Here is a 55,862-nt window from a genome sequence, read left to right as displayed (position 1 = left end):
CCGCAGCCCGGCAGCACGAGCGGCTTGCGGCGCAGGTTCGGCATCAGGTCGGGCAGTCGCTCGATCAGTTCGGGCGTGCCCGGGAAGGCCGGCACCAGGTCCCGGTCGCCGTACATGTACAGCGCGGGCGGGGACACGACCGCGTCCTGCCAGGGGGCGGTCAGCTCCCAGTTGCGGTCCAGGTTGCGGTACCAGTTGAGGGCGCCGGTGAAGCCCGGCTCGAAGCTCTCGGTGAGCATGTCGAGGTCGCCCTCGGTGAGCCACGCGGGCAGCACCTCGGGGTTTGGCGCGTCCGCGAGCCAGCCGCGCTCCGGGTCGACCAGGGCCTGCTCGGGGCGCCCGGCGCCCGGCGCGTCACCGGAGGTGGAGTACAGCAGCTTGCGCAGCGCCGTGCGGGGGTCGGCGGCGAACTCGGCCTCCGCGGCCCCGGGCCGGTTGAAGTAGTTCCAGTAGAAGCGGCCCTCGAACCGCTCCTGCATGGCCTCCAGCGGGGGCCGGCTGCCACGGAACGGCGGCGGCACGCTCAGCCCGGCCACCCCGCGCACCACGTCCGGCCGCAGCAGCGCGGTGTGCCAGGCCACCGGGGCGCCCCAGTCGTGCCCGACGACGAACGCCCGCTCCTCGCCCAGCGCGTGGACCAGCCCGACCACGTCCCCCACCAGGTGGAGGATGCTGTACGCGGCCACGTCCTCGGGGCGGTCGCTGCCGCCGTACCCCCGCTGGTCGGGCGCGACCACCCGGAAACCGGCCTCGGCCAGTGGACCGAACTGGTGCCGCCAGGAGTGCCAGGACTCCGGGAAACCGTGCAGCAGCACCACGAGCGGGCCCTCGCCCTGCTCCGCGATGTGCAGTTGTATGCCATTGACGTCGATCATCCGATGCTCAACCACGCCCCGAGCATACGCGTGTAGGGGGAAACGATTTCCTACCGCAACCGGTACTCCCGCGACCGCCCCGCGAACAGCCGGGCCTGCCGCTCGCCCGCCGCGTTCCCGAGTGCGATGAGATGCGGTGCCTGTGCGAGCCCCTGCGCCCGGCCCGCCTCGCTCGCGGACCACAGGGCCCGCACGGTCCCCTGCACGGCCTCGGTCGGATACCCCGCGAGGACGGCGGCGCAGGCGGTCGCCGCCCCCAACGCCTCTCCCTCCGCGACGAGTTCCGACACCAGCCCGGTCTCGTACGCCCGCCGGGCCGAGATCCGCTCCGCCGTCCCCATCAACGCCATCCGCGCGACCTCCCCGTACGGCATGCGCTGCGCCATGAGCACCGACTCGTAGGCGCTGACCATGCCGTAGGTGGTGTGCGGGTCGAAGAAGGAGGCGGTGGTGTCGGCGACGACGAACTCCGCCTCGCCGAGGAGGTAGAAGGCTCCTCCGCAGGCCATGCCGTGCACGGCGGCGACGACCGGCTTCCACAGGTCGTTCGCCTTCGGCCCGATGCCGAGCAGCGGATCGTCCTGCGCGTACGGCGAGTCGGGCTGCGGGACGACGGTGTCCCGGTCGATCCCGGTGCAGAAGGCACGCTCCCCGGCCCCGGTGAGGACGATCGCCCGCACGCAGTCGTCGAACCGCAACGCGTCCCAGGTGGAGGCAAGTTCGTCGGCCATGGCGAGGTCGATGGCGTTGAGCCGCCCGGGCCGGTTCAGCGTCACCACGGCGACCGCGCTGTCCCGGTCGGCCTCCACGAGCACGCTGCTCATGACCGCTCCAGGACCCACTGGGGAAGCCCGTCGTGGAAGACGGCCCGCACCCGGGCACCGATGCGGACGCTCTCCGGCGGCAGGGAGCCGAGGGGCTGTCCGGCCCCGGCGACCAGATTGCCCACCAGCCGGATGCGGGGCGCCTCGTCCAGCTCGACGACGACCACGTTGTACGGCGCCTGCGCCGCGTAGTCGGGCAGCAGCGGCGGATGGGCGACGACGTACGACCAGACCCGGCCCCGGCCGGACACCGGCCGCCACTCGCTCTCGAAGGACTGGCAGTGCGGGCAGCAGGGCCGGGGCGGGAAGCGGAACTCGCCGCATGAGGCGCAGGCCTGGACGCGGAGTTCGCCCTGTGCGGCGTACTCCCAGAAGGGGGCGCCGTCGGTGTCGGGGACGGGACGCAGCATCAAAAGCTCCTCAACTCCTCAGCAGCAGGGCGGAGGTCGGGACCCCCTCGCCCGCCGTGACCAGACAGGCGGAGGCGCCCGGGACCTGCGCGGTGCTGGTGCCGCGCAGTTGCCTGACCCCTTCGTTGATGAGGTTGAAGCCGTGGACGTAGGCCTCGGACAGCCCGCCCCCGCCGGTGTTCAGCGGCAGCAGCCCGCCGGTCTCCAGCGCCCCGCCCTCGGTGAACGCCCCGCCCTCGCCCCGCCCGCAGAAGCCGTAGCCCTCCAGGGAGAGCAGCACCAGGGGCGTGAAGGCGTCGTAGATCTGGGCGACGTCGACGTCCTCGGGGGCCAGGTCGGAGTGTTTCCACAGGTGCCGGGCGGCACTCCAGGCGGGGCCGGTGAGGGGGTCGTCGTTCCAGTAGTTGACCATGCCGTGGTGCTGGGCCGGGAGCGACTGGGCGGCGGAATGGACGTACACGGGCCTGCGCCGGCAGTCGCGGGCCCGCTCGGCGGAGACCACGACACACGCCAGCGCCCCGTCGGTCTCCAGGCAGTTGTCGAAGAGGCAGAGCGGCTCGCTGATCCAGCGGGAGGTCATGTACATCTCGCGGGTGAGGGGCCGTTCGTACATGATCGCGGCGGGGTTCTGGTTGGCCCGGTTGCGGCAGGCCAGGGCGACGTTGAACAGGTGGTCGCGGGTGGCGCCGTACTCGTGCATGTAGCGGCGGGTGAGCATCGCGATCTCGTCGGCGGGGCGCAGCAGCCCGAACGGCCGGGTCCACTGGGCCGGGGTCGGGAGCTGGACGGTGGTGTTGGTCCAGGGCCGCGGCCCGCTGCCCCGCTTGCGGGAGCGCCAGGCCACCCCGACGCTCGCCTGCCCGGCGGCGATGGCGGCGGCGAGATGGGCGACGGTGGCGCACGAACCCCCGCCCCCGAAGCCGACCTTGCTGAAGAACGTGAGGTCGCCGAAGCCGCACGCCTTCGCCAGCTCCACCTCGTCGGTCTCCTCCATGGTGTAGGAGGCGAGGGCGTCGACCTCGCCGGGCGCGATTCCGGCGTCGTCGAGCGCGGCCAGAACGGCACGGCAGGCGAGGGTGCGTTCGTCCTCCGGGAGCCGTTTGGCGAAGGGCGTCTGGCCTATGCCGACGAGAGCGGTGGCGTCCTTGAGGCCTCCCGATCCTGCTGCCATGCTGCGCGCACCTCCGGGCCCGAACGGTCGCTGACAGGTCGTCAGATTACAGATAATCTGACGGACAGTCAGCTCCTACGTCGTCGGGAGGCGCGCTGTGCGAGCGGATACGGCATGGGGAAGCGTTCCGGACCTGGTCAGGACGGCGGCCGAGCGCTACGCGGACATCGAGGCCGTCGTCGAGGGCCGCACCCGCGTCACCTACGCGGAACTGGCCGCACGTGTGGAGCGCGCGGCGGCGGCCTGCCTGGCGACCGGCGTGGAGCCGGGCGACCGGGTCGCCATCTGGGCCCCGAACTCGCTCGACTGGATCGTCGGCGCCCTGGGCGCGGTCTCGGCGGGTGCCGTGCTCGTCCCGCTGAACACCCGCTTCAAGGGCGCCGAGGCGGCGGACGTCCTGCGCCGCAGCGGCGCCCGACTGCTGTTCGTGACCGGCACGTTCCTCGGCACCTCGTACGTGGCGTCCCTGCGCAGGGCGGCGGGGGACGGCCCGGGCGCCGGCCCCCTGCCCGGCCTGCCCGCCCTGAAGCACGCGGTCGTCCTCTCCGGGGACGCCCCGGCGGACTTCCTGACCTGGAAGGACTTCCTGGCCGCGGGGGAAGGGGTGGGGACGGCGGACGTGCGGGAGAGGTCCGGCGCCGTACAGGGGTCCTGGCCCTCGGACATCATCTTCACCTCGGGTACGACCGGCCGCCCCAAGGGCGCGGTCATCACCCACGACCAGACGCTGCGCGCCTACGACATCTGGAGCGACCTGGCGGGCCTCACCCGGGGCGACCGCTACCTGATCGTCAACCCCTTCTTCCACACCTTCGGCTACAAGGCCGGGGTGATCGCCTGCCTGATGCGGGGCGCGACGATGATCCCCCAGCCGGTGTTCGACGTGACCACGGTCCTGGCCAACATCGCCGCCGAGCGGGTCTCCGTACTCCCCGGCCCCCCGACCCTCCTCCAGTCCCTCCTCGACCACCCCGCCCGGGACGCCCACGACCTCTCCGCCCTCCGCCTGGTGGTGACGGGAGCGGCGGTCGTGCCCCTCCGCCTGGTGGAGCGCCTGCGCACCGAACTCGGCATCGGCACGGTCCTCACCGCCTACGGCCTCTCCGAGGCGAGCGGTGTCGTCACGATGTGCCGTCGCGGCGACGACCCGACGGTGATCGCGTCCACGTCGGGCCGGGCCATCCCCGGCACGCAGCTACGGGTCGTGGACCCCGAGGGCCGGCCCCTGGACCCCGGCGTGCCGGGCGAGGTCCTGGTGCGCGGCTTCCACGTCATGACCGGCTACTACGAGGACGAGCAGGCCACCGCCGAGGTGCTGTCGGAGGACGGCTGGCTGCGCACCGGCGACATCGGCGTCCTGGACGCGGCGGGCAACCTGCGCATCACCGACCGCCTCAAGGACATGTTCATCGTCGGCGGCTTCAACGCCTACCCGGCCGAGATAGAGCAGCTCCTGGGCCTCCACCCGGACGTGGCCGACGTGGCGGTGATCGGCGTACCGGACGCCCGGCTGGGGGAGGTCGGCCGGGCCTACGTCGTACGGCGCCCCGGCGCCCTGCTGACCGCCGACGACCTGATCGCCTGGTCCCGCAGGGAGATGGCGAACTACAAGGTCCCGAGAAGCGTCGCGTTCGTCGCGGAGCTGCCGCGCAACGCGAGCGGGAAGGTCGTGAAGGGCGCCCTGCGGGACGCGGTCACCGGCCGAGCGGCAGGGCCGGGGTTCCGGTGACCGACATCATCAGGGAGTACAGGGTGGTGTCGGCGGCGATGAACAGGCGGTTGCGCCGGGCACCGCCGAACCGGACGTTGGCGACGGTGCCGGGCACCAGGATGCGGCCGATCAGCGTGCCGTCGGGGTCGTAGCAGTGCACGCCCCCGTCCATGGCGGCGGCCCAGAGCCGCCCCTCGTCGTCGAACCGGATGTTGTCGAAGGTGCCGTTGGAGCACGCGGCGAAGACATCGCCGCCGGACAGGGCGGTGCCGTCCTCGCCGACGTCGAAGACGCGGATGTGGTTGGCGACGCTGTCCGACACGTACAGCCGCCGCTCGTCCGGTGAGAAGACCAGCCCGTTGGGCCCCTGGAACCCGTCCGCGACCAGCCGCACCTCGCCGCTCACGGGATCGACGCGGTAGACGTTCCGGGCCCCGATCTCGCTCTCGGCGCGATGCCCCTCGTAGTCGGTGGCGATCCCGAACTCGGGGTCGGAGAACCACACCGACCCGTCCGACTTCACGACGGCGTCGTTCGGGCTGTTGAGCCGCTTGCCCCGGAACCGCTCGGCGATCACGGTGACCGAGCCGTCGTGCTCGGTCCGGGTCACCCGCCGGTTGCCCTGCTCGCAGGTGACGAGACGGCCCTGGCCGTCCAGGGTGCTGCCGTTCGGGTAGCCGGCGGGGGAGCGGAACACCCCGACGGCCCCGGTGGTCTCGTCCCAGCGCAGCAGCCGGTCGTTGGGGATGTCGCTCCACACGAGATACCGCCCGGCGGGCACGTACACCGGCCCCTCGGCCCACCGGCACCCCTCGTAAAGGATCTCCAGCCGCGAGTCCCCCGCCTGACACCTGCCCGTCCGGAACCGCTCGTCGAGGGTCTCGTAGAGATGGGGCTGCTCGCCGGGCATGGGGGCCGCCTTCGGGATCGGGCCGACGGGTGATCTGCGCGGGTCCACTATCGCGCGCCGGAACCAGCGGCGCACTCTGCCGGGCCGACGGCACCCCCGGACGGTATGGTAAGTGGTATGGCAACGAAGAAGTACACCGTGACGCTGCCGGAGGAGCTCGCCGAGGAGATCCGGCAGGAGGTCGGGTCCGGCGGCTTCAGTGCCTATGTCACACGGGCCATAGAGCGCCAGCGCGAGCAGGACCGGCTGGGAGAACTGGTCACCTGGCTGGAGGAGGAGCACGGCCCCGTCACCGAGGATGAGCTCGCCTCGGCGGAGGCCGAGCGCAGGGAGTTCGAGCGCCACTTCACCGAGCAGGGCCCGGGGGCGGCCGACGAGCGACACCGGAGGGCGAGCTAGTGGTGCCGTCCTGCTATCTGCTGGACTGCGAAGCGTTGTCCCGGGTCGCTCTGGGCGACCGGGTGATGCTCGCGCGGCTCAAGGACGCGCACCGTTCCGGCATCCGCGTCGTGACCAGCTCGATGACGCTGATCGAGGCGTACCACGGCCGGGTGAAACGGGCTGCCTGGGCATGGGCGATGTCGCGTGTCGTCGTGGAGCCCGTGACCCGGGAGGTCGCCGAGGCGGCTGTCACCCTGCTCCAGGACACCGGCCTGCACGGCCACAAGTACGCGATCGACGCGGCCCTGGCCGTGATCGCGAGCCGACAGCCCGCAGGCGTGGTGCTCTTCACGTCCGACGAGGACGACATGGGGAAGCTGTGCGGGCCGGGCGTGCGGGTCGTTCCACTCTGACGTGACGCCGTCTGCCCGCGGACACACCTCGGCCGCGACGGCTCCCCCTCCGCGCCGCCGCGGCCGATCCCCGTGTACCGGTGGCTTACTTCGTCGGCTTGAAGGGCTCCGACGTGGCGTGCAGGTCCTTCGTCTCCAGCGGCTCGTCCGTGGCGTGCAGGTCCTGCGGCTTGACGGCGCCTTCGTCCGTGGTGAGCAGGTCCTTGTTCCCCAGCGGCTCGTCCGTGGCGTGCAGGTCCTGCGGCTTGAGCTCGTCGCCCATGATCGTCAACTCCCCTTGGCGTGGATCAAGCAGTGAGGTCGGCGGGCCCGCCCGGTCACTCCCCCGAGGATGGCCGGACGGGCCCACCCGGGCCGCTCACCCCGGAACATCAGGGCGAGGCCCGTGCGGCGACCCGTCTGCCCCCCGACGCGACGGATCGACTGCGTCCATCATGGCGGGAGGCGATAAACGAATGATGAACGCCCCGACGACGCCCCGAAGACCCCTCAGGCCGCCTGCACCGGGGACAGCAGCGCCCGCACCTCGGCCGCCTCGGGCGAGCCCAGCCCCTCGTAGATCACGGCCGCTTCCTGCCAGCAGACCTGGGCCCGGCCGGTCTGGCCGATGCCGCTGAGCGCCCGCCCGAGGACGGTGAGGACATTGCCCCTCCGCCACTCCCCGCCGATCCCGCGCAGCACCGTGAGCGCCATCTCGGCGTTCGCGGCGGCCCGCGCCGCACGCCGGGCGGCGAGATCCACCTCGGCCAGTCGGAACAGGCTCATGCCCTCCCAGAGGCGCTGCCTGCTGTCGCGGAAGACCTCCAGCGCCTCCTGGAGCCGGTCGGCGGCGTTGCGCAGCTCCCCGCTCTGGGTGAGGGCCAGCCCGAGGGCGTAGCGGGCGTTCGCGCCGCGCATGGAGTTGCCCATGCCGTCGTAGATGTCGATGCCCTCCTGGGCCAGTGCGACAGCGCTCTGGGTGCGCCCGGTCGCGAGATGGATCCGGGAGAGGTTGCAGAGCGCGGCGGCCTCGCCGGGGCGGTCGCCCAGGGCCCGGAAGTGCTCGATGGCCCGGGAGAGGTGCTCCTCGCCGTCCGTGTGCCGGTTCTGGTACAGCGCGATGATGCCGCGGGCGTTGCGGGCCCAGCAGACGGGGAGCAGGTCGTCGGCCTCCTGGGCGAGCAGGATGGCCCGCTCCGCCTCCTCCTCGGCCCGTTCGAAACGGCCGCTCACGTGGTGGACGTTGACGAGCGTCATCAGCGCCCGTGCCTCCGCCCGCCCGAGGCCGTGCGAGCGGGCCGCGCCGACGAGCGCCCCGGCCGTCGCCTCGTACTCCCGGGAGTTGGCCCCCGACTCGGAGAGGTCGTGCGCGGCCCACAGCATGTCGATGGCCCGGGGGAGGCTCTCCGGCCGCCCCGCGGACTGCCGTGCGCACGCGAGCAGGCACATGGCCTCCGCGTACAGCCAGTCCTGCGCCGCGTGCCGGTCGTCGAACCGCAGCCCCGGGTACGACGTCGGCTCCAGATGATTGACCAGCCGGTCGCCCGGCCGCTCGATCGCGTACACCCCGGCCGCGGACGCCAGATAGAAGTCCAGCAGCCGGGACAGCGCCGACCCGCGTTCGCTCGGGGGCAGTTCGTCCCGTTCCGCGCAGGCACGCGCGTAGAGCCGCACCAGGTCGTGGAAGCGGTAGCGGCCGGGGGCCGCCGATTCGAGGAGGGAGGTGTCCACGAGGGACTCCAGGAGGTCCTCCGTGTCCTCGACGGGCAGGTCCAGGACCGCCGCGGCGGCGGGGAGGGAGATGTCGGGGCCGTCCGCGAGGCCCAGCAGGCGGAACGCCCGGGCCTGGGCGGGCTCCAGCTGGCCGTAGCCGAGTTCGAAGGTGGCCTTGACGGCCAGGTCACCGGCCTGGAGTTCGTCCAGGCGGCGGCGTTCGTCGGCGAGCTTCGCCGCGAGGACCGACACCGTCCAGGTGCGGCGGGCCGCCAGGCGGGACGCCGCGATGCGGATCGCCAGCGGCAGGAAACCGCAGGCGGCCACCACGTCCAGGGCGGCCTTCCGCTCGGACGCCACCCGCTCCTCGCCCACGATCTTCGTGAACAGCGCCAGCGCCTCGTCCGGAGACATCACGTCGAGGTCGATCAGGTGGGCACCCGCCAGGCCCACCATCCGCACCCGGGAGGTGACCAGCGCGGCGCAGCCGTCCGTGCCGGGCAGCAGGGGGCGTACCTGGGCGGCGTCGCGGGCGTTGTCCAGCAGGACCAGCACCCGGCGTCCGGCCAGGACCGAGCGGTAGAGGGCCGCGCGTTCCTCGAGGGAGTCGGGGATCGCCGAGTCGGCCGTGCCGAGGGCGCGCAGGAAGGAGCCGAGGACCGTCTCCGGTTCCGCCGCCCGGGCCCCCGCGCCCTGGAGGTCGACGTACAGCTGCCCGTCCGGGAACGCCGCGCGGGCCTGGTGCGCCACGTGCACCGCGAGGGTCGTCTTGCCGACGCCGCCGATGCCCGCGAGGGCGGAGACCGCCATGACCCGGCCCTCGGCCGAGGCCAGGATCTCGCCGAGTTCGCGTACGAAGGCGGAGCGGCCGGTGAAGTCCGGGACAGTGGCGGGCAGTTGTGCCGGACGGACCGGGACGGAAGCCGGCTCGGGCGCCGGGGAGGAGGGTTCCGCCAGTGACGGGTCGGCCCGGAGGATCCGCTGCTGCAGCTCGCTCAGGCCGGGGCGCGGGTCCACGCCGAGTTCGTCGGCGAGGAGACGGCGGGTGTCGGCGTAGACGGCCAGGGCCTCGGCCTGGCGGCCGCTGCGGTAGAGCGCCAGCATCAGGAGTTCGCGGAGTCGCTCCCGGAGCGGATGGGCCGCGGTGAGGGCGGTGAGCTCGGACACGGCCTCGGCGTGGCAGCCCTGCTCCAGGTCCATGTCCAGGCGGGATTCGAGGAGCTGGAGCCGCCACTCCTCCAGTCGGACGCGCTGGGCCTCCGCGTAGGGGCCGGGCACTCCGGCCAGGGTCTCCCCGTCCCACAGGGCGAGGGCGCGGCGCAGAGTGGCGCGGGCGTGGCAGAGGTCGCCGGCGGAGCGGGCCTTCTCCGCCTCCGTCGCCAGGTCCTGGGCGACGGTGAGGTCCAGGGCGCCCTCGGCGAGGTCGCGGACCGCGTAGCCGCCGGACTCGCTGACCAGGACGGCGGTGGCGGTGGCCCCGGTGCCGCCCGGCCGGCCTGCCTCGCCGCCGGAGCCGAACACCTTGCGCAGGCGGGAGGCGTACGTCCGTACCGCTGCCAGCGCCTGCGAAGGCGGTTCGTCGCCCCACAGGGCGTCGATCAGCTCCGCGGCCGTGGCCGTCCGGCCCTCGCGCAGCAACAGGGCGGCGAGCAGTGCGCGTTGCTGGGGGGAGCCGGTGCTGACGGGCTCGTCGCCACGCCAGGCGCGCACGGGGCCGAGCACGCCGAAACGCAGGGCCGCGGCCTCCGCCGGTCCGGCCGGCCCGGTGGTCATCGCCGGCTCCGGCGTGGAGTCTGGACTCCGCTGCTCCGGTACGCGCGGCACACCGTTCGGTACACCGTCCATGCAGTCCCCCTAGACATCCCGAGCAACCAGGCCAGTTTGCCTTGTTGGCGGCGGATACGTCAGCCGTGGGAGACGCCGATCACAGGGCGGCTCGGGGGAGTCCACCAGGTCTGCACAATCTCTTCGCATGCGCCCGGGCGCACCGTGCGCATCGCGCCATCTCGGCCGGAACCGGCCCCGGTCCACATAGCTGACGCCCCGTCAGATCAGCGCTACCGTGAGCGCCATGGACACCCACGACAGCACCTTTCCGCTGATCATCTCCGTGGACGACCACACCGTGGAGCCCGCGAGCGTCTGGCAGGACCGGCTTCCGGAGAAGTACAAGGGCGTCGGGCCGCGGATCGTCCGGGCCCCCGTGAAGGAAATGACCTTTCTCGGAGGGCGCTTCAAGCCGGTCATGGGACAGCCCGGGGACGACGGTCCCGTCGGGGACTGGTGGGTCTACGAGGATCTGCGCCGGCCCCTGACCCGGCTCGACACCGCCGTCGGGTACGACAGGGACGAGATCCGGCTGGAGGTCATCACCTACGAGCAGATGCGGCCCGGCTCCTACGACGTCACCGCGCGGCTCGCCGACATGGACGTCAACCACGTCCAGTCCGCCCTGTGCTTCCCCACGTTCCCGCGCTTTTGCGGCCAGACCTTCACCGAGGCGAAGGACCACGAGCTGGGCCTGCTCTGTGTCCGGGCCTACAACGACTGGATGGTGGAGGAGTGGTGCGGCCCGGACGCGCACGGGCGGCTCATACCCCTGCCCCTCATCCCCCTGTGGGACGCCGAACTGGCGGCGGCGGAGGTCCGGCGCAACGCCGCCCGCGGGGTGCGTGCCGTCGCCTTCTCCGAGATACCGCCCTTCCTCGGGCTGCCCTCCATCCACACCGACGGCTGGGACCCCTTCCTCGAAGCCTGCGACGAGACCGGCACGGTCGTCGCCATGCACATCGGCTCCAGCAGCCGCATGCCCTCCACCTCCGCGGACGCCCCGCCCGCCGTCGGCTCCACCATCACGTACGCCAACTGCTGCTTCTCCATGGTCGACTGGCTGATGAGCGGCAAGTTCGAGCAGTTCCCGAACCTCAAGGTCATGTACGCCGAGGGCCAGATCGGCTGGATCCCCTACATCCTGGAACGGGCCGACGTGGTGTGGGAGGAGAACCGCGGCTGGGGCGGCGTCGCCGACAAGGTGCACCGGCCGCCGTCCGAGCTGTTCGCCGAGCACGTCCACGGCTGCTTCTTCGACGACGCCTTCGGGCTGCGCAACCTCGACTCCATCGGCGTCGGCAACGTCCTCTACGAGACCGACTACCCCCACTCCGACTCCACCTGGCCCAAGTCCCGCGAGGTCGGCGAGGCGCAGATGGGGCACCTGGAGCCCGACGTGGTCGAGCGGATCGTGCGCGGGAACGCCATCGAACTGCTCGGGCTGACGGCCGAGGGGCTGTGGCCGGGCGGCGGTGGTGCGAGGTGAGGCTGCGGTACGGGATGCAGCTGCCCGTCCAGTCGCAGAGCACCCTCTACGCGGAGGGCTGGGAGGCGGAGGCCGGGCCGGACGACCTGCTGGAGATCGCCCGCGCCGCCGACCGGGCCGGGTTCGACTACCTGGCCGGCTGTGATCACGTCGGCATCCCCCGCCGGCTCGCCGCCGCGATGAGCACCGTCTGGTACGACCCCGTCGCCACCCTCGCCTTCCTGGCCGCCGCCACCGAACGCGTCCGGCTGCTCAGCCATGTCGCGGTCGTCGCGCTGCGGCACCCCCTGCTCACCGCCAAGCAGTACGCCACCCTCGATCATCTTTCGAGCGGTCGCCTGATCCTCGGGGTCGGCGCCGGGCACGTCCAGGAGGAGTTCGAGGCCCTGGGCGTCGACTTCCGCCGGCGCGGGGCCGTGCTGGACGAGTCGATCGACGCCCTGCGCGCCGCCCTCGGCCCCGACGAGTTCCCCGAGCACCACGGCAAGCTGTACGACTTCGAGGGGCTCGGGCAGCGGCCCCGTCCGGCGCAGGACCCGGTTCCCCTGTGGGTCGGGGGCTCCTCGCCCGCCGCCGTGCGCCGGGCCGCGCTCAAGGGTGACGGCTGGCTCCCGCAGGGGGATCCGCGGGACCTGCTGCCCGCGCGGATCGGCCGTATCAGGGAGCTGCGCGAGCAGGCGGGCGCGCAGGGCCCGTTCACCGTGGGCGCCATCACCGAGCCGCTGTACGTGGGCACGCCCCGGTGGGAGGTGGGGCGCCGGACCGTCACCGGTGGGCCGCAGCAGCTCGCCGAGTCGCTGCGGGCGTACCGGGCGATGGGCGTGCATCAGATCCAGGTGCGGTTCCGCAGCCGGAGCCGCGACGAACTCACCGACCAGATCGCGGCGTTCGGCGCCGAGGTCGCCCCCGAGCTGTGAGGAGACCCCATGGGCAAGCTCGACGGACGAGTCGTGATCGTCACCGGCGCCGCACGCGGCCAGGGCGAACAGGAGGCGCGGCTGTTCGCGGCCGAGGGTGCACGGGTGGTCGTCGCGGACGTCCTCGACGATCAGGGCGAGGCTCTCGCGAAGGAGATCGGCGCGCGGTACGTCCATCTGGACGTGAGCCGGGAGGACGACTGGCAGGCCGCCGTCACCGTCGCCAAGGACGCGTACGGCCATGTCGACGGGCTCGTCAACAACGCCGGGATCCTGCGCTTCAACTCCCTCCTCGACACACCCCTCGACGAGTTCATGCAGGTCGTGCAGGTCAACCAGGTGGGCTGTCTCCTCGGCATCAAGGCGGTCGCCCCGGAGATGGCCGACGGGGGCACCATCGTCAACACCGCCTCCTGCACGGGCCTGACCGGGATGGCCGCGGTGGGCTCCTACGCGGCGACCAAGCACGCCGTGGTGGGTCTGACCCGGGTCGCCGCCCTGGAGCTGGCGGGGCGGGGGATACGGGTCAACGCCGTCTGCCCGGGGGCGATCGACACCGCGATGGCCAACCCGGCCCGGCTCGACCCGGACGCCGATCCGGAGAGGGCGGCGAAGGGGCTCGACCGGCTGTACCGCAAGCTCGTGCCGCTGGGCAGGGTCGGGCGGCCCGAGGAGGTGGCGAGGCTCGCGCTGTTCCTGACCTCGGAGGACTCCTCGTACATCACGGGACAGCCGTTCGTGATCGACGGCGGGTGGCTGGCCGGGGTCAGCGTCACCTGACACTCCATCAGGTATTGACGCTCCCGGAGGCCGGTGGAACAGTCGGAGCCATAAATCTGACGTAGCGTCAGAACTGACCGTGGGGCGGTGAACCTCCTTGGAATTCGGCATCTTCGTTCAGGGATACGTCGGCAAACGGGCCGAGACCGACCCGCTCGCCGAGCACAAGGCGCTGATGGAGGAGACCGAGTACGTCATCCAGGCGGACAAGTCCGGCTTCAAGTACGCCTGGGCCTCCGAACATCACTTCCTGGACGAGTACTCGCACCTCTCCGCCAACGACGTCTTCCTCGGATACCTGGCGCACGCGACCGAGCGGATCCACCTGGGTTCGGGGATCTTCAACCCGCTCGCCCCGGTCAACCACCCGGTGAAGGTCGCCGAGAAGGTCGCCATGCTCGACCACCTCAGCGGCAACCGCTTCGAGTTCGGCAGCGGCCGGGGTGCCGGGTCGCACGAGATCCTCGGGTTCATGCCGGGGGTGACCGACATGAACCACACCAAGGAGCTCTGGGAGGAGACCATCGCCGAGTTCCCCAAGATGTGGCTCCAGGACGAGTACCAGGGCTTCCAGGGCAAGCACTGGTCGCTGCCGCCGCGCAAGATCCTGCCGAAGCCGTACGGCGGGTCGCACCCGGCGATGTGGTACGCGGCCGGGTCGCCGCCGTCGTACGCCATGGCCGCGAAGAAGGGGCTCGGCGTACTCGGCTTCAGCGTGCAGAAGGTCTCCGACATGGAGTGGGTGCTGGAGCAGTACAAGACGGCGATCGTGGACGCCGAGCCCGTCGGGGACTTCGTGAACGACAACGTGATGGTGACGACCACGGCGATCTGCGCGCCGACCCACGCGGAGGCCGTGCGGATCGCGGCGAGCGGAGGGCTGCACTATCTGCCCTCGCTGGTGTTCCGGTACCACGACACGTTCCCGCGGCCCGAGGGGTTCCCGGTGTGGCCGGAGACGCTGCCGGAGTACACCGAGGAGCTCGTCGAGGTCCTGATCGAGGAGGAGCTGCTGATCTGCGGGGATCCGGACGAGGTGCTGCGGCAGTGCGAGCGGTGGGAACAGGCCGGGGCCGATCAGCTGAGCTTCGGGCTGCCGGTGGGGGTGCCGAAGGAGGAGACGCTGCAGACGCTCCGGCTGGTCGGGGAGTACGTGATTCCCAAGATCGATACGGATCCTGTTCATCGGACTTCGCGGTTCCGGCGGGGTGGTTGAGCGTTCGTCGGCGGGTGCGGGTGGTGTGTGGCTGATCGCGCAGTTTCCCGCGCCCCTCAGGCAATCGACCCGAGGGAGTTGAACACCCATGCTCGATCACGTCATCAAGGGCGCCACCGTCGTGGACGGCACGGGCGCCCCGGCCCGCACTGCCGACGTCGGTATCCGCGGCGGTCGGATCGCCGTCATCGGCACCGTCACCGAGGAAGCCCGCACCACCGAGGACGCCACCGGTCTCGTCCTCACCCCCGGCTTCGTCGACCCCCACACCCACTACGACGCGCAGCTCTTCTGGGACCCGTACGCCACGCCCTCGCTCAACCACGGGGTCACCACCGTCGCCGGGGGGAACTGCGGTTTCACGCTCGCGCCGCTGCATCCCGACCGGCCCGAGGACGCCGACTACACGCGGCGGATGATGTCCAGGGTCGAGGGCATGGCGCTGGTGGCGCTGGAGGAGGGGGCGCCCTGGAGCTGGCATTCCTTCGGGGAGTATCTGGACGCCCTGGAGGGGCGGATCGCGGTCAACGCCGGTTTCATGGTGGGGCATTGTGCGCTGCGACGGTACGTGATGGGGCCGGAGGCCGTGGGCGGACAGCCGAGTCAGGAGCAGCTCGCCGCGATGGTGCGGCTGCTGCGGGAGGCCATGGACGCCGGGGCCTGGGGCCTGTCCACGACCCAGTCGAGCAGTCACTCCGACGGGGACGGACAGCCCGTCGCCTCGCGGCACGCCCAGCCGGCCGAGCTCCTGGCGCTGTCGCGGGCCGTCGGGGAGTGCGAGGGCACGCAGATCGAGGCGATCGTCGCGGGCTGTCTTGACCAGTTCAGCGACGCGGAGATCGATCTGTTCGTGGAGATGAGCGCGGTGGCGGGCCGGCCGCTGAACTGGAACGTGCTGACGATCGACGCGGCCGTTCCCGAACGCGTGCCCCGGCAGCTGCTCGCGAGCGAGCAGGCGCGGAAGGCCGGCGGCAGGGTCGTGGCGCTGACCATGCCGATCCTCACGCCGATGAACATGTCGCTGGGGACCTTCTGCGCGCTCAACCTGATACCCGGATGGGGGCCGGTGCTCGCCCTGCCCGTGCCGGAGCGGATCGAGCGGCTGCGGGATCCGGACGTGCGGGCCGAGCTGCTGCGGCGGGCCCGGTCCAAGGAGGCGGGGGTCTTCCGGCGGCTGTCGAACTTCGGGCGGTACGTCATCGGCGACACCTACAGCGAGGCGAACGCCGGACTGACCGGGCGCGTGGTGAACGACATCGCCGAGGAACGCGGGCAGGATCCCTTCGCGTGCCTGGTGGAGATCTGCGCCAACGACGGACTGCGCACGGTGCTGTGGCCCATGCCGACCGACAACGACCCGGCGTCATGGGCGCTGCGGGCCGAGACCTGGCAGCACGAGGACGTGCTGCTCGGCGGGTCCGACGCGGGCGCCCATCTGGACCGGATGTGCGGGGCGCCGTACACGACCCGGTTCATCGGGGACTGTCTGCGGGGCCGGAAGCTGGTCGGTCTGGAGCAGGCCGTGAAGATGCTGACCGACGACCCGGCCCGGCTCTTCGGGCTGCGGGAGCGGGGGCAGGTGCGGGAGGGCTGGCATGCGGACCTGGTCCTGCTCGACCCGGAGCGGATCGACGCGGGCCCGGCCACCCTGGTGCACGACCTGCCGGGTGACAGCCCGCGGCTGGACTCCCGGGCACTGGGTGTGCGGGCCGTGTGGGTCAACGGCGTCGAGGCGATCCGGGACGACGTGGTGACCGGGGCCGTACCGGGCCGGGTGCTCCGCTCCGGGCGGGACACCGAGACGGTGAGCACGAGGTGACGGCACGCCAGTCGCTGTTCGTCGGCGGCTCCCGGGTGGAGCCGGACGGCGGCCACTACGAGGTGACCGACCCGGCGAGCGAGGAGACCGTCGGGTGGGCGCCGGAGGCCTCGCGGGATCAGGTGCTCGCGGCCTGCGCCGCGGCCCGCGAGGCCTTCGGGCCGTGGTCGCGCACCCCACCCGAGGAGCGGGCGGCCATCCTCGGACGGGCGGCGGGGATCATCGCCGGCCGGCTGAAGGAGTACGCGGAGCTGGCCCGGGCCGAGACCGGAGCGACCCTCGGCACCGCACGCGCCCTGCAGGTCGGGGTCGCCGCCGCCCGCTTCCGGCGCTACGCGCGCGTGGAGCCCGCCGAGTGGCCGATCCCGCCGCAGATCAACGAGGCCGGGCCGATGGGGAAGGCCGGCGTGATGGGCGCTCTGGCCGTCCGGCAGCCCGTCGGGGTCGTCACCTGCATCACCTCGTACAACAACCCCTGGGCCAACCCGGCCGGGAAGGTCGCCCCCGCCCTGGCCATGGGCAACACGGTCGTGGTGAAGCCCGCCCCGCAGGATCCGCTGGCGGTCTACCGGATGGCCGAGGCGCTGGAGGAGGCGGGCGTCCCGCCGGGTGTGGTGAACGTCGTCAGCGGCTCGCGCACCGAGGTGGGCGAGGCGGCCGTGGACTCGCCGGACGTCGACATGGTCAGCTTCACCGGCTCCACGGCCGTCGGACGGCGCATCGCCGAGGTGTGCGGGCGGGGCATGAAACGGCAGTTGATGGAGCTGGGCGGGAAGGGCGCGGCGGTCGTCTTCGACGACGCCGACCTGGCCTCGGCCGTCGCCGGGATCGGCACCACCTTCTCCTTCTACAGCGGGCAGATCTGCACGGCACCGACGCGGGTGCTGGCGCAACGCGGGATCCACGACCGGCTGGTGGAGCAACTGGCCGCTTACGCAGGCCGGTTGAAGGTCGGGGATCCGCGGGAGCCGGACACCGTGGTCGGGCCGGTGATCTCGGCGGCGCACCGGGACCGCGTGGAGTCGTACGTCGAACTGGGCCGCAAGGAGGGCGCGGTGGTGGTGGCGGGCGGCGAGCGCCCGGACCTGCCGACCGGCTTCTACGTCGCGCCGACCCTCCTGGCGGACTGCACCAACGACATGCGCGTGGTCCGCGAGGAGATCTTCGGGCCGGTGGTGGCCGTCGTCCCCTTCGACGACGAGGAGGAGGGCATCGCGCTCGCCAACGACACCGACTACGGGCTCATCGACTATGTCTGGTCGGGCGACGTGGCCCGGGCCTTCCGGGTGGCGCGGCGGCTGCGGGCCGGCGGGGTGGGCGTGAACACCGTCGGCCGCAACATGGAGGCGCCCTTCGGCGGGTTCAAGCAGAGCGGCGTCGGCCGGGACGTCGGCTCGTACGCGTTGCACGCCTACAGCGAGGTACAGGCCATCGTGTGGCCGGGCTGACGCCCCTCAGCCGTCCTTTCACCATGCCCCGTCCGGGTCGCGCGCTCACTGTGAAAGGACCCCTCAGGCGTCCAGGTCCACCCGTACGGTCAGCAGGTTCGTCCCGAGGGCCCGCACCCCCAGGCTGTTGACCCGGGGCAGCCTCCGCAGCCGCGCCACCGGGTCGTCCTGCGGCATCAGATGCGCGGTGCCCTCGTGCCAGCGCCCGCGGATCCGCACCCGCACCCGCGGATCGGCCTTGATGTTGCGTACGTACTGCGACCGTTCGCCGAACTCCGACACCAGCCAGAAGGAGCCGCCGACGCGCCGCCCGCCCACCGGCGTCCGGCGGGGCAGCCCCGAGACGCGGCCCGTCGTCTCCAGGACCGTCTGGAGGGGAAGGCGGCGCAGGAGCGGGTTGAGTCGGCGCTGGAAGGCTGTGGTCGCGCGGAACCTCAGGTCGGTGCGGCGGGACATCGTCTGCGGGTCTCCTTCGCACGAAGCGCTCACGGTTTCTGCAAGGGATCCTGCTTCAATGATCCCCCACGCGGCAACGAGGAGAGCGGGTGGCTGCGGATGCGGGTCGTGACCTGGAACCTGTGGTGGCGCTTCGGGCCGTGGCAGACGCGGCAGAAGGCGATCCTCACGGCCCTGCGGGAGTTGCGGCCCGACGTCGTCGGACTGCAGGAGGTGTGGGCGGCCGACGGCGAGAACCTCGCCGAGTGGCTCGCCGGTGAGCTGGGCCTGCACTGCGCCTGGGGCGCCTCGCCCGCCCCCGAACGCTGGCAGCGGCGGATCGGGGACCCGACGGTCGGTATAGGCAACGCCGTGCTGAGCCGCTGGCCGGTCCTCGACCAGGACGTGCTGCCGCTGCCCGCCCCGGCCGACACGGACGACGGCCGCCTGGCCCTCTACGCCCGCCTGGCCGCCCCCGGTCACGAAGTCCCCTTCTTCACCGCCCACTTCACCTCCGCACCGGCCGCTTCGGCGGTCCGCTGCGGCCAGGCCGCGGCACTCGCTGCCTTCGTCGCCCGGCACCGCGGCGACACCCCCTTCCCGCCCGTCGTCACCGGCGACCTCAACGCCTGGCCCGATTCCGACGAGGTCCGCCTCCTCGGCGGCTGCAAGACCGCCCCGGCCGTGCCCGGCCAGGTCCTCCTGGACGCCTGGGAGTACGCCGACCCGGCCGCCCCCTCCGTGACCTGGGAACCGGCCAATCCCTACGTGGCACGCACCTGGGAGCCCGGCGCGCGCATCGACTACATCCACGTGGGCCCGCCCGGCCCCGACGGACTCGGCCGCGTACAGGACGTACGGCGGGCCTGCGACGGCCCGGTCGACGGGGTGTGGCCCTCCGACCACGCGGCGGTCGTCGCCGACCTGGCGGACTGACACCGCCTAATCGCGCCCCAGGAAGACCGGGTTGGTGAACGCCGCCAGCGGGCCGGGGAGCGGCCCCGCCGCCGCCTCGTGCCGCAGTTCCGCCCGTACGTACGCCGCGTACGACGGTGTCGTGCGCCACTCGACGATGCCCGAGCCGGAGACCGGCAGCGGGGCGCTGGTGTGGAGGACGCCCTGGTCGGTGACCAGGCGGACCGTGCAGCGCGGGGCGCCGGTGACCTCCAGGCGGACGGTGACGGGGGTGTCGCGGCCCACGGCGAGCCGCTCGCCGATGCCCGCGTGCTCGCCGCGTCCGCCGGACACCCGGAAGGACAGTGCGACGCGCGCGGACTCGGCGATGTAGGACCGTCCCGCCCGGATGCCCTCCTGGATCGCCTCCCGGGTCAGGTCGTCGGCCAGGACGACCGTCTGGGGGCTGCCCACCGTGTCCGGGGAGCGGTGGGCGTCGCTGCTGCCCATCGCGGGGAGCCAGCCGCGCCCGTCCCGCACGGACGCCACGAGCATGCTGTCCCAGTCGGCGAGTGCCACCTCGTCGTCGGGCGTGTAGGGGCCGTTCCACACCTCCACGGCGTCCGCCTCGGCGAAGCCGAACTTCCAGTTGCAGCCGACGCAGGTGGCGTGCGGGTGGGCCGGGACGACCAGGCCGCCGGCGCGGCGGATCTGCCGGGCGAACCGGCCGAAACGGTTGTCGCGGGCCCGGTAGCGCCAGTCGACGAAGGTGCCCGGGTCGGTGCCGAGTGCGACGACGTGCCCGTTGCGGGTGGTGATCTCCTCGCCCAGCATGACCAGCAGGTCGTCCCCGGCCACGTCGGCCCAGTGGGCGTGCGCGGAGTGTGTGTTGTGCTCGGAGGAGTTGATGAAGTCCAGGCCGGCCGCCCGGGCCAGTTCCCCGATCTCGGCGGGGGTGCGGCGGCCGTCGGAGTGCCAGGAGTGCAGATGGCAGTCGCCCCGGTACCAGGCCCGGCCCCGCCCCTTCGCCCGCTCCGGCGGATACACCGGCTCGGTCGCCTCGCCCGGCTCCCCGTACGTCAGCGTGATCGTGAGCTCGTACGACAGGCCCTGCGGCGCGACCGTGTACGGGCCGAGCGCGATGTGCCAGGTGCCCTCGCGCACCGGGCCCGGGAGGTAGCCGGGCGTCGCTTCGTCCGCGCGGATGAAGAACTCGGTGCGCGCCCCGCCCGACCAGCCCCGGAAGCCCCGGCCGCCGAGCTCGGTGCCGCGCTCGTCGAAGACGCCGATGTCGAGGGCGTTGCCCATGGTGCCGGCCGGGACGGACGGCCGGTCGTAGGTGTAGGCGACCTTCAGCTCCCGGACACCGGCCGGGACCTCGACGGGTACGTAGACGAAGTCCGGGGAGCCGGGCGGCAGCGTGCCGCGCACGGTCCTGCTCTCCCGGTCCCCGTCGGCCGCTGCGGCGAAGCTCACGCTTCCCAAGGTAAGCGCGGCCGCCGCTCCCGTCATGAACAGAGCGCGCCGGCCGAACCCGCCGTGGCTGTCCTCGCACATGCTGCTGCTCCCCAGGTGTCGTCGGCGACGTGGCACGGGTGGTGCGGGGTGGTGCGTTGTGCACCCTTGTAGTCAGCGGTGAACAGGCGTGCAAGAGAGGGGAATTGGACGGCGGGCAGCAGGGGAACAGGCCGCGTGGGTCAGAGGGTGGGGCCCGTGTGCTTCAGCAGGAACCCGTCGGCCCCGGCCGCGAGGGCGCCGTAGAACGTACTCGTCGAGGTCGAAGGTCGTCAGGGTGATAACCCTCGGGGGATGGTCCGCACCCTCGCCCCGAGCCTGGCGGGTGCCACCCGTCTGCCCTACCACCGCATCGCCCCCTGCAGCGCGGCCGCCGCCCTCCTGTGGGCCGGTGTCGAGGCCGGGCCGTCCTGTGGGCCGGTGCCGAGGCCGGTGCCGGCTACGCGGCCCTCGCGGCCTTCACCTGAAAGTCCGACCGGTCGGTATCGACAGTCGGGCCGCCCTCCGGTACAGATACGTCATGCGCATCGCCGTGACGATCTTCCTCACCGACGAGACGATCACCCCCACCCGGCTCGCCCGGGAACTGGAGGAGCGCGGTTTCGCCGGGCTGTATCTGCCCGAGCACACCCACATCCCCGTCGAGCGGACCACCCCGTACCCGGCGGGCGGCGAGCTGCCCCCCGAGTACGGCCGCACCCTGGACCCGTTCGTGGCCCTCGGCCAGGCCGCCGCCGTCACCGGGCGGCTCGGGCTCGGCACGGGCATCACGCTCGTCGCCCAGCACGACCCGATCGCCCTGGCCAAGCGGGTCGCGACCCTCGACCACCTCTCCGGTGGCCGGTTCACCCTCGGGCTCGGCTTCGGCTGGAACGTCGAGGAGGCCGCCGACCACGGCGTGCGCTGGAGCACCCGGCGTGAGCTGGTCCGGGACCGGATGGCGCTGATGCGGGCCCTGTGGTCGAAGGAACCGGTCGCGTACGAGGGGGAGTTCGGCAGCGTCCGGGCCAGCCATGCCCATCCCAAGCCCGTGCGGAAGCCGCGCGGTCCGGTCGTGGGTCCGCGCACGCTCGTCGGCGGGGCCGCCGGCCCCAAGCTGTTCGCCCACATCAGCGAGTACGCCGACGGCTGGCTGCCGATCGGCGGCCGGGGTCTCGGCGAGACGCTGCCGGTCCTGCGCACCGCCTGGGCCGACGCCGGCCGCGACCCCGAGGCCCTCCAGGTCGTCCCCTACGCCGTCCACCCCACCCCGGGCAAGCTCGCCCACTACGCCGGCCTGGGCATCGAGGAGGTCGTGGTGCAGCTGCCCCCGGCGGGTGAGGCGGAGGTGCTCAAGACCCTGGACGGCCTCGCCGGGTACCTCTGACAACTCCCCTGCCCGGCAGGGTGGTTGGCGATCCCTACTAAACTGCGGGTCAACAACCGGGCGGGAGGGCACCGGTGCGCGGCCGACCACCGCGCCGGACGGTGTGAGGGGCCCGGCTCACTGACTTCACGGGGAGAGAGCGTCATGAGGCTTGCCTGGTTTTCCTGGCTCCTGCGGCACTTCACGGAGTACGGCTACAGCCAGGGGCTGCTGCGTGCCGCGATCGGTACGACGGCCGTACTGGTGACGTCCGCGCTGGTCTGGTTCGCCCTGCACCGCAACAGACCTGCCGCCGTCGCCGCCGCGGGCCTCACCTCGGCCCTGGGCATCGGGTGGCTGGCCTTTCACTGACGGGGCTCTCCCGAGCCTGATCAGCGCACTCGTATGCTCGAAGGATGACGACTCCTGCGACCTCCGGAACCGGCCCGACCGACAACTCCATGCGTCGTGCCCTGAAACGGGCCAGGGACGGTGTCTCGCTCGATGTCGCCGAGGCGGCGGTGCTGCTCCAGGCCAGGGGTGAGCGGCTCGAGGACCTGTCGGCCTCCGCCGCCCGGGTGCGGGACGCGGGCCTGGCGGCGGCCGGGCGGCCGGGCGTCATCACGTACTCGAAGAGCGTCTTCATCCCGCTGACGCGGCTGTGCCGGGACAAGTGCCACTACTGCACGTTCGTCACCGTCCCGGGCAAGCTGCGCCGCGAGGGCCACGGGATGTTCATGTCCCCCGACGAGGTGCTGGACATCGCCCGCAAGGGCGCCGCCCTCGGCTGCAAGGAAGCCCTCATCACCCTCGGCGACAAGCCGGAGGACCGCTGGCCCGAGGCGCGCGAGTGGCTCGACGCGCACGGCTACGACGACACCCTCGCCTACGTCCGCGCGATCTCCATCCGCATCCTGGAGGAGACGGGCCTGCTCCCGCACCTGAACCCGGGCGTGATGAGCTGGACCGACTTCCAGCGTCTGAAGCCGGTCGCGCCCAGCATGGGCATGATGCTGGAGACCACCGCGACCCGCCTCTGGTCGGAGCCTGGCGGCCCCCACCACGGCTCCCCCGACAAGGAACCCGCCGTCCGCCTGCGGGTCCTGGAGGACGCCGGACGGTCCTCCGTCCCCTTCACCTCCGGGGTCCTCATAGGCATCGGCGAGACCTACGAGGAGCGTGCCGAGTCGCTGTTCGCGCTGCGGAAGGTCTCCCGCGCCTACCACGGCGTCCAGGAACTGATCATCCAGAACTTCCGCGCCAAGCCGGACACCGCGATGCGCGGCATGCCCGACGCGGAACTGGACGAACTGGTCGCCACGGTGGCCGTCGCCCGCCTCCTCATGGGCCCGAGCGGCAACATCCAGGCCCCGCCCAACCTCGTCGACGACGAGTACGAGCGGCTGATCGGCGCCGGCGTCGACGACTGGGGCGGGGTCTCCCCGCTCACCATCGACCACGTCAACCCCGAGCGCCCCTGGCCGCAGATCGAGCAGCTCGCCGAGAAGTCCAGGGCCGCCGGGTTCGAGCTGCGCGAACGCCTGTGCGTGTACCCGGAGTTCGTGAAGCGCGGCGAGCCCTGGCTGGACCCGCGGCTGCGCCCGCACGTGGCCGCGCTGGCCGACCCGGAGACCGGCCTGGCCCGCCCCGACGCCCTGCCGCAGGGCCTGCCGTGGCAGGAGCCGGAGGAGGTCTTCACGGCGTCCGGCCGCACCGACCTGCACAGCTCCATCGACACCGAGGGCCGTACCTCGGACCGCCGGGACGACTTCGACGAGGTGTACGGCGACTGGGGCGCCCTGCGCGAGGCCGCCGCCCCGGGCATGGCACCCGAGCGCATCGACACCGACGTGCGCGAGGCCCTGCGCACGGCGGCCGACGACCCCACGCGGCTCACCGACGACGAGGCGCTGGCCCTGCTGCACGCGGACGGCCCGGCGCTGGACGCCCTCGCCCGGGTCGCCGACGACGTGCGCAAGTCGGCCGTGGGCGACGACGTCACCTACATCGTCACCCGCAACATCAACTTCACCAACGTCTGCTACACCGGCTGCCGCTTCTGCGCCTTCGCCCAGCGCCGCACGGACGCCGACGCCTACACCCTCTCCCTGGACCAGGTCGCCGACCGGGCGCAGCAGGCGTGGGACGTGGGCGCGGTGGAGGTCTGCATGCAGGGCGGCATCCACCCGGACCTGCCCGGTACGGCCTACTTCGACATCGCGCGGGCCGTGAAGGAACGCGTCCCGGGCATGCACGTGCACGCCTTCTCGCCGATGGAGGTCGTCAACGGCGCGACCCGCACCGGCATGTCGATCCGCGAGTGGCTGACCGCCGCCAAGGAGGCGGGCCTGGACACCATCCCGGGCACGGCCGCCGAGATCCTCGACGACGAGGTCCGCTGGATCCTCACCAAGGGCAAGCTGCCCGCCGCCGACTGGATCGAGGTCGTCAGCACCGCCCACGAGCTGGGCATCCGCTCGTCCTCGACGATGATGTACGGCCATGTCGACCAGCCCCGGCACTGGCTCGGGCACCTGCGCACCCTCGCGGGCATCCAGCAGCGCACGGGCGGCTTCACCGAGTTCGTGACGCTGCCGTTCGTGCACACCAACGCCCCGGTCTACCTCGCGGGGATCGCCCGCCCGGGCCCGACCATGCGGGACAACCGCGCGGTCACGGCCATGGCCCGGCTGCTGCTGCACCCGTACATCCCCAACATCCAGACCAGCTGGGTGAAGCTGGGCACGGAAGGGGCGGCCGAGATGCTCCGCTCGGGCGCGAACGACGTCGGCGGGACGCTCATGGAGGAGACCATCTCCCGCATGGCGGGCTCGTCGTACGGGTCGTACAAGTCGGTGAAGGACCTCATCGCGGTGGCGGAGGCGGCCGGGCGTCCCGCCAAGGCCCGCACCACCCTCTACGGGGACGTCCCCGAGGAGCGGCAGAGGGCGGCGGAGGCGTCGGACGGGCATCTGCCCGAGCTGCTGCCGGTCCTCGACTGAGGCGGAGGCATCAGCGGGCCGGTGACTCCTCTCCGGCGTCCGCCGGCCGGTGCGCCGTCACGGCGCGGCCGGCGGCGACGCCGGGCTTCCCCGGCGGCGGGGCGGGCGTGCCCCGGCCCGCCCGGAGCAGGACGAGACCGAGGGAGCAGGCGATCGCCGGCCAGTAGACGTAGCGGTAGTCCGTCGCGGGCATGATCGGCAGATAGCCGAGGATGTAGGCCGCCGAGCTGATGCCCAGCGCCCGGACGGGCATCGCGAACGCGCCCGTGCCGGGGCGAAGGGTGAGCACCAGCGCGACGGCGAGCCAGAACCAGCCGCGGAACAGCCACGGCAGGTCCCGGGCCGCGCCCTTGACGTAGCTGCCGAGCATGTCCTCCAGGCGGGGGTGCGCCACCTCGACGCCCAGGTCGTTGCGGGTGATCCCGGCCTTGTACGCGTAGTCGGTCTCGAACAGCAGGGTCGTGAAGAGCAGCAGGCGGTACTGGAGATACCGCGGCACGTGCCCGCTCATCTCCCGCAGCCACAGGGAAGTGATCTCGCCCGAGTCCCCGCGCAGCCCGTCCGCCGGGCGCCGGTAGCAGGCCCAGTAGGCGTCGGAGAGGGCGCCGACGCGCTCGCACTCCCGCGCGGAGGCCACGAGCCGGTCCCGCAGGGCGGGTGACACGTCCGCCGAGCGCAGCTCGTCCGCGGTCAGCACATGGACGAGGTCGTCGAGCATGATCTGCGCGCCCTGCTTGGTCTGCAGCGGCGAGGCGAACAGGGAGATGGCGGCGGCGGGCACGACGAGCCCGGCCGCGAGAGCCGCCGTGCACGTCACCCACGTACGGCGTCCGGGGGCACCCCACAGCGCGAGGACCAGCATGACGAAGAGGGGGATCGCGGCGAGGAAGGCGTTCTTGCGCACGAGCATGGCGTAGGCGAGGAACAGCACGCCCAGCCAGAGCAGGCCCCAGCGCACGGCGGGGCGGGGGTCGCGGTCGCGCAGCAGCAGGCCGGTGAGGGCGACCGCGCAGGCGGCGAGCAGCGCGAACGCCGCGTGCACGTCCTTCCACACCACACCGGTGAACGTCAGTACGAACGGAGTCAGTCCGAGGCCGAGCACGGCGAGCGAACCGCCCCGGCTCGCGGTGAGCCGCCACACGCACCTGGCCAGTACCCACAGCGCCGTCCAGAAGACGAGGCACTGCAGGACCAGCAGGGACGCGATCGAGCCGGTGACCGCGATGAGCGCCCGCCACACCAGGCTCAGCACGGGCGGGTGCCAGTCGGTCAGGGGCTTCTCGCCCTCGGCCTGGCGGAGCTGGTCGAGGCTGTCGGGACTCAGGTAGCCGGGCGCGAAGACGAGGATCGTGGACAGGCAGCAGACCGCGGCGACGGCGGCCAGCCCCCAGGCCCAGTGCCGCTGCCCCCGCCGCATCCATCCCGTTTGTCCCATATGCCGGATGCTAACGGGTCGGTGGGCGCAGGCCGGTCAGGGTGCGACGAAGACGTAGCGCCGGTACGCGTAGAAGCGGAACAGGGTCGCGAGGATCCAGCCGAGGATGCGGGCGGTGTTGTCGCTGAGCGCCGAGTCGAGTCCGAGCAGCTGCCGGGAGGCGAAGACCGTGCCCGCGGTGATGGCGAGCCCGACCCCGTTCGCGACGAGGAACAGCGCCAGCTCGTGGGTCACCTTCGCGCGGTGCCGGCCGCGGTAGGTCCAGTGGCGGTTCCCGACCCAGCTGAACAGCGCGGCGGCGGTCGTCGCGACGACGGAGGCCTGCACGGGGGCGGTTCGCATCACCCCGCCCTCGGCGCCGCCGGGCAGACCGAAGACGAGCAGGTTGTAGCCGCCGTTGTCGACGACGAAGGCCAGGATCCCGACGACGCCGAACTTCGCGGCCTCGCGCCAGATGCCCTTGATGGCGTCACGCGCACGCAGCGTCACAGAGTCGAGGACCGGCACACGGTGAGCGTAACCACCCGGCGTGTGCCATCCGGTCAGGCGCGCTCATATCGCACTATGTCCGACTGTATGAGGTGCTGATGTATGAGGTGCTGACTGTGTGACCAACCGGTCGAGTGAGGAGTGGTCGTGGAACCGACGATCGCGTGTGTCGTGCCGTGCCACAACGAGGAGGCAGCCGTCGGCAAGGTGGTCCGCGACCTGCGCGCGGCCCTGCCCGAGGCCGTCGTCTACGTGTACGACAACGCCTCCACCGACCGGACCGTGGAGGTCGCCCGGGCCGCCGGCGCGATCGTCCGGGAGGAGACCCGCAAGGGCAAGGGCAACGTCATCCGCCGCGCCTTCGCCGACGTCGACGCCGACGCGCTGCTCATCATCGACGGCGACGACACCTACGACGCCTCCCGCGCCCGCGACCTGGTGGACCTGCTCTTCGAGGGACCGTACGACCAGGTCGTCGGCGCCCGCCGGGTGACGGTCGACGGGGCCTACCGGGCCGGTCACGCGGTCGGCAACAAGCTGCTCACCGGGGCCGTGCGGTCGCTGTTCGGCAACGACGTGACCGACATGCTCAGCGGCTACCGGGTCTTCTCGCGGCGCTTCGTGAAGTCCTTCCCGGCGCTGGCCCGGGAGTTCGAGACCGAGACCGAGATGACGATCCACGCGCTGCACCTGCGGCTGCCCACCGCGGAGGTCCTCACCGACTACCGGGTCCGGCCCGCGGGCGGCGAGAGCAAGCTGCGCACCTACCGGGACGGCTGGCGCATCCTGCGGGTCATCCTCGACCTGGCCCGGCGCGAGCGTCCCTCGCTGGTCCACACCGTGCTCGCGGGCGTCCTCGCCCTGATCTCCGTCATCCTCGGCATCCCCGTCATCGCCGACTTCGTCGAGACCGGCACCGTGCCCCGGGTCCCCACGGCGATCCTCGCCGCCGCGATCATGACCATCGCGGCGCTCGTGCTGCTCGTGGGCTACATCCTCGAATCGCTGATGCACATGCGCCAGGAGCAGACCCGGCTGGTGCACCTCTCCTACCCGGCCCCGGTGCGCACCCCCCGCTACACCGCCCGCGGCGCCGGCACGGGCCCGGTCCCGGTCCGCAAGACCGCCGGGGGCGCCTGAGGGAGCCGAGGGGCGGCGGGCGCGCAGTACGATGATCGGAGCCCCGCTCCGACGCGGGGTCCCGTGACTGAGGAGATGCGTGCCGGTGCCTGCCCGACTTCCTTCGTGGGCCTGGGTGACCGGGCTGACCGTGGGAGCGATAGCCGCGGTGACGGTCCTGGGCGTGCAGGCGGACCAGGGCACGCACCCCACGGCCGCCTCGGCCAAGCCGAAGGCCACGGCCTCGGCGCAGCCCACCCCGACGGCGTCCGTCCCCGCGCGGGTGCCCGACGGCTCCGGCACCGGCCGCCGCATCGTCTACTCCCTCGGCGAGAAGCGGGTCTGGCTGGTCGACGCGAGCGAGGCGACCCGCCGGACGTTCACCGTCTGGCCGGGCTCGGTCAGCCCCGACCCGGGCAGCTACACGGTGTCCTCGCGCAACCCGGCCACGACCGGCTCGGACGGCGTCCAGATCGAGCACATCCTGTACTTCGCCGCGAAGTCCGGCGTCTCGGTCGCCTTCTCCAACGCGGTCGACGGGGCCTCACCGCCGCCCGCCGCCTCCGGCACCGCGACGGGCGGAGTCAGGATGCGGAAGGCGGACGGCACGGCCCTGTGGACGTTCGGCACGGTCGGCACGACCGTGACCGTGGTCAAGTGACGCGCACCGCGGGCTGAGGCCCGAGGATCCGGCCTTCTCGATCGTTGCTCCGCCTACAGGCGGAAGCTGTACCTGAGCTGCATGACCGTCACCCGGAACTGGGGTCATGGGTGAGACGCAGGAGAAGGCCCGGTCAGTCGACGGAGGCCATGAAGTTCAGCATCCTGCGGTTGATCTCCTCCGCATGGTCGATCTGCGGCCCGTGGCCCGTGCTGGAGATGATCTCGGCTCGGGCGCCGGGGACCAGGCGCGGCACGCGCTCCGCCTGCCGCTGGGGGTGCACGAGGAGGCTTCGCTTGCCGAGTACCAGATAGAGCGGAGTCCGGATGGTGGACAGCTCCTCCTCGGACAGGGGAAGCGGCGCCGGGCGACGTATGCGGTAGGCGCGAACCGCCGTTCGGATCATCGCGCGCAGTTCCGGCACGACGAGGACCGGCTGTTCGAGCCAGGCCGCCAGTCGCGGGCGGAGCGCCTTGGGCGCGAAGGTCGCGAAGAGGCTGGCGAAGATCCAGACGAAGAAACGCAGCCCTACCTTCTCCAGGCCGCCGGGGTCGAGCAGAGTGACCGAGGCGAGGCGGCCGGGCCTGCGGTGCGCCTGGTTCAGGGCAAGCCAGCCACCGTAGGAGGAGCCGACGAGGTGGACGCGGTCGAGTCCGAGCCCGGCGAGCGTCTCATCCAGCCACTGCGCCGCACGTTCGGGCTGGTGGATGGGTTCGCGCTGGACGCTGCGGCCCGGATCGCCCGGGGTGTCGATCGCATAGACCGGGCGGTCTGCGCTGAGGGCGGGGGTGTTCGGGTACCACATGGCGGAGCAGGAGCCCGCCCCGTGCACCAGGACGACGGGGGTGCGGGCAGCCTGGTTCGCGGCGCCATAGCGGTATACGTGCGTGGTGCCGAAGGACGTCTCCACGTCCTCTTCCGAGAGCGCGGGCGCCCCGAGTGCGTAGACCGCGTCGCAGGCCGTGAAGTAGCGCTCCCTCCAGGCGTCACTCACATAACGGCCGACATCGGCCTGGGTTCGGGCAGCGGTCTCGGGCATGGCCACCTCCGGCACTTCGGTTTTGTGATACGAACGTACCACGTCAGTGGTACGGCTGTATCATCAAAGGCCTCCATGGGAGCCCCAGCAGGAACGACGAGCGGAGAACCGGCCGATGCCCAAGCGCGTAGACCACGCAGAGCGGAGGACCGAGATCGCCGAGGCCCTCGTCCGGGTCGCCGGCCGACGCGGGCTGCATGCCGTCGGGATGCGCGATGTGGCAGCGGAGGCGGGCGTATCGCTGCGGCTGGTGCAGTACTACTTCCAGACCAAGGAAAAGTTGCTGCTCTTCGGGCTCGAGCTTCTGGCGGAGAGATTCGGGGAGCGAGTCGCCGCCCGTGTACAGGCCGCCGGGGACAGTCCAGGTCCGCGCGCGATGGTCGAGGCGCTGCTGATGGCGGCGCTGCCGACAGACGACGAGAGCCGCGTCTTCCACCACCTCTACACTTCATACGCGGTTCTGGCCGTGAACGACCCGGCGCTCGCGGCCCAGCCCTTCATCAGGAACCCTGACGCCGCCGAAGACGCCCTGACCGAACTCCTCCGGCAGGCGCAAGAAGCAGCACTCCTTGTGCCTGGTGTGGACGCACGGTTGGTGGCAGCCGGCCTGCTTGCCATGTCTGCGGGACTCGGCACCAGCGTCCTCGTCGGCCAGCGCAGCCCGGAGTCCGCGACCACGATCCTGGGTCACCACCTGAACCGAATTTTCCGCACCGGGGACGCGGTCCTGGCATGAGTGACCGGAGCCCGGCAGCCGTGGAGCTGAAGACCGCCCGGCTGCTGCTGAGGCGCCCGACCGCAGCCGATGTCGACGCGATCTTCGCCGTCCACCGTGATCCTGAGACCTGTGCCCACAACCCGTCCGACGCGCTCGCCCGGTTCGAGGATGCAGAGGCCCTCTACCGGCGTTGGGACGACCAGTGGCAGGAGCGCGGATATGGGTACTGGGTTGTCCGGCACCACGGCTCAGCTCAGCAGCTCGGATTCTGCGGGATCAAGCCCATGGAACTGCACGGGGCCCCGGTCCTGAACCTCTTCTACCGTTTCGCCACCTCGGCCTGGGGCCAAGGCTTCGCCGGTGAAGCCGCAGGCGCGGTAGTCACCTGGGCATCCCGTCACCTGCCCGGCCTCCCGCTGATCGCCCGCGTTCGACCAGCCAACGTTGCTTCTCAACGCGTGGCGATACGCGCCGGGCTCAGCCGAGCGCAGCATCTCGACACCGAGGGGTGTGACGGCCTCGACTGGATCTACAGTGCCCAACGCGCGAACAGGGCCACAAAAGGGCGCGATCGCACACCAGGACTCCGAGATCCAGACGAAGCTCCCTGGTGAAGGGCGGCGCGTACACCCTGTCGAGCCGCCTCACCGTCCAGGCGCAGCCCTCACGGAGGCGCGGTCACTGCGAATGAGTTCCGCCGGCGTCGGCGCTCAGGAGGCGGGCGTCTCCGACCGCCGGGCCGACAGCTGGTTGACGATCAGCACGACCCCGCTGAACAGGAAGATCCGGGTCGCGGCGTCCAGCCCGTTCCAGCTCTTCGACTGCCACATCGAGAACCACTCACCGCCGATCGCGATGAACCCGGCCCCGAACAGCAGCATCACCATCAGCAGCCCGTACGTGGACAGCTGCCGGGCGCGCTGCTCGTCGCGTCTGGCCCACAGCCAGCTCCCGTATATGAGGACCAGCGCGGCGAGGGTCTCCCAGACGATGATCCCGACGTAGGCGGCGTCCTGGAGCCCCTGGCTCGTGACGGCCCGCCACATGAGGTCCTCGTCCTTGAACGTGGTGTCCATCGCCAGCACGTGTCGGACGAACTGCTGGTTGGTGCCGAAGTCGGTGATGTTTCCGAAGGCGACGAGCGCCATGTAGAGGGCGATGGTCGCGGTGAGCAGGGTGGCGGCGAGAGACAGACCGCCGCGGGGGGTTGTGGAGGTGGCCATGGCGATCATTCTCTCCAAGTGCCGGTGCGCACGCGACAGAATGACGGCGGATGCCCTTCGTTCCAGGGCGAGTTGAAGGAGGACGCGCGGATGGCGCAGGCGAGGCCGTCGATGCAGGAGCTGATCCGGCGGCGGACCCGGGCCGGTTTCGTCGGCAGGTCCGCCGAACGCGCCCTGTTCCGGGCCAACTTCGCCACCGAGCCGGACGACGAACGCCACCGCTTCCGCTTCCACGTGCACGGCAACGCCGGCGTCGGCAAGACCTTCCTGCTGCGCGAGTGGGAGCAGATCGCCCGGGACCAGGGCGCGCTGACCGCGCGGGTCGACGACGGCGCCGGCAGCCTGCCGGAGGTGCTGGCGGAGATCAGCCGGCAGTTCGCGGCACAGGGCCGCCGCATGAAGGAGCTGGACCGTCTCCTCGCCGCCCACCGCGAGCGCCGGCACGAGGCGGAACTGGCCGCGCTCGCCGTACCGGCGGCGCAGGAGGACGGCCCGTCGGCGGGCGGGAGGCTGGCGGCCCGGGCAGGGATGGTGGCCCTGGGCATGGTCCCGGTGGCCGGACCGCTGGCGGGCCTGCTCGACGCGGACCAACTCGCCGAGGGCGCGGACCGGTTGCGGGAGCGGATGCTGTCCCGGCTGCGCGATCACGAGGACGCCCGGCTGGTCCTCGCACCGGAGCAGGTGCTCACACCGGTCCTCCTGCGCGAACTCGCGGAGGCGGCCGGGTCGGTCCCCTGGATCGCCCTCTTCCTCGACACCTACGAGCGCACCGGCCCGTATCTGGACCCCTGGCTGCACGAGACGATGACGACCGACCGCCACGGCGCGCTGCCCGCGACGGTGGTCGTCGTCACGGCGGGTCAGCGCCCCGTGGACCCGGCCCGCTGGGGCGGCCTGCGGGACTTCGTCACGGACGTGCCCCTGGCCCCTTTCACCGAGGCGGAGGCGCGCGGCCTGCTGGCGGGCAGGGGTGTGACCGCCGAACCGGTCGTCCGGGAGGTCCTGCGCCTCACGGGCGGCCTGCCCGTCCTGGTCTCCACCCTCGCCGAGTCCCGCCCCACCGACCCGGACGACGTCGGCGACCCGAGCGCCACGGCCGTCGACCGCTTCCTGCGCTGGGAGCGCGATCCCGTCCGGCGGGCCGCCGCACTGGCCTGCGCGCTGCCCCGATGGCTCGACGCGGACGTGTTCCGGGCGGCGGCGGACTGCCCCGAGGACGACGCGGAGAGCGTCTACGCGTGGCTGCGCGGGATGCCGTTCGTCACCGACCGGGGCGGGCAGCGGCTGCGCTACCACGACGTCGTACGGGCTCCGATGCTGCGCGCGGAGAGGCGGCGGTCGCCCCGCGGCTGGGCCGACCGGCACCGGCGGCTGGCCCGCACGTTCCGCACCTGGCGCGAGGAGACGGAGACGGGCCGGGAGCCCGGCGAGCTGTGGCGGGAGGAAGCGTGGCGGGACCTGCGGCTGGCCGAGACCTACCACCTGCTGTGCGCCGGGGAACGGGACGCGCTGCCGCGCGCGCTGCACGACGTCGTCCACGCCTGTGACGCGGGCCCGGGTGTGGCCGCGCGCTGGGCACGGGTCCTGCTGGACGCCGGCCAGGACGCGGACACGGAGGCGGCGGCCGAGTGGGGCTCCCGGCTCACCACGGCACTCGACGCGGAGGGCATCACCGCCGCGCTCGGCCTCCTGCTGCGCGGCGCGGAACTCGACACGCCGACGCGGGCCCGCGCCCACCGGAACCGGGCACTACTGCGCGGAGAACTGGGCGACCTGGACGCGGCGATCGCCGACCTGGACCGGGCCGTCGCCCTGGAGCCGGGCAACGCCTGGTACGCCGCCCTGCGCGGCGAACACCACCGGCTCGCCCGGCACGACAGCGAGGCGATCCGCGACCTGACCGAGGCCATCCGCCTCGACCCGGCCAACGAGTTCCCCTGGGCCTCCCGGGGCGCCACGCACGAACGCGCCGGGGACCCGGACGCCGCCCTGGCCGACCTGAACCAGGCCCTGGACCTCAAGCCGGACTACGCATGGGCCCTGGCACGCCGTGCGCGAGTGTGGCGCGCCCTGGGCGACAGCACACGCCAACTCGCCGATCTCGACCGGGCGCTCGCCCTCGCCCCCGACTGGCCCTGGGCCCGCTGCGAACGCGGCGACGCGTTGCGGGCCGCCGGCCGTGACGAGGAGGCGGTCACCGACCTGGACGTCGCGCTCACCCTGGACCCCGCATACGCCTCCGCGTACGCGAGCCGGGGGGCGTCCCTGTCCCGGCTGGGCCGTCATACGGAGGCGTTGGCCGACCTGAACCGGGCGGTGGAACTCCGCCCGGGCTACGTCTGGGCGCTGCGCCGCCGGGCGGAGCTCCTGACGTCCATGGGCCGGGCGGAGGAGGCCCAAGCCGATGTGGCCCTGATCCGCGAACTCAGCGACGACCTGCCGTGAAGGCCAGGAACTCGGCCCAGGCGCGGTCGGTGAAGCCCAGACGGGCGCCGTCCCTGTTCTTGGAGTCGCGGATGTGGATGGCGGGGTGGGAGGCGTCGGATATCGCGGCTTCGAGGCAGTCAGGGCCATCGTTGCTGCTGTAGCTGCTCTTGAACCAGACGAGCTCTGTGGTCACGTCACTTCTCCCAGAACTTTTCCGATGAAGGCCAGGGACTCTTCGGGCGAGAGGGCCTGCGCCCGGATCATTCCATAGCGCATGTCGAGGATCTGGGCGTCCCGTGGGTCGCTGATCACGCGATTGTGCAGCTGGGCCTCGAAGTGCCCCAGGGTCTTGCCCTCGTGCAGCTTCAGCACCCGGAACGGACCTGCCATCCCCGCGTGGTCCTCCCGGTCCGTCGGCATGACCTGGATCGACACGTGCCGCAACTCGGCTACCTCCAACAGGTGTTCGAGCTGTCGACGCAGCACCATTCTGCCTCCGACAGGCCTCCGCAGCGTCGTCTCTTCCTGGACAAAGGTGATGAGCGGTCGCGGCACGCGATCGAACACGGCCTTCCGCGCCATGCGTGCGGCGACGTGCCGCTCGATCTCGTCGTCGCTGAAGGCCGGTCGCCTCATGGCGTACAACGCCTGGGCGTACTCCTGCGTCTGGAGAAGCCCGTGGATCTGGTGGTTGTCGTAGGCCCCGAGTTCGAGGGCCTCGTTCTCCAGCTTCGCCAGATCCCTCACCTTCTTCGGATACCGAGCCTTCTCCACGTCCTCCTTCATCGCGGCGAGCTTGCCGCCCGCGTTGAGTACCTCATCCGCCTTGTCGAGAAAATCCGGCTTGGGAATGCGGCGCGCCCGTTCCACGGACGACACCATTTCCTCCCCGTATCCGATGGCCGACCCCAGCTCCGCCTGCTTCAGTCCCGCCGCCTCGCGCCACATCTTGATCTGCCGCCCGACGGTCCTGAGCACGGCCGCCGCTTCCTCGTCCTCCATGCCTTCCCCTCCTGACGTACGACCCGTACGACCCCGTCACGCGTCCGGACAGTCACCCTCCGTACCGAGGTCATCACTGTTCAGAGTAGGGACGGGCGACCACGCTGGGTGACATGAGTCGGAAATCCCCCACCCGGATCCCCACGCACACCCGCCACTTCGCCGTTCAGTTGTCGGCGACCCGAAGGGGTGCGCGACTGGCGCGGCTGCTCACCGAACGCCAACTCGACGCCTGGGGCGAGCCCTACGAGGCCGCCGCGCAAGTCGTGGCGGAGCTGGCGTCCAACGCCGTACGGCACGGACGGGTCCAGGGGAGGGACTTCCGGGTGAGGCTGGGTCTGGACACCCACGGCACGCTCCGCATCGAGGTCACGGACGCCCGGGGCGACCGGGTCCCGCGTGTCCCGGACCCGGTGCGGGAGGACGCGGAAGGAGGCAGGGGCCTGCGCATCGTCGAGGCGTACGCGGACCGCTGGGGCGTGGCGGACGCACCGGCCGGCGCCAAGACCGTCTGGGCCGAACTGGCGCTGACGCACGGCCGGATCGCGGTGCGTCATGACCCGGGCGGTCCCGACGCCAAGAACCAAAAGAACCGGGAAAAGAACCCACCCACCCCCACCGCCCCCGCGGCTCACCCGCAGGGGTGAACATCACCAACTCGGCTGGCGTGGCGGGCAGTCGATGGTGCAGCGTCGGCGCCAACAACTCCAGACACGAATACGGCCCCCGCCGGGACTGGCATCCCAGTGCGAGGGCCTGATCACCAAGGAAGAGAAGGCTTCCCGATGACTGAGCAGCACCCTAGCGCGCCCTCGTGCGCGCAGTCCGGCACTTCCGGTGTCCGGCACGTGACGGAACGCCACGACGACCACTTCACGGTCGTCGGCAACCACCTCGCCCAGCACCCGGACCTGTCGCTGACGGCGATCGGCCTGGCGGTCCACATCCAGTCGCTGCCCGCCGGAACGCCGGTCGGCATCAAGGCGCTGTCGGCGAAGTTCCCGGAGGGCGAGATCCGTATCGCGGCGGCCCTGCGCGAACTGGAGGCACACGGTTACCTCGCTCGCCCCAGGGAGCGTCTTCAATCGGGCCGAGTCGTGACCCGCACGGTGTCGTACAACAAGCCCTGGACCGCCCCGGAACCGCGCCCGGCACCCGCCACAGCTCGTCCGGACAGCTCAGCGGCTCCGAAGCCGGACCGCTCGGCGGCCTGTGACGTCCTCACCGGCCTGCGCGCCCTCGACTCCCGCCTGCTGCTCAGCGAGCGCGACGTACACCGCCTGGCCCCGGCGGTCTCGGCCTGGCTGGAGCGGGGAGTGCCCGCCGAGGCTGTCCGACGCACCCTGACGACCGGCCTGCCCTCGGCGCCGATCCAGCACCCGGCGGCCCTCCTGTCCCACCGCCTGACCGCCCTCCTCCCCCCACCGCTCCCCACGGCCCCGCCCCCCTCCCCGCCCCTCGTCCGTCCGGACCCTCTCCAGACCTGCGACGGCTGTGATCGAGCCTTCCGCGCGGCACAGCCCGGCCGCTGCCGCGACTGCCGGGACGGCGAGCACAGGGCGGCGTGAGGAGCACGCGGCTCAGGCTGACCGCCTGCGGGGGCCGACACGCTGCCAGGGGAGATCCCGGCCCTTCCCGCCCCCCTGAGCCCACCGTTCCGTTCGATTACAGTGGCGAGCTGTCGTACGTATGGACGGTGCCCTGGGAGGTCGAGGTGGGTGCGACTGCCGGCGCCGTCTGGGGCCGTACGGAGCAGCAGGACTTCCGCAGCCGGGTGCGCGGGACGCTGCTCGGCGTGGCCGTCGGGGACGCGCTGGGGACGCCGGTCGACCGGCTGACCATCGACGGGATCCGGGAGGCGCACGGGGCGGAGGGCCTGGTGGACCTGGCCCCCGCCTACGGCAGACGCGGCGCCGTCACGCACCTCACCCAGCTCACCCTCTTCTCCGTCGACGGGCTGATCCGGGCCCAGGTCAGACGGGACACCGGCGCCTGGCACCCGCCGACCGACCTGCACCGGGCGTACCTGCGCTGGGCCGCCACCCAGCGCGACTGGGGGCCCGACGAGCGCCGCAAGGAGGACGGCTGGCTCGCGCGCGAGGAGTGGCTGTACGCGCGCCGCGACCCCAGCCGCGCCCTGCTCCTGGGGCTCGCCGACGACACCATGGGGACGCCGGAGGCGCCCAAGAACCCGGGAGAGGCCGGACCCGAGGCCGCCACGAGGTCCGCGCCGTTCGGGCTGCTCGTCGGGTGGGAGCCCCAGCTCGTCGCCCAGCTCGCGGTGGAGTGCGCGGCGCAGACCCATGGCCATCCCACGGCCTGCCTCGCGGCGGGCGCCTACGCCGTGATCGTGCACGGGCTGGCCCTCGGGGAGAGCGTCGACGGCGCGGTGCAGCGCGCCTTCGCCCTGCTCGCCGCCCGCCCCGGGCACCAGCCCGTCGCGGAGGCGCTGCAGTACGCGCTGGGAGCCGTGCGGCAGGGCATGCCCGGGCCCGAGCGGGTCGCCGAGCTGAGCGGGGCGGGCACCGCGGAGGGGCTCGTCGCCGCCGCCGTGTACTGCGCGCTGGTCGCCGCCGACGTCCGCCACGGGCTGTGCCTCGCTGTCAACCACGACGGCCCCTCCGCCGCCACCGGCGCCCTGACCGGCGGGTTGCTCGGCGCGCTGCACGGCGAGACGGCCCTGCCGCCGGCCTGGCTGGCCGAGCTGGAGGGCCGTCCCACGATCCTGGAACTGGCCGACGACTTCGCCATGGAGATGACCCAGGGCCCGGCGCTGCACGGCCCGGCGGGCTCGTCCCCGGGCTGGCTGGCCAGGTACCCGCGCGGCGCGTAGCCGCCCGCTCCTTCCCACTGCTCACTCGCATGGCATGGGCACGTCACCGTACTGTGGTCGTTCCGTCACTTTCGGTCCACAGGATCCACACGGCCCGACACGGGGATCACCTCCCCGTGGCTGCTCCACCGGGTCTCGTCCGTTCATCCCCCTTCGTGGAGGCACTGTGCGCAACCTGCGCGGGACACAGACGGCCGCGGTCGCCGCGGCCCTGACGGCCATGGCGGTTCTGCCCACCTCGGCCCGGGCCGCCGACTCCGGGCTCGCGGAGGTGACCGCCACCACCGAGACCCCGGCCCTCTACGGCGACGACGCCGGCGGCAACGCCGACGCCGACGACCCGGCGATCTGGCGCAACGCCGCCGACCCCGACGCCAGCCTGGTGATCGCCACCGCCAAGGAGGGCGGCCTGCGCGTGTACGACCTGGCCGGCAGGGAGGTGCAGTCCATCCCGGCACCGCCCGCCCCCACCCCCGACGACAAGCCGGGCCGCTTCAACAACGTGGACCTGATCTCCGGGTTCCCGCTGCCGACCGGCCGCGCCGACGTCGCCGTCGTCACCGACCGGGGCCGCGACCACCTGCGGATCTACCGCATCACCCCGGGCGCCGCCCGGCCGCTGACCGACGTCACCGCCCCCGACGCCCCGCTGGTCTTCTCCAAGACCCAGGACGAGGTCAACGACCAGGCCACCCCCTACGGCCTCGCCACCTGGAAGGACAAGGCCACCGGCCGCTCCTACGCCGTGGTCAGCCGGCGCAGCCGCACCCGGCTCGCCCTGCTGGAGCTGAAGACGACCCCCGGCGGAGCGGTCACCTACCGGCAGGTGCGCACCTACGACCTGCCCGCCTCCTTCACGCTCCCGAACGGCACGTCCTGGACCCCCTGCACCGACCCCGGCGACCTCCCGCAGGTCGAGGGCATGGTCGTGGACCCGGCGAACAAGGTGCTCTACGCCGGCCAGGAGGACGTCGGCATCTGGCGGCTGCCCGCCGACCTCGGCGGCAAGCCGAAGCTGATCGACAAGGTGCGGGAGTACGGCGTCCCCGCAACCTACGACGAGGCGACCGAGGAGTGCGTCGCGGGCGCCGACCCCGGCTACGGCGGCACGCACCTGTCCGCCGACGTCGAGGGCCTGACCATCCTCGACGAGGGTGACGGCGACGGCTACCTGCTCGCCTCCAGCCAGGGCGACGACACCTTCGCCGCGTACGACCGCGAGGTCTCCGACGACAACGAGTACGAGAACGGCTTCCGGATCACGGCCGGCACCGTCGACGGCTCCGAGGAGTGCGACGGCGCCGCCGTGCTGAACGCGCCCCTCGGCTCCCGCTACCCGAACGGCCTGCTCGTGGTGCAGGACGGGCACAACACCCCGGACGAGACGGACGCGGACGGAGAGGTCCGCGACAACACCGACTTCAAGTTCGTCGACCTGGGCAAGGTCACCGGCGCGCTGGACGAGGACGACTGAACAGCGGTACGCCCTCCGCCCGTTCGGGCGGAGGGCGTACGGTCGTCGCGGCCGTGCCGCCGCTAGTCCTTCACCGTCGTGCGCACAACGGTGTCCTCGACACCGCCCGCCGGCGCGGGTACGGCGGCAGCGGCGGCCCCGTCCCCGTCCGTGTTGATCCGCTCGATGATCGCCAGCCGCTCCGGTGTGTCCTCCGGCCGGAGGTAGCCGACGAGGACGTACAGCACCAGCGACACCGCCAGCGGGATCGACACCTGGTACTGGAGCGGCACACCGCCCTCGACGTTCCAGTTGATCGGGTAGTTCACCAGCCAGAACGCGAGCAGGCCCATCGACCAGCTGACCAGGGCCGCCGTCGGGCCGGAGCGGCGGAACGCGCGCAGCAGGCCCAGCATCATCGGGATCGCCATCGGGCCCATCAGACCGGCCACCCACTTGATGACGACCGTGATGATGTCCTTGAAGGCGGGGGAGTTGACCTGCGTCGCCGCCGCCATGGACAGGCCGAGGAAGACGACCGTGGCGATGCGGGCCACCCGCAGCCCCTGGTTCTGGTTCCAGGCCCGGGCCCGCGCCCAGATCACCGGCGCGCAGTCCCGGGTGAACACCGCCGCGATGGCGTTGGCGTCGGAGGAGCACATGGCCATGGTGTGCGAGAAGAAGCCGACGATGACCAGCCCCAGCAGACCGTGCGGCAGGAGCTGTTCGGTCATCAGGGCGTAGGAGTCCGAGCCGTCGGGCTTCTGCGACTCGACCAGCAGCGGCGACATCCACATGGGGAAGAACAGCACCAGCGGCCAGACCAGCCAGAGGATCGCCGAGAGGCGGGCCGACCGCTCGGCCTCCTTGGCGTTCGGCGTGGCCATGTAGCGCTGCGCCTGGTTGAGCATGCCGCCGTTGTACTCGAAGAGCTTGATGAACAGGAACGCCAGCAGGAACACCGTGCCGTACGGCCCGACCAGCGGTTTCTCATGGCCCTGGAGCTCCGGCGAGTCCCAGACGCCGAAGAAGCCGCCGTGGTCGTCGAGGCGGACGAAGACCGCCACGAACATCGCGATGCCGGCCAGCAACTGGATGATGAACTGCCCGAGTTCGGTCAGCGCGTCCGCCCAGAGGCCGCCGATCGTGCAGTAGATCGCCGTGATGCCGCCGGTGATGAGGATGCCCTGGTTGAGGGAGATGCCGGTGAAGACGGACAGCAGCGTGGCGATCGCCGCCCACTTCGCGCCCACGTCCACGATCTTCAGCAGCATGCCCGACCAGGCCAGCGCCTGCTGCGTCTTCAGGTCGTAGCGGTTCTTCAGGTACTCCAGCGGGGAGGCCACATGGAGCCGGGAGCGCAGCCGGTTGATGCGCGGGGCGAACAGCTTCGACCCGATGGCGATGCCGAGGGCGATGGGGAAGGACCAGGTGACGAAGGACGTGACGCCGTAGGTGTAGGCGATGCCCGCGTACCCGGTGAACATCACCGCGCTGTAGCCCGACATGTGGTGCGAGATGCCGGAGAGCCACCACGGCATCTTGCCGCCGGCGGTGAAGAAGTCGCTGACGTTGTCGACACGTTTGTGCGACCAGACGCCGATCGCGACCATCACGGCGAAGTAGCCGACGAGCACGGCCCAGTCGAGACCGTTCATATGCGCCCTCCCAGGGATCGGCCCGGCGCTCATCGTGGGCGCTGCCGCGTGAACACGACAAGTGATCGTAAGGTCAAAGGGAGGTAAAGAAGTTCTGTGTGATGGTTGCAGTTCACGCACATGAACTCAGCGCATCAGCTCCCCGGCGTTGACCAGCAACGACTGCCCGGTGATCGACCGTGCCCTGTCCGACGCCAGGAACGCCACCGCGTCGGCCACATCCGTATCCGTGGCCAGATCCGGCAGCGCCATCCGCTCGGTCAGCCGCTCCAGCACCGCCGCCTCCGGCACACCCTCCGTCCGGGCCGCGAACTGCACGTACGCCTGCACCGGCGGCCCCCACATCCAGCCCGGCAGCACGGTGTTGACCCGGATCCGGTGCGGCCCGAGCTCGCGCGCGAGGGAGTACATCGCACTCGTCAGCGCCCCCTTCGACGCCGCGTACGCCGCCTGCCGCACCTGCGAGGGAGCGGCCACCGCCGACTGCGTCCCGACGAACACCACGGATCCGCCGCCCTGTTTGAGCGACGGAAGGCAGGCCCGTGTCATCCGCAGGGTGCCCAGCAGGTTCACGTCCAGCACCGACCGCCAGGACTCGAAGTCGGCGTCCTCCAGCCCGCCGAAGTAGCTGTCGAGCGCGGCCACGTGCACGACGGCGTCGATCCCGCCGAACCGCTCCCGGGCCAGCCGGGCCAGCGCCTCGCACTGCGCCTCGTCGGAGATGTCCGTGGTCCGGTACGCGGTGCGGGCCCCGCCGGGATCGACCTCGGCGGCCGTCTTCGCCAGGCTCGCCTCCGTACGGGCCCCGAGCACGGCCCGCCCGCCGTCCCGCACGACCGCCGCCGCGACCTGCCGCCCGAGCCCGGCCCCGACCCCCGACACGACGACCGTCTTCCCCGCGAGCAGTGGCATGGCAGGACCTCCCCGGACCGGAACCCTGGCGCTATATCTGACGGAGCGTCAGAGTATGGGTCAGCCACCGACGAAGGGGAAGGGCATGAGCGAGGACACCCGCAGCGAGCTGTACGCCGAACTGGCCGCCGTCGGCCCCTACGGCACCCACCCCGGACACGCCCTCATCACCATGGTCGAGCCGCACCCCGGCCACGAGTACGCGTACAACCGCTGGTACGAGGACGACCACTACTACGCCGGCGCAATGGCCATGCCCTGGATGCAGGCGGGCCGCCGCTGGGTGGCGACCCGGGACCTCCAGCTCCTGCGCTACCCCGAGAAGTCGGCCGTCGCCCAGCCGGTCACCGCCGGCTGCTACCTCTCCACGTACTGGATCACCGCCGGCCGCTACGACGACCACATGCGCTGGACGGTCGCCATCAACAAGCGCCTCAACCGGGACGCCCGCGTCCACCACGACCGCACGCACGTCCTCACGGCGTTCCAGAACCACGAGGCGACGGTGTACCGCGACGGAGCGGCCGGTCCCCGGGACGTCCACGCCCTCGACCACCCCTACGCGGGCCTGGTCCTCCAGGTCGTCGAGGCGGACACCCCCGAGCAACGCGCCCCGCTCCTGGAGTGGCTGCGCACCCGCCACCTCCCCGAACGCCTGGCGGGCTCCCCGGCCGCGCTGGTGACGGTCTTCCGCCCGACACCCCTCCCCGGCGACCGCATGACCTACGTGAAACAGGTCGAGGGCGTCGACACCCGCCTGACGCTCCTGTGGTTCCTCCAGACCGACCCCAGGGAGTGCTGGGACCCCTGCTTCACCGGCCTCGACACGGCGGTGGCGGAATCGGGCCTGGGCAGGGTGGAACTGGTGGCGCCGTTCATCCCGACGGTGCCGGGCACGGACCAGTACGTGAACGAGCTGCGCTGAGGTTCAGCGCAGCTCCTCCGGGCAGGGCGTGCCCCGCGGGAGCTGGTACGGCGCCGCCAGACGGTACGTCCCGGCCTTCGGCGCCAGCAGTTCCGTCCACTTGTCGCCCTGCGCGTCCTCCTCCGTCTCCGACAGGCAGCCGTTGACGTTCACGTACGTCTTCGGCTCGTCCTCGGGACGGTTCCTGGACTCCTCGGTCTCCTGGGGCGGCTTCAGGCTCTTGCCCTCCGCGTCGACGATGCTCAGCCACGGCGAGTACGGGATGCGCACCAGGATCCGGCCCGCCTTCTTCACCTGGAGGATCATCTCGCCCTGCTCGGCCCGGTCGACCACCGCGTTCGGCTCGGCCAGCGGGGTGGGCGCGGTCACCTTGAACAGCTGCCAGGTGTCGTTGCCCCAGATCTGGGTCAGATACGGCAGCCCGCGCTGCACCAGCGCCCGCTCCCGCTGCCCCCCGTCACCGTCCGGCTCGCCCTTCGGCAGCACGACGTAGTGCACCGCCCAGCGCTTCAGCCACTCGTGGTAGTTCGCCGAGTTGAGCGTGTCGTCGTAGAAGAGGGGGTTGCGCTCCATGTCGGCCTGGCGGTTCCAGCCGCGGGCCAGGTTGACGTACGGGGCGAGCGCGGAGGCCTCGCGGTGGGAGCGGGCGGGGACGACCTCGACCCGGCCCTTCTCGGCGCCGACCTGCTGCAACTCGTTGACGAGCGGCGCGAGCTCACGCGACCAGGACGCCGCCGGGGCCGTGTGCACGATGTCGTCGACCGTCTTGAAGCCGATCCACACCCCGAAACCGCACAGCGCCACGACGGCCGCGTACCACCTGCGGCTGCGCGGCACCGTGAACGGCAGCGCGGCGACCAGCGCGACCCCGGCGAAGAGCATCGCCAGCCGGGTGATGTTCGAACCGATCTGGGAGCTGATCAGCCACACCAGCACGACCCCGAGGCCGTACACCGCGGCCGTGAGCCGGACCGTCTTCCACTCCTGCGGCACCAGCACGTAGGTGAGGATCGAGAACGCGAGCGGCAGCAGCACGGAGCCGATCACCATCGGCTGCGTGCCCGAGAACGGGAACAGCCAGGCCGACACCGCCACCACCGCTGTCGGCGCCAGACCCAGCGCCCACGCGCCCGGCCGCCGCTTCTGCAGGAACAGCGCCACCGCCACCAGGCCCACGAACAGACCCGCCACCGGCGACGCCATGGTGGCCAGCGCGGCCAGCGGCGCCGCGCTCAGGGCCTTCGCCCAGCGCTTGTACCGCCACCGGTAGGGCCAGCAGAAGACGACGGCGACCGCGCCGAGCGCGAACATCATGCCCAGCCCGAACGTCACCCGCCCGGACACCGCGTTGCAGAACAGCCCGAACACGCCCGCCAGCGACGCCCACAGCGGATTGAGGACGGACCGGCTGCGCAGCAGGAGCAGGGTCAGCAGACCGGCCGAGACCGTCCCCGCGATCATCATCGTCGTCCGCACGCCGAGCACCGACATCAGATACGGCGACACCACGCTGTACGACACCGGGTGCATCCCGCCGTACCAGGCGAGGTTGTACGCCGAGTCCGGGTGCCGGCCGACGAACTCCGCCCACGCGTCCTGCGCGGCCAGGTCGCCGCCGCTGTTCGCGAACGTGAAGAACCAGAGGATGTGCAGCGCCGCGGCCAGACCCGTGACGGACAGGACCGGGTGTTGCAGCATGCGCTCACGCAGGGCCAGCACGGGGGCGGGCCACTCGAACCCCGCCCGGCTCTCGTCGGGCGCGCTCTCTTCGGGCGCGCTGCCCTCAGACGCGTTGGCGTCCGGTGCGTCGACTTCCGGTGCGTCGACTTCCGGTGCTTCGGGCAGGCGTATTCGCGGGCCTGATACCGAGCCCGGTTCGGCGTCGTCTGCGCGTGTCGGCTCCGCAGTGGCCACTCGAAGGCACTCCCCGTGTCCCGTCTTCTGTTCTCGGCTTACGCCGCCGCGCCGCCCTGAGCGGCGGCATGTCCCGATTCGGGACGCTAGCACGCACCCCGCCGGGCGGCGCCCGGACGGGCCGTCACCGGCGGGGTGCGGTGGTGCGGGTCGAGCCGCGGGTCAGCCGATGCGCGTGAGCTTGGCCCCGAAGCCCGGCTCCGCCAGGTCCTTCTGGAGGGCGACCGGGACCTTCACGGCACTGGTGGTGCCGTCACCGACGGTGAGCGTGCCCACCTTCGTGCCGGCCTTGGCCGTGTGCGGCAGGTCGTCCCCGGCGAACGTCAGCTTGACGGACAGGCCCGCCCAGCCGACGGCCGTGACGTCCTCGGTGACGGCGACCGGCGTCCGGCCGCCGAGACCGTCGTCGGCGTACCCGACGACGTCGCCCTTCTTCAGGATCGTCGCCGACTCCAGCGCGCCCTGCGCGGCCCGGATCAGCTTGTCGCCCTCGTGCAGCGCGGCGCCCAGGATCGTGTTGTCCGGGCCGCCGGCGGGCTGGCGCACGACCGCGCCGATGATCCGGTGGGTCTCGCCGTCGACGTCCTTCCTGGCCGCGAAGACGAGGTTGCCGAGCGCCGAGGTGGTGGTGCCGGTCTTGATGCCGGTGACGTCGTTGTAGCCGACCAGCCGGTTCCAGTTGTCGTGCTTCTTCCCCTTGTAGTCGACGTACGACATCATCGTCGCGACCTCGCGGAACGCGGGCTGCTGCATGGCGGCCCTGGCGAGCTTCACCTGGTCCACGGCCGTGGAGACGGTCGTGTTGTTCAGGCCCGACGGGTCGGTGTACGTCGTGTTCTTCATGCCGAGTTCCTTGGCGGCCGTGTTCATCTTCTCCACGAACCCCTTCTCGGACCCCGCGTCCCAGCGGGCCAGCAGCCGCGCGATGTTGTTCGCGGACGCGATCAGGATGCTCTCCAGGGCCTCCCGCTCGGTGATCCTGTCGCCCTTGGTGACGTCGACGGTGGACTCCTGGCCGGCGTCGGACTGGTCCTGGGCGGTCTGGTCGATGAGGATCTTCGGGCCGTCCTCACCGCTCTTGAGCGGGTGCTCGCGCAGGATGAGGTAGGCCGTCATGACCTTGGCGACACTCGCGATCGGGACGGGCTTCTGCTCGCCGGAGGACCCGAACGTGCCGATGCCCTGGACGTCCAGCGCGGCCTGGCCGTCGGCGGGCCAGGGGATGTCGACCTTGCCGCCCTCGAAGGTGTAGCTGTCCTTGGCGGTGAGCTCCAGGGTGGGCGTGGGGAGCGGGCGCACGCTCTGCACGACCGCGAAGACGACCACCAGCAGCAGCACCAGCGGCGTCCAGATCTTCACCCGCCGGGCCGCCGTGCGGAGCGGGGTGTCCGGGGGCGGCGGAGTGTTCGTCAGCTCGGCCAGCAGATCCAGCGGCGGCTTGGGCGGCAGCGGCTGCTGCGTGGTCCGCTCGGGGCCGACGGTGGGGACGGGCGCGGTGGCCTCGGCCGGCGCGACCGGCTTCCTGGCCGCCGGGTCGTCCAACGCCTTGAGCGCGACGAACTTGCTGGTCCGCTCGGCGTCCTTCTCCGGAGCGACCGTCTTCGGAGCGTCCGTCTTCGGAGCGTCCGTCTTCGGGACGTCCGTCTTCGGGACGTCCGCCTTCGGAGCACCCGTCTTCGGGAGGTCCGACTTCGGGAGGTCCTTGGCCGCGCCCCCGAGCTTCAGCATGGTGGTGGGCTGATCGACCGGGGGCCGCAGGACCTTGAAGACGGCGGTGGGCTGGTCGACGGGGGGTTCTGCGGGCGCGTCGCCGTCGTCGTCGCCGGCGTCGCCCACGCCGTCGACGCTGCCGACGGCTCCGCCGGTCTTCGGGGTTTTGCCGGTGCCGGGCTTGTCCTCGAGGGCTCCGGTGGCTTCGCCGGCCTTCGAGGTCCTGCCGGTGCCGGGCTTGTCCTCGGGAGTTCCGGTGGTTTCGCCGGTCTTCGGGGTATTGCCGGTGGACTGCGGGGCCTTGCCGGTGCCGGGCTCGCCCTTGGCGGTGCCGTCGGCCGGGGTGTCGTCCTCGGCAGTCTCGGTCTCGGCAGTGTCGGCGTCGGCGGCGGTCGCGGCGGCGGTGCCGGCGGCCTTCCTCCCGGCACCGGCGGCCTCAGGCGCGGAATTGGCGTCGGCGGAGACGCGCGGGTCCGCGGGCGCGCGGCCCTTGTCGTCGGCCCGCTCGGGGGCGTCGGCGTCGGTATCGGCGTCCTCGGGCGCGGTCTCGGCGTCCTCGGTCCGTTCGTACGTCGTCGCCTCGGCGGTGTCCGCGGCGTCCTGGCCGTCCGCCGTGGCGGAACGGTCCGCCTCGGGCTCGTCGGTGTCGTCCCGGTCCGCCTCGGAGCCCTCGGACGCCGCCCCTGCGGCTTCCCGGGCGTCCTCGTCGTCCGTGTCGGGGCCCGCGGACGCGCCCGCGTCCCCTCCGGAGCCCTCGGGGGCATCCTGGCCGCCCTGGGCGCCCGCGTCGGCCTTCCCGACCTCCTGGGCCCCCGTGCCCGCCTTCCCGACCTCCTGGGCCCCCGTGCCCGCCTTCTCGGCCTCCTGGGCCCTCGCGTCCGCCTTCTCGGCCTTCTCGGCCTTCTCGGTCCTCTCCGCGCGCTCGGCCGCAGGAGCCTCGCCGTCGCCCTCGGCGGCGGTCTCCTTCTCACCGTCCGCCGACGCGACCCACGCGGCCACGGCATCCCGCAGCCGGCCGTCACTGCCCTCGCCGTCGGAGGAGCCCCTGCCCCCGGACCCCTCGGCGGAGCCCGAAGCTCCCGGCCCGGCATCGGCCCTCGCGTCCTCGGCGTCCGAGTCGCTCGCGACCCCCTCCGCGTCCGCAGCACCCGCGGCGCGCTCCACGTCCGCGTCGCTCTCGGGCCGTTCGGAGTTCTTCGGCTCCTCCGCCGTCCGCGTGGACAGCACACGGGTCGCCGTGTCGGCGGCGCCTCGTGCCGAGGACTTCTCCGCGTCCCGGGCCACCGCGAGCCGCGGGTCGGCGGCTTCGCTCCTGGCCTCCGGAACCGGACTCGCGCTCCCCGACGTCCTTCGTGCCGACGACTCGCGCTGCTTCGACCTGTCGGGGGACTCGCCCGCCACCGATGCCTCCTCCTCGCGCCGCACTCCCCGCGTGCGCGTACCGAACCGTGAACCGCCGTCCGTGACACCGCCCCGGCGCTGTCCGAACCTGTACCAGTGTCCTGTGTGCGGGCCAAACCCATCCGGTAGACGAGAACGACATACCTACTGGTTCCACTACGAACCGGTCACGCACCCTCGACAGACCAATGTGAGAGGGGTCACCCTGTCTTTCATCCACGCGGGGAGGCATGGATGGGCAGGAGCCGCAGAACACTTCCGGAGGAGCTTCTGCTGCTGGCGTTGGACCCGACCACGGGTACCACCGCGCAGCCGCAGTCGCTCGACCTCGGCCTGGCCGGAGCACAGCTAGTAGAGCTGGCGCTGGCCGGACGGATAGCCCCAGACGGGGATCGTATCGCCGTGGTGGCACCACGGCCGACTGGAGATCCAACGTTGGACTGCGCGTTGGAGTTGCTGCGAAGGCGTGGCGCTCCCGTGCGGGCAGTGAACTGGATTGGCGGGCCGCGTCTCGGGCTGCGCCAGACTTACCTCTCGCATCTGGAGCGGTGCGGCATGGTGCATGCCGTGGCCGGCCAGATGTGCGGAGTGCTGCCGACGACTCGCTACCAGGCGACGGACACCGAGATCAGCCGGGAGATCAAATCCCGTCTGGACTCCGCGATCCGCACCGGCGTACCGCCGGACCCGCGGACCGCGGCACTCGCCGCCCTCGCTCACGCGGTCGGCCTCGGCAAGCACCTGTACCCGGGCAACGAGGGACGTTCCTCTCGCTCCCGGCTCAGGGATCTGATCAGGCACGACCCCATGGGCGGTCTCGTCGCGCACGCGGTGATGGACGTCCAGAACGGCGTCGCGGCCCAGCCGCGCCGCAGCCCGGCACCGTCCGGCCGTCAGGCCGCCGGCGGAACCAGGCCCGCAACGGAACCCGCCCGAGGCGTTCCGATGCAACCGCGCCACGGAACCATGGCGCGCGCAGTGGCCCACTGAGCCGCGCGCCGCGCCCGTAAGACCTACGACCGGCACGCACCACGGGACCCACGAACCCGGTCACGGGAGCCGCTGTCGAGCGGGGCGGAGAGAGCGCACACTCTCTCCGCCCCGCTCGGCGTGCCGTGCCGTAACTGGCGTGTACCCGTCGCATATCCACCGTTTCCCAGCGGTAGTAGGCACCTTGGTGGCAGTCTGCACAGCAGCAGATACGCAAAGTAGAGGCACGCAGCCGGAGGTGCACGTCCCGTGGCGTCCAATGTCAATCCCACCGTCAGGCGGCGCCGGCTCGGCCAGGAGCTCCGCAGGCTCCGCGAGCTCAAGGGCATGACGGCCGAAGAGGTGGCGGAGCGGCTGCTGGTGTCGCAGTCGAAGATCAGCCGGCTGGAGAACGGCCGGCGCAGCATCAGCCAGCGCGACGTCCGCGACCTGTGCGGGGTCTACGAGGTCGAGGACCAGCGCATCGTCGACTCGCTGATGCAGATGGCCAAGGACTCCCGGCAGCAGGGCTGGTGGCACGCCTTCGGGGACATCCCCTACAGCGTCTACATCGGCCTGGAGACGGACGCCGAGTCACTCCGGGTCTACGAACCCCAGATCATCACCGGCCTGTTGCAGACCCGTGCGTACGCCGAGGCCATCATCCGCGGTGGTTCGCCCGAGGCGTCGGAGGCCGACAACGACAAGCGCGTCGAGGTGCGGCTGCGCCGGCAGGGCCGGATCACCGCCGACACCGAACCGCTGCGGCTGTGGGTGGTCCTGGACGAGGCCTCCCTGCACCGGATCGTCGGCAGCCGGCCGGTGATGCGTGAACAGCTTGAGCACCTCATCGAGATGTCGCAGCTGCCCCACATCACCGTGCAGGTCCTGCCGTTCGAGGTCGGTGCGCACGCCGGCATCAACGGCCAGTACTCGATCCTGGAGTTCGCCGACGCGGCCGACTCGAGCGTCGTCTACATCGAGGGCGTCACCAGCGACCTGTACCTGGAGAAGCCGCTGGACGTGCAGAAGTACACGGTGATGTACGAGCATCTGCGCGCCCAGTCGCTGAACGTGGACCAGTCCCGGCAGCTCATCGAGCGCGTGGCGAAGGAGTACGCGCGCTGAGCAAGAGCCGGAGGATGACCTTCCGTCGGACAGGGCGCGGGATGTTACACCCCTGACACACAGGACTGGAAGACTCCTCTGGAATATGCCATCCGGTCGAGTGAATCACTGCGCCGAACGAGGAGGGTGGCGAGTAGCGTCGATCACGCCAACCACCAGCACAGGTTGGCGTAAACGCAACTCGCAACGGAGCGAACATGGCAATTCGTCTGGGCGCCACGGAAACGTGGACGACCTCCTCCTACACCAACAACAACGGCGCGTGCGTGATGGTCAGGTCGACCGTCGACGAGGCCCTGGAGCTCGGTGACACCAAGGTCCCCGAGGGCCCCAAGCTCGCGTTTCCCGCCGACGCCTGGAGTGCCTTCGTGGACTCGGTCAAGGCCTGACCCCGCGATCGACAGCAGCACAAGCACCACCGACAGAGCCCTCTCGACCAGCATCGCCGTCCTAGCCGAGAGGGCTCCGCTTGTGCCCGGAGAGCTCCGCGAGGGAGATCAGCCCACCGGGAACGCCACGTCACACACCGGGTCCCCGGGCCCCGACGCCTCCCAGTCGGCGAAGTACAGCTCCCGGCAGGGGCCGGCCGCCGTCAGCCCCCGGGCCGCCATCCACTCCTCCACCGCCTCGAACGCGGCCAGGATCTGCGGGTGCGCCACCTGCGCCTTGGTGATCCTGGTGTACGCCAGCCGCCGGGCCGGCTCCACCCGCACCACCGTCTCCCACGCCCGGCCCCGCCGCTCCACCCAGGCCCGGGCCGCCGCCTCGTCGGCCACCGGCACACACGCCTCGGCGGGACCGTCGCTCTCCATCGACACCTCGGCGTGGTAGGCGACGTACGGCACTCCGGCCACGCCCCCGCACTCCCGGGCCGCCTCCTCCAGCCGGCCCAGCGCCGCCCCGATCCACGCCGGCAGCTCGTCCGCCAGCACGTGCCGCTTCTCGGAGATCACCACCTGCGCGGGCGTCTCCACCGTCTCGACCGCGAACTTCCCGTACATCTCGGAGCTCCTCCCCGACAGCCGTCCACGGAGGTACTCGGCGAGCGTCCGCTGCCCCGCCACCCGCGCCTCGACATCCGCCCAGTAGGTGCCGAGCAGCCCGGCCGCCGCAGGCCCGTCGCCCGCGCCGACCACCTCGGCGATCCGGGCGAGCGGCATGTCCAGCTGCCGCAGCATGGCCACGAGCCGGGCCCGTTCGACCTGGCCGGCGCGGTAGTAGCGGTAGCCGGTGGCCTCGTCGACATGCGCCGGGGCCAGCAGGCCCAGCCGGTCGTACAGCCGCAGGGCCTTCGCCGACAGGCGGGCGCGCGCGGCGAACGCCCCGATGGTGAGCAGTTCCTGGTCCGTTCCGTCCACCACGGCATCCTCCGTCATCGGGCGGCTCTTCCGCCCGATGACGAGGACACTCCGGCCTGCCCCAGGGGCAAGGTCAACGCACCGTGGGCACTCTTCAGGCCAGCTGGGCCTCGATCGCCGCCACGACCTCCGCCGAGTCCGGCTCGGTCTGCGGTGAGAAGCGGGCCACCACGCCGCCGTCCCGGCCGATGAGGAACTTCTCGAAGTTCCAGCGGATGTCACCGCTGTGGCCCTCGGCGTCGGCGAAGCCGGTCAGGCGGTCGTACAGCGGGTGCCGCCCCTCGCCGTTCACCTCGACCTTCTCGGTCATCGGGAAGGTCACACCGTAGGTCGCCGAGCAGAACTCGGCGATCTCGTCGGCGCTGCCGGGCTCCTGCCCGAGGAACTGGTTGCAGGGCACGCCGAGGACGGTGAAGCCGCGCGCCGCGTACTGCTCGTGGAGCTTCTCGAGGCCCGTGTACTGCGGGGTCAGGCCGCACTTGGAGGCGACGTTCACCACGAGCACCGCCTTGCCCGCGTACTGGGACAGGTCGGCGGAACCGCCCTGCAGCGCACCGATCTCGACGTCGAGGGGAGAGGAACCGTTGCTAGTCGTCATGAGCGGATGCTAGCTCCGGCGTGTGTCGGGCCGGGTCCCGGCCTCGGTGGCCTCCACCAGCACCTGCCCCGCCGCCGTCCGCGAGTACAGCACCGACCTGCCCGCCCGCCGCCGCTCCACGAGACCGGCGTCCAGCAGCACCCGCAGATGCCGGCCGACCGAGCCGAGGCCCTGCCCGGTCACGGCGACCAGCTGGCTGGTGCTCAGCGGTGAGCCGAGCCGGACCAGCACACCGGCGCGGGCGGTGCCGAGCAGCGCGCCGAGGCTCGCGGGCACGGGCCTTCCGCCTGGGTCGGCGAGTGCCCCGGCACACGGATAGACCAGCGCGTACCGGTCCGTGCCCTCCCAGGAGACCCAGCCGATGCGCTGCGTCGTGATGGGCACGAACACCAGCTCGGCGCCGGACAGCTCGCGCGGCGGGTACTCGCGCGCGTTCACTTGGAGCCGGTTCTCCCCGAGCCACTGCGTCCCCGGCCGCAGCGTGTCCAGCGCACTCGCCCAGCCGCCCCGGCTGACCTGCGCGGTCCGAGCGACCACATCGGCTTCGAGGACGCGCCGACGGTGCGGCCAGTACGGCAGCACGGCCGTCGTCCAGACGTACGTCAGGAGGTCCGCGGCGCGCTCCGGAAGATCGCCCCGGTGCAGCCGGGCGGGGACCGGGCCGCGCAGGGAGACGGTGAGGTGGGCGCGGGCCGCCTCCGGGTCGGCCGCCCGCACCCGCGCGACCCCCTGCTCGAAGGTCTCCCCGGCACGCGGGGCGGGGGAGAGGAAGTCCGCCGTCCACTCCCGCCCGATCCCGGCGCGGATCAGCTGCGCGGTCACCGGGTCGCCCGCCAGCCGCCGCCGGTAGGCCGGCAGATGGGCGTCGAGCCACCGCCGCTCGCCGGGATGCGCCGCCTCGGCCGCGTGCAGCAGCCGCAGACTCGCGAAGGCCTCGGCGAACGGCGAGATCACGAACCGGCTCCCCGCCAGGGTGTCGGCGTTGATCTGCCACCAGCCCATCGGCCGCCCCCTCCCGGCGAGGTTTCGCGTCTGCGCGAAACAATAACCACGCGCACAGACGCGTCGAAGACTCCACGTATGCGCAGCTACCGCGACCTGTTCCGCACGCCCGAGTTCACCCCGTTCTTCCTGGCCGCCTCGGCGCAGACGGTCGCCCAGACCATGGGCGGACTCGCCCTGGGCACACTGGTGTACCGGGCGACCGGCTCACCGCTGCTGTCCGCGGTGAGCATGTTCGGCGAGTCGCTCGTGCAGGTGCTGGGCGCGGCCTTCCTGCTCTCCGCCGCCGACCGGCTCCCCCCGCGTGCCGCCCTGACGGCCATGCCGCTCCTCTTCGCCGCGGCCACCGCCGCCCTGGCCCTGCCCGGCCTGCCCCTCTGGGCGCTCTTCGCGATCGTCCTCGCCCAGGGGCTGGTGAAGTCCGTGGGCGGGGGAGTGCGCTGGGGCCTGCTCAACGAGATCCTCTCCAAGGACGGCTATCTGCTCGGCCGTTCGGTGTTCAACATGATGAGCGGCCTGATGCAGATCGCCGGCTACGCGACCGGCGGCGCCCTCGTGGCCCTGCTCTCCCCACGGCTGGCCCTGCTGGCGGCGGCCGCCCTGTACGTCCTGTCGGCCGCCGTCGTCCGCCTCGGCCTGACCCGCCGCCCGCCCCGTGAGGCGGGCCGCCCCTCGGTGGCGGCGACCTGGCGCGCCAACGCGCTGCTCTGGTCCTCCCCTCCCCGCCGCCAGGTCTACCTGGCCTTGTGGATCCCGGGCGGCCTGGTCGTCGGCTGCGAATCCCTCTACGTCTCCTACGCCCCCGACTCCGCCGGCACCCTCTTCGCCTGCGCCGCACTGGGCATGCTGGCCGGGGACGTGCTGGTCGGCCGCGTGCTCCCCACGGACCTGCGCTCCCGCCTGGGCTTCCCTCTCCTGCTGCTCCTCGCCCTCCCCTACGTGCCGTTCCTCCTGCACCCGGCGCTGCCGCTCGCCGCGACCGCGGTCACGCTGGCCTCCGTGGGGTTCGGCGCGAGCCTCGTGCAGCAGGAGCGCCTGGTCGCCCTCACCCCCGACGGGCTCACGGGGCACGCCCTGGGGCTGCACTCGGCGGGGATGCTCACGACGCAGGGGGTGGCGGCGGCGCTCGCCGGGTCGACAGCCCAACTGACCTCCCCGGCTACGGCGATGACGGCGATGGCCGTGGGCTCGGCGGGGGTGACATTGCTGCTGATGAGCGCGGGGAAGCGGGAGGGGGCCAGGGCGGTGAAGGTCCGCCGGGCGGCCGGCGACGGGATCCGCTAGTCGACGCCGGAGACCCGGACCTTCGTGACCTCCGCGAACACCTCGGGGACCTCGTTGTCCACCACGACCCGTGACAGCAGGACGGCCAGCCGGTCCCGCTCGGCGCCGCTCAGCCCGGCCGGCAGGGCCTCCACACGACGGCAGGTCTCGGCGTAGAACTCCCCGGCGAGCGCGGCGCCTTCGTCCGTCAGCCGCACCCGCACGGCCCGTCCGTCGCGCGGGTCGGCCTCCCGCAGTACCAGTCCTCGCCGTACCGTCCGGTCCACCAGCCCGGTCAGACTCGACTTCGCCAGCCCGAGCGTCTCGCCCAACTCGCTCATCCCGTACGGCCGGGCCAGCAGCACGCACAGCAACTGCCCCTGCTGCGGCGTCAGTCCGTACGCTCGCCCGGCCTCCGCGTACACACCGTCGACCAGGAACGCCGTGCGCACCAACGCGGCGACGACTCCCACCTGCCCGGCTGCCCCGTTCCCCATCGGGTCAGGGTACCGACCGGTAGGTCGCCGTGCGGGGCTGCGGGTCACTCCTCGTTCGGGGCCTCACCCTCGATGAGGCGTTCGGCGATGTCGTCGGCCCACTCCTGAGCCCAGCGGCGCAGCCCGGCGACGGAGGCGGCGTCGACGCCGTGGACGGTGAACGCCCTGTCGTCGAGCCAGTCCGTGCCGGTCAGCCGGGCCTGGAGGTCGGTGAGGTCGAACGTGTCGGGAGCGTGGCGGCGGCCCAGTTCCTCGAGTTCGGGGTGACTCCAGCGGGCCGAGGCGGCGTGCACGTCGACCAGGTCGCGCGCGAGTCCGCGGTCGGCCAGGTCCCGCACCCGGGTGCCGACGAGGTCGTCGAGGGCGAGCGCCGGCCCGAGCTCCGTCGCCACGGGCGGGCGCCACAGCACCTCCTTGCGCAGGGCGACCTCGCACTCCGCGCCGCTCGCCGCGTCGGTGACGAGGAACTGGGCGGACAGCGGCCCGGCCTCCAGGGTCTGCACGAGCCAGCCGCGCCCGACCAGCCCGGTCCGGACGGCGCCCGCGATGACCTCCGCCGCGGCCGGGTGCTCGGTGGCCACGTCCACGTCCCGCCCGGCCCGCTCCACCAGCCCGTACGCCAGCACCGCGTAGCTCCCGGCGAGAACGAGGGAGTAGCCCTCACCCACCACCACCAGATCACCGAGCAGCCGCCCGACGGGCTCGGAAACGGGGGGAGGTGCGGGCATGCCCTGATTATCGCGTGGGGGAGGCGGGGGACTGAGGTGAACGGCCCGGACGGGTGACAGGGGGTTGGCCGGGTGCCTTGCCGGGGCGCGAGGAACTGCGCGACTGGCGGTGGTGGCGGACTTGGCCGGGTGGCGGACGGTGCTGGTCTCACTCAGGGGCGCGGGGAACTGCGCGACTGGCGGTGGTGGCGGACTTGGCCGGGTGGCGGACGGTGCTGGTCTCACTCAGGGGCGCGGGGAACTGCGCGACTGGCGGTGGTGGCGGACTTGGCCGGGTGGCGGACGGTGCTGGTCTCACTCAGGGGCGCGGGGAACTGCGCGACCGG

The 55,862-nt window shown here is 72.2% G+C and carries 51 protein-coding genes and 1 pseudogene; 27 read left to right on the top strand and 25 right to left on the bottom strand.

Annotated elements, in window-relative coordinates:
• From ACZ7EG_RS15910 to ACZ7EG_RS15895, 4 genes are all read right to left on the bottom strand, one after another.
• The coding region (locus tag ACZ7EG_RS15910) for an alpha/beta hydrolase (protein WP_471078807.1) at window positions 1–875 on the bottom strand (875 nt) is incomplete at its 3' end.
• 50 nt (window positions 876–925) lie between these two features.
• A complete protein-coding gene (locus tag ACZ7EG_RS15905) occupies window positions 926–1,699 on the bottom strand; it encodes an enoyl-CoA hydratase/isomerase family protein (RefSeq protein WP_471078002.1) in 774 nt (257 codons plus the stop codon).
• Entirely contained in the window at window positions 1,696–2,109 is a 414-nt protein-coding gene (locus tag ACZ7EG_RS15900; protein ID WP_471077999.1) for a Zn-ribbon domain-containing OB-fold protein, read from the bottom strand. Before ACZ7EG_RS15900 ends, ACZ7EG_RS15905 begins: the two co-directional genes overlap by 4 nt.
• A gap of 10 nt (window positions 2,110–2,119) precedes the next feature.
• Window positions 2,120–3,280, bottom strand: coding sequence for a lipid-transfer protein (locus ACZ7EG_RS15895; protein ID WP_471077996.1), 1,161 nt, complete (start codon window positions 3,278–3,280; stop codon window positions 2,120–2,122).
• 97 nt (window positions 3,281–3,377) lie between these two features.
• Between ACZ7EG_RS15895 and ACZ7EG_RS15890 the strand changes: the two genes are divergently transcribed.
• The gene (locus ACZ7EG_RS15890; RefSeq protein WP_471077992.1) at window positions 3,378–5,009 is read left to right on the top strand and encodes a FadD3 family acyl-CoA ligase; all 1,632 of its coding nucleotides are present in this window, start codon (window positions 3,378–3,380) and stop codon (window positions 5,007–5,009) included.
• Here ACZ7EG_RS15890 and ACZ7EG_RS15885 read toward each other — a convergent pair.
• Window positions 4,975–5,901, bottom strand: coding sequence for an SMP-30/gluconolactonase/LRE family protein (locus tag ACZ7EG_RS15885; protein WP_471077989.1), 927 nt, complete (start codon window positions 5,899–5,901; stop codon window positions 4,975–4,977). The two genes, ACZ7EG_RS15890 and ACZ7EG_RS15885, sit on opposite strands and share 35 nt — an antisense overlap.
• A gap of 117 nt (window positions 5,902–6,018) precedes the next feature.
• Between ACZ7EG_RS15885 and ACZ7EG_RS15880 the strand changes: the two genes are divergently transcribed.
• Window positions 6,019–6,300, top strand: a complete 282-nt coding sequence (locus ACZ7EG_RS15880) for a hypothetical protein (RefSeq protein ID WP_471077986.1) — start codon at window positions 6,019–6,021, stop codon at window positions 6,298–6,300.
• Window positions 6,301–6,365: 65 nt separating this feature from the next.
• Window positions 6,366–6,695, top strand: a complete 330-nt coding sequence (locus tag ACZ7EG_RS15875; protein WP_471078804.1) for a hypothetical protein — start codon at window positions 6,366–6,368, stop codon at window positions 6,693–6,695.
• A gap of 85 nt (window positions 6,696–6,780) precedes the next feature.
• Here ACZ7EG_RS15875 and ACZ7EG_RS15870 read toward each other — a convergent pair whose 3' ends face one another.
• Together ACZ7EG_RS15870 and afsR are read right to left on the bottom strand one after the other, a co-directional pair.
• On the bottom strand, window positions 6,781–6,957 hold the full coding sequence (locus tag ACZ7EG_RS15870; protein WP_471077983.1) for a hypothetical protein: 177 nt from the start codon (window positions 6,955–6,957) through the stop codon (window positions 6,781–6,783).
• Window positions 6,958–7,184: 227 nt separating this feature from the next.
• Window positions 7,185–10,232: an SARP-family global regulator AfsR gene (gene afsR, locus ACZ7EG_RS15865; protein WP_471077980.1), complete on the bottom strand. Its 3,048-nt coding sequence runs from the start codon at window positions 10,230–10,232 to the stop codon at window positions 7,185–7,187.
• A gap of 226 nt (window positions 10,233–10,458) precedes the next feature.
• Between afsR and ACZ7EG_RS15860 the strand changes: the two genes are divergently transcribed.
• From ACZ7EG_RS15860 to ACZ7EG_RS15835, 6 genes are all read left to right on the top strand, one after another.
• Window positions 10,459–11,703, top strand: coding sequence for an amidohydrolase family protein (locus ACZ7EG_RS15860; RefSeq protein ID WP_471077977.1), 1,245 nt, complete (start codon window positions 10,459–10,461; stop codon window positions 11,701–11,703).
• A 14-nt stretch (window positions 11,704–11,717) separates the two neighbouring features.
• On the top strand, window positions 11,718–12,620 hold the full coding sequence (locus ACZ7EG_RS15855) for a TIGR03619 family F420-dependent LLM class oxidoreductase (protein WP_471077974.1): 903 nt from the start codon (window positions 11,718–11,720) through the stop codon (window positions 12,618–12,620).
• A 9-nt stretch (window positions 12,621–12,629) separates the two neighbouring features.
• Window positions 12,630–13,400, top strand: a complete 771-nt coding sequence (locus ACZ7EG_RS15850) for an SDR family NAD(P)-dependent oxidoreductase (RefSeq protein ID WP_471077971.1) — start codon at window positions 12,630–12,632, stop codon at window positions 13,398–13,400.
• Window positions 13,401–13,497: 97 nt separating this feature from the next.
• Window positions 13,498–14,616, top strand: coding sequence for an LLM class flavin-dependent oxidoreductase (locus ACZ7EG_RS15845; RefSeq protein WP_471077968.1), 1,119 nt, complete (start codon window positions 13,498–13,500; stop codon window positions 14,614–14,616).
• 88 nt (window positions 14,617–14,704) lie between these two features.
• Window positions 14,705–16,435: an N-acyl-D-amino-acid deacylase family protein gene (locus ACZ7EG_RS15840; protein ID WP_471077965.1), complete on the top strand. Its 1,731-nt coding sequence runs from the start codon at window positions 14,705–14,707 to the stop codon at window positions 16,433–16,435.
• On the top strand, window positions 16,432–17,883 hold the full coding sequence (locus ACZ7EG_RS15835; protein WP_471077962.1) for an aldehyde dehydrogenase family protein: 1,452 nt from the start codon (window positions 16,432–16,434) through the stop codon (window positions 17,881–17,883). The genes ACZ7EG_RS15840 and ACZ7EG_RS15835 overlap by 4 nt, the downstream gene beginning before the upstream one ends.
• 63 nt (window positions 17,884–17,946) lie before the next feature.
• Here the strand turns inward: ACZ7EG_RS15835 and ACZ7EG_RS15830 are convergent, their stop codons facing one another.
• Window positions 17,947–18,339: a nitroreductase/quinone reductase family protein gene (locus ACZ7EG_RS15830; protein WP_471077959.1), complete on the bottom strand. Its 393-nt coding sequence runs from the start codon at window positions 18,337–18,339 to the stop codon at window positions 17,947–17,949.
• Between the two features lie 99 nt (window positions 18,340–18,438).
• Between ACZ7EG_RS15830 and ACZ7EG_RS15825 the strand changes: the two genes are divergently transcribed.
• The gene (locus ACZ7EG_RS15825; RefSeq protein WP_471077956.1) at window positions 18,439–19,254 is read left to right on the top strand and encodes an endonuclease/exonuclease/phosphatase family protein; all 816 of its coding nucleotides are present in this window, start codon (window positions 18,439–18,441) and stop codon (window positions 19,252–19,254) included.
• Between the two features lie 6 nt (window positions 19,255–19,260).
• On the opposite strand, the gene ACZ7EG_RS15820 is transcribed toward ACZ7EG_RS15825, so the two are convergent.
• Both ACZ7EG_RS15820 and ACZ7EG_RS15815 read right to left on the bottom strand, forming a co-directional pair.
• Complete coding sequence (locus ACZ7EG_RS15820; protein WP_471077953.1) at window positions 19,261–20,769, bottom strand: CehA/McbA family metallohydrolase; 1,509 nt, start codon at window positions 20,767–20,769, stop codon at window positions 19,261–19,263.
• A gap of 161 nt (window positions 20,770–20,930) precedes the next feature.
• Window positions 20,931–21,054, bottom strand: a pseudogene (locus ACZ7EG_RS15815) (DNA-binding response regulator); the annotation flags it as partial.
• 193 nt (window positions 21,055–21,247) lie between these two features.
• Here ACZ7EG_RS15815 and ACZ7EG_RS15810 point away from each other — a divergent pair.
• The 3 genes from ACZ7EG_RS15810 to ACZ7EG_RS15800 all read left to right on the top strand — a co-directional run bounded on the left by ACZ7EG_RS15810 (window position 21,248) and on the right by ACZ7EG_RS15800 (window position 25,074).
• Window positions 21,248–22,093 carry an LLM class F420-dependent oxidoreductase gene (locus ACZ7EG_RS15810; RefSeq protein ID WP_471077950.1) on the top strand — a complete coding sequence of 282 codons (846 nt, stop codon included), beginning with the start codon at window positions 21,248–21,250 and terminating at the stop codon, window positions 22,091–22,093.
• A 144-nt stretch (window positions 22,094–22,237) separates the two neighbouring features.
• Window positions 22,238–22,444 (top strand): hypothetical protein, encoded by a 207-nt coding sequence (locus ACZ7EG_RS15805; protein ID WP_471077947.1) that lies wholly within the window; start codon window positions 22,238–22,240, stop codon window positions 22,442–22,444.
• Between the two features lie 44 nt (window positions 22,445–22,488).
• The gene (locus tag ACZ7EG_RS15800; protein WP_471077944.1) at window positions 22,489–25,074 is read left to right on the top strand and encodes a bifunctional FO biosynthesis protein CofGH; all 2,586 of its coding nucleotides are present in this window, start codon (window positions 22,489–22,491) and stop codon (window positions 25,072–25,074) included.
• A gap of 10 nt (window positions 25,075–25,084) precedes the next feature.
• On the opposite strand, the gene ACZ7EG_RS15795 is transcribed toward ACZ7EG_RS15800, so the two are convergent.
• Complete coding sequence (locus tag ACZ7EG_RS15795) at window positions 25,085–26,509, bottom strand: hypothetical protein (RefSeq protein WP_471077941.1); 1,425 nt, start codon at window positions 26,507–26,509, stop codon at window positions 25,085–25,087.
• 36 nt (window positions 26,510–26,545) lie between these two features.
• The gene (locus tag ACZ7EG_RS15790) at window positions 26,546–27,016 is read right to left on the bottom strand and encodes a GtrA family protein (RefSeq protein ID WP_471077938.1); all 471 of its coding nucleotides are present in this window, start codon (window positions 27,014–27,016) and stop codon (window positions 26,546–26,548) included.
• A 123-nt stretch (window positions 27,017–27,139) separates the two neighbouring features.
• Here ACZ7EG_RS15790 and ACZ7EG_RS15785 point away from each other — a divergent pair, with 123 nt between their 5' ends.
• Window positions 27,140–28,138 carry a glycosyltransferase family 2 protein gene (locus ACZ7EG_RS15785; protein ID WP_471077934.1) on the top strand — a complete coding sequence of 333 codons (999 nt, stop codon included), beginning with the start codon at window positions 27,140–27,142 and terminating at the stop codon, window positions 28,136–28,138.
• An 85-nt stretch (window positions 28,139–28,223) separates the two neighbouring features.
• Window positions 28,224–28,778, top strand: coding sequence for a hypothetical protein (locus ACZ7EG_RS15780; RefSeq protein WP_471077931.1), 555 nt, complete (start codon window positions 28,224–28,226; stop codon window positions 28,776–28,778).
• Between the two features lie 133 nt (window positions 28,779–28,911).
• Here the strand turns inward: ACZ7EG_RS15780 and ACZ7EG_RS15775 are convergent, their stop codons facing one another.
• Window positions 28,912–29,817, bottom strand: a complete 906-nt coding sequence (locus ACZ7EG_RS15775; protein WP_471077928.1) for an alpha/beta fold hydrolase — start codon at window positions 29,815–29,817, stop codon at window positions 28,912–28,914.
• A gap of 115 nt (window positions 29,818–29,932) precedes the next feature.
• Here ACZ7EG_RS15775 and ACZ7EG_RS15770 point away from each other — a divergent pair, with 115 nt between their 5' ends.
• Window positions 29,933–30,553 carry a TetR/AcrR family transcriptional regulator gene (locus ACZ7EG_RS15770; protein ID WP_471077925.1) on the top strand — a complete coding sequence of 207 codons (621 nt, stop codon included), beginning with the start codon at window positions 29,933–29,935 and terminating at the stop codon, window positions 30,551–30,553.
• A gap of 20 nt (window positions 30,554–30,573) precedes the next feature.
• The gene (locus ACZ7EG_RS15765; protein ID WP_471077922.1) at window positions 30,574–31,149 is read left to right on the top strand and encodes a GNAT family N-acetyltransferase; all 576 of its coding nucleotides are present in this window, start codon (window positions 30,574–30,576) and stop codon (window positions 31,147–31,149) included.
• A gap of 96 nt (window positions 31,150–31,245) precedes the next feature.
• Here ACZ7EG_RS15765 and ACZ7EG_RS15760 read toward each other — a convergent pair whose 3' ends face one another.
• Window positions 31,246–31,758 (bottom strand): DUF2165 domain-containing protein, encoded by a 513-nt coding sequence (locus tag ACZ7EG_RS15760; RefSeq protein ID WP_471077919.1) that lies wholly within the window; start codon window positions 31,756–31,758, stop codon window positions 31,246–31,248.
• A 90-nt stretch (window positions 31,759–31,848) separates the two neighbouring features.
• Between ACZ7EG_RS15760 and ACZ7EG_RS15755 the strand changes: the two genes are divergently transcribed.
• A complete protein-coding gene (locus ACZ7EG_RS15755) occupies window positions 31,849–34,203 on the top strand; it encodes a tetratricopeptide repeat protein (protein ID WP_471077916.1) in 2,355 nt (784 codons plus the stop codon).
• Here ACZ7EG_RS15755 and ACZ7EG_RS15750 read toward each other — a convergent pair.
• Window positions 34,184–34,378 carry a DUF397 domain-containing protein gene (locus ACZ7EG_RS15750; protein WP_471077913.1) on the bottom strand — a complete coding sequence of 65 codons (195 nt, stop codon included), beginning with the start codon at window positions 34,376–34,378 and terminating at the stop codon, window positions 34,184–34,186. The genes ACZ7EG_RS15755 and ACZ7EG_RS15750 overlap by 20 nt on opposite strands.
• Window positions 34,375–35,187, bottom strand: a complete 813-nt coding sequence (locus ACZ7EG_RS15745; RefSeq protein ID WP_471077910.1) for a helix-turn-helix domain-containing protein — start codon at window positions 35,185–35,187, stop codon at window positions 34,375–34,377. Before ACZ7EG_RS15745 ends, ACZ7EG_RS15750 begins: the two co-directional genes overlap by 4 nt.
• 113 nt (window positions 35,188–35,300) lie before the next feature.
• Here ACZ7EG_RS15745 and ACZ7EG_RS15740 point away from each other — a divergent pair, with 113 nt between their 5' ends.
• The 4 genes from ACZ7EG_RS15740 to ACZ7EG_RS15725 all read left to right on the top strand — a co-directional run bounded on the left by ACZ7EG_RS15740 (window position 35,301) and on the right by ACZ7EG_RS15725 (window position 39,494).
• Window positions 35,301–35,834: an ATP-binding protein gene (locus ACZ7EG_RS15740; protein WP_471077907.1), complete on the top strand. Its 534-nt coding sequence runs from the start codon at window positions 35,301–35,303 to the stop codon at window positions 35,832–35,834.
• Window positions 35,835–35,972: 138 nt separating this feature from the next.
• Window positions 35,973–36,755 carry a helix-turn-helix domain-containing protein gene (locus ACZ7EG_RS15735; protein ID WP_471077904.1) on the top strand — a complete coding sequence of 261 codons (783 nt, stop codon included), beginning with the start codon at window positions 35,973–35,975 and terminating at the stop codon, window positions 36,753–36,755.
• A 146-nt stretch (window positions 36,756–36,901) separates the two neighbouring features.
• A complete protein-coding gene (locus tag ACZ7EG_RS15730) occupies window positions 36,902–38,020 on the top strand; it encodes an ADP-ribosylglycohydrolase family protein (RefSeq protein ID WP_471077901.1) in 1,119 nt (372 codons plus the stop codon).
• Between the two features lie 166 nt (window positions 38,021–38,186).
• Window positions 38,187–39,494 carry a phytase gene (locus tag ACZ7EG_RS15725; protein ID WP_471077898.1) on the top strand — a complete coding sequence of 436 codons (1,308 nt, stop codon included), beginning with the start codon at window positions 38,187–38,189 and terminating at the stop codon, window positions 39,492–39,494.
• Between the two features lie 62 nt (window positions 39,495–39,556).
• Here the strand turns inward: ACZ7EG_RS15725 and ACZ7EG_RS15720 are convergent, their stop codons facing one another.
• Window positions 39,557–41,131, bottom strand: a complete 1,575-nt coding sequence (locus ACZ7EG_RS15720) for a sodium:solute symporter family protein (RefSeq protein ID WP_471077895.1) — start codon at window positions 41,129–41,131, stop codon at window positions 39,557–39,559.
• A gap of 126 nt (window positions 41,132–41,257) precedes the next feature.
• Window positions 41,258–42,043, bottom strand: coding sequence for an SDR family oxidoreductase (locus tag ACZ7EG_RS15715; protein ID WP_471077892.1), 786 nt, complete (start codon window positions 42,041–42,043; stop codon window positions 41,258–41,260).
• 85 nt (window positions 42,044–42,128) lie between these two features.
• Between ACZ7EG_RS15715 and ACZ7EG_RS15710 the strand changes: the two genes are divergently transcribed.
• On the top strand, window positions 42,129–42,968 hold the full coding sequence (locus tag ACZ7EG_RS15710) for a hypothetical protein (RefSeq protein WP_471077889.1): 840 nt from the start codon (window positions 42,129–42,131) through the stop codon (window positions 42,966–42,968).
• A 3-nt stretch (window positions 42,969–42,971) separates the two neighbouring features.
• Here ACZ7EG_RS15710 and ACZ7EG_RS15705 read toward each other — a convergent pair whose 3' ends face one another.
• Together ACZ7EG_RS15705 and ACZ7EG_RS15700 are read right to left on the bottom strand one after the other, a co-directional pair.
• Window positions 42,972–44,882, bottom strand: a complete 1,911-nt coding sequence (locus ACZ7EG_RS15705) for an MFS transporter (RefSeq protein ID WP_471077885.1) — start codon at window positions 44,880–44,882, stop codon at window positions 42,972–42,974.
• A 162-nt stretch (window positions 44,883–45,044) separates the two neighbouring features.
• On the bottom strand, window positions 45,045–47,993 hold the full coding sequence (locus ACZ7EG_RS15700; RefSeq protein WP_471077882.1) for a D-alanyl-D-alanine carboxypeptidase: 2,949 nt from the start codon (window positions 47,991–47,993) through the stop codon (window positions 45,045–45,047).
• A 234-nt stretch (window positions 47,994–48,227) separates the two neighbouring features.
• On the opposite strand from ACZ7EG_RS15700, the gene ACZ7EG_RS15695 reads away from it, so the two are divergent.
• The 3 genes from ACZ7EG_RS15695 to ACZ7EG_RS15685 all read left to right on the top strand — a co-directional run bounded on the left by ACZ7EG_RS15695 (window position 48,228) and on the right by ACZ7EG_RS15685 (window position 50,479).
• Window positions 48,228–48,983, top strand: coding sequence for a GOLPH3/VPS74 family protein (locus ACZ7EG_RS15695; RefSeq protein WP_471077879.1), 756 nt, complete (start codon window positions 48,228–48,230; stop codon window positions 48,981–48,983).
• Window positions 48,984–49,232: 249 nt separating this feature from the next.
• Window positions 49,233–50,090, top strand: a complete 858-nt coding sequence (locus ACZ7EG_RS15690; RefSeq protein WP_107456956.1) for a helix-turn-helix domain-containing protein — start codon at window positions 49,233–49,235, stop codon at window positions 50,088–50,090.
• A gap of 197 nt (window positions 50,091–50,287) precedes the next feature.
• Complete coding sequence (locus ACZ7EG_RS15685) at window positions 50,288–50,479, top strand: DUF397 domain-containing protein (protein WP_471077876.1); 192 nt, start codon at window positions 50,288–50,290, stop codon at window positions 50,477–50,479.
• A 108-nt stretch (window positions 50,480–50,587) separates the two neighbouring features.
• Here ACZ7EG_RS15685 and ACZ7EG_RS15680 read toward each other — a convergent pair whose 3' ends face one another.
• From ACZ7EG_RS15680 to ACZ7EG_RS15670, 3 genes are all read right to left on the bottom strand, one after another.
• Window positions 50,588–51,466 carry a MerR family transcriptional regulator gene (locus ACZ7EG_RS15680; protein WP_471077873.1) on the bottom strand — a complete coding sequence of 293 codons (879 nt, stop codon included), beginning with the start codon at window positions 51,464–51,466 and terminating at the stop codon, window positions 50,588–50,590.
• Between the two features lie 76 nt (window positions 51,467–51,542).
• Complete coding sequence (locus ACZ7EG_RS15675; protein WP_471077870.1) at window positions 51,543–52,046, bottom strand: glutathione peroxidase; 504 nt, start codon at window positions 52,044–52,046, stop codon at window positions 51,543–51,545.
• A 9-nt stretch (window positions 52,047–52,055) separates the two neighbouring features.
• Window positions 52,056–53,048: an ArsR/SmtB family transcription factor gene (locus tag ACZ7EG_RS15670; protein ID WP_471077867.1), complete on the bottom strand. Its 993-nt coding sequence runs from the start codon at window positions 53,046–53,048 to the stop codon at window positions 52,056–52,058.
• Window positions 53,049–53,126: 78 nt separating this feature from the next.
• Between ACZ7EG_RS15670 and ACZ7EG_RS15665 the strand changes: the two genes are divergently transcribed.
• Window positions 53,127–54,332: an MFS transporter gene (locus ACZ7EG_RS15665; protein WP_471077864.1), complete on the top strand. Its 1,206-nt coding sequence runs from the start codon at window positions 53,127–53,129 to the stop codon at window positions 54,330–54,332.
• Here the strand turns inward: ACZ7EG_RS15665 and ACZ7EG_RS15660 are convergent.
• Window positions 54,329–54,808, bottom strand: a complete 480-nt coding sequence (locus tag ACZ7EG_RS15660) for a MarR family winged helix-turn-helix transcriptional regulator (protein ID WP_471077861.1) — start codon at window positions 54,806–54,808, stop codon at window positions 54,329–54,331. The two genes, ACZ7EG_RS15665 and ACZ7EG_RS15660, sit on opposite strands and share 4 nt — an antisense overlap.
• A 44-nt stretch (window positions 54,809–54,852) precedes the next feature.
• On the bottom strand, window positions 54,853–55,536 hold the full coding sequence (locus ACZ7EG_RS15655) for a hypothetical protein (RefSeq protein WP_471077857.1): 684 nt from the start codon (window positions 55,534–55,536) through the stop codon (window positions 54,853–54,855).
• Window positions 55,537–55,862: the final 326 nt, after the last annotated feature.

This window comes from Streptomyces sp. NPDC037100 (assembly GCF_055606225.1).
Note: the sequence above shows the minus strand (reverse complement) of the source record. Positions and strands in the feature narration are given on the sequence as shown.

Excerpts from the sequence above, each read along its gene's own strand:
- ACZ7EG_RS15885 (WP_471077989.1), bottom strand. The coding sequence starts at position 5,901 with ATGCCCGGCGAGCAGCCCCATCTCTACGAGACCCTCGACGAGCGGTTC.
- ACZ7EG_RS15895 (WP_471077996.1), bottom strand. The coding sequence starts at position 3,280 with ATGGCAGCAGGATCGGGAGGCCTCAAGGACGCCACCGCTCTCGTCGGC.
- ACZ7EG_RS15775 (WP_471077928.1), bottom strand. The coding sequence starts at position 29,817 with ATGCCCGAGACCGCTGCCCGAACCCAGGCCGATGTCGGCCGTTATGTG.
- ACZ7EG_RS15660 (WP_471077861.1), bottom strand. The coding sequence starts at position 54,808 with ATGGGGAACGGGGCAGCCGGGCAGGTGGGAGTCGTCGCCGCGTTGGTG.
- ACZ7EG_RS15735 (WP_471077904.1), top strand. The coding sequence starts at position 35,973 with ATGACTGAGCAGCACCCTAGCGCGCCCTCGTGCGCGCAGTCCGGCACT.
- ACZ7EG_RS15800 (WP_471077944.1), top strand. The coding sequence starts at position 22,489 with ATGACGACTCCTGCGACCTCCGGAACCGGCCCGACCGACAACTCCATG.
- ACZ7EG_RS15830 (WP_471077959.1), bottom strand. The coding sequence starts at position 18,339 with ATGTCCCGCCGCACCGACCTGAGGTTCCGCGCGACCACAGCCTTCCAG.
- ACZ7EG_RS15695 (WP_471077879.1), top strand. The coding sequence starts at position 48,228 with ATGGGCAGGAGCCGCAGAACACTTCCGGAGGAGCTTCTGCTGCTGGCG.
- ACZ7EG_RS15795 (WP_471077941.1), bottom strand. The coding sequence starts at position 26,509 with ATGGGACAAACGGGATGGATGCGGCGGGGGCAGCGGCACTGGGCCTGG.
- ACZ7EG_RS15745 (WP_471077910.1), bottom strand. The coding sequence starts at position 35,187 with ATGGAGGACGAGGAAGCGGCGGCCGTGCTCAGGACCGTCGGGCGGCAG.
- ACZ7EG_RS15820 (WP_471077953.1), bottom strand. The coding sequence starts at position 20,769 with ATGTGCGAGGACAGCCACGGCGGGTTCGGCCGGCGCGCTCTGTTCATG.
- ACZ7EG_RS15810 (WP_471077950.1), top strand. The coding sequence starts at position 21,248 with ATGCGCATCGCCGTGACGATCTTCCTCACCGACGAGACGATCACCCCC.
- ACZ7EG_RS15850 (WP_471077971.1), top strand. The coding sequence starts at position 12,630 with ATGGGCAAGCTCGACGGACGAGTCGTGATCGTCACCGGCGCCGCACGC.
- ACZ7EG_RS15675 (WP_471077870.1), bottom strand. The coding sequence starts at position 52,046 with ATGACGACTAGCAACGGTTCCTCTCCCCTCGACGTCGAGATCGGTGCG.
- ACZ7EG_RS15665 (WP_471077864.1), top strand. The coding sequence starts at position 53,127 with ATGCGCAGCTACCGCGACCTGTTCCGCACGCCCGAGTTCACCCCGTTC.
- ACZ7EG_RS15825 (WP_471077956.1), top strand. The coding sequence starts at position 18,439 with ATGCGGGTCGTGACCTGGAACCTGTGGTGGCGCTTCGGGCCGTGGCAG.
- ACZ7EG_RS15670 (WP_471077867.1), bottom strand. The coding sequence starts at position 53,048 with ATGGGCTGGTGGCAGATCAACGCCGACACCCTGGCGGGGAGCCGGTTC.
- ACZ7EG_RS15755 (WP_471077916.1), top strand. The coding sequence starts at position 31,849 with ATGGCGCAGGCGAGGCCGTCGATGCAGGAGCTGATCCGGCGGCGGACC.
- ACZ7EG_RS15655 (WP_471077857.1), bottom strand. The coding sequence starts at position 55,536 with ATGCCCGCACCTCCCCCCGTTTCCGAGCCCGTCGGGCGGCTGCTCGGT.
- afsR (WP_471077980.1), bottom strand. The coding sequence starts at position 10,232 with ATGGACGGTGTACCGAACGGTGTGCCGCGCGTACCGGAGCAGCGGAGT.
- ACZ7EG_RS15720 (WP_471077895.1), bottom strand. The coding sequence starts at position 41,131 with ATGAACGGTCTCGACTGGGCCGTGCTCGTCGGCTACTTCGCCGTGATG.
- ACZ7EG_RS15770 (WP_471077925.1), top strand. The coding sequence starts at position 29,933 with ATGCCCAAGCGCGTAGACCACGCAGAGCGGAGGACCGAGATCGCCGAG.
- ACZ7EG_RS15880 (WP_471077986.1), top strand. The coding sequence starts at position 6,019 with ATGGCAACGAAGAAGTACACCGTGACGCTGCCGGAGGAGCTCGCCGAG.
- ACZ7EG_RS15875 (WP_471078804.1), top strand. The coding sequence starts at position 6,366 with ATGCTCGCGCGGCTCAAGGACGCGCACCGTTCCGGCATCCGCGTCGTG.
- ACZ7EG_RS15715 (WP_471077892.1), bottom strand. The coding sequence starts at position 42,043 with ATGCCACTGCTCGCGGGGAAGACGGTCGTCGTGTCGGGGGTCGGGGCC.
- ACZ7EG_RS15760 (WP_471077919.1), bottom strand. The coding sequence starts at position 31,758 with ATGGCCACCTCCACAACCCCCCGCGGCGGTCTGTCTCTCGCCGCCACC.
- ACZ7EG_RS15805 (WP_471077947.1), top strand. The coding sequence starts at position 22,238 with ATGAGGCTTGCCTGGTTTTCCTGGCTCCTGCGGCACTTCACGGAGTAC.
- ACZ7EG_RS15710 (WP_471077889.1), top strand. The coding sequence starts at position 42,129 with ATGAGCGAGGACACCCGCAGCGAGCTGTACGCCGAACTGGCCGCCGTC.
- ACZ7EG_RS15860 (WP_471077977.1), top strand. The coding sequence starts at position 10,459 with ATGGACACCCACGACAGCACCTTTCCGCTGATCATCTCCGTGGACGAC.
- ACZ7EG_RS15740 (WP_471077907.1), top strand. The coding sequence starts at position 35,301 with ATGAGTCGGAAATCCCCCACCCGGATCCCCACGCACACCCGCCACTTC.
- ACZ7EG_RS15685 (WP_471077876.1), top strand. The coding sequence starts at position 50,288 with ATGGCAATTCGTCTGGGCGCCACGGAAACGTGGACGACCTCCTCCTAC.
- ACZ7EG_RS15905 (WP_471078002.1), bottom strand. The coding sequence starts at position 1,699 with ATGAGCAGCGTGCTCGTGGAGGCCGACCGGGACAGCGCGGTCGCCGTG.
- ACZ7EG_RS15855 (WP_471077974.1), top strand. The coding sequence starts at position 11,718 with ATGCAGCTGCCCGTCCAGTCGCAGAGCACCCTCTACGCGGAGGGCTGG.
- ACZ7EG_RS15900 (WP_471077999.1), bottom strand. The coding sequence starts at position 2,109 with ATGCTGCGTCCCGTCCCCGACACCGACGGCGCCCCCTTCTGGGAGTAC.
- ACZ7EG_RS15680 (WP_471077873.1), bottom strand. The coding sequence starts at position 51,466 with ATGACGGAGGATGCCGTGGTGGACGGAACGGACCAGGAACTGCTCACC.
- ACZ7EG_RS15840 (WP_471077965.1), top strand. The coding sequence starts at position 14,705 with ATGCTCGATCACGTCATCAAGGGCGCCACCGTCGTGGACGGCACGGGC.
- ACZ7EG_RS15870 (WP_471077983.1), bottom strand. The coding sequence starts at position 6,957 with ATGGGCGACGAGCTCAAGCCGCAGGACCTGCACGCCACGGACGAGCCG.